At 62.8% G+C, this 55,997-nt stretch carries 55 protein-coding genes (2 of these 55 cut by a window edge); 26 read left to right on the forward strand and 29 right to left on the reverse strand.

Annotation, left to right across the window (positions count from 1 at the left end; genetic code table 11):
- The 12 genes from V8P77_RS22320 to V8P77_RS22375 all read right to left on the reverse strand — a co-directional run.
- On the reverse strand, nt 1-156 hold the beginning of the coding sequence (locus V8P77_RS22320) for a phosphotriesterase family protein (protein ID WP_335914295.1). Its footprint begins 924 nt before the window's first position; 156 of the gene's 1,080 nt are visible here — the first part of the coding sequence; its start codon is at nt 154-156; the stop codon falls past the left edge of the window.
- A gap of 4 nt (nt 157-160) precedes the next feature.
- Entirely contained in the window at nt 161-1,165 is a 1,005-nt protein-coding gene (locus tag V8P77_RS22325) for an ABC transporter permease (protein WP_335914296.1), read from the reverse strand.
- A complete protein-coding gene (locus V8P77_RS22330) occupies nt 1,162-1,983 on the reverse strand; it encodes an ATP-binding cassette domain-containing protein (RefSeq protein WP_335914297.1) in 822 nt (273 codons plus the stop codon). The genes V8P77_RS22325 and V8P77_RS22330 overlap by 4 nt, the downstream gene beginning before the upstream one ends.
- Entirely contained in the window at nt 1,980-2,933 is a 954-nt protein-coding gene (locus V8P77_RS22335; protein ID WP_335914298.1) for an ABC transporter substrate-binding protein, read from the reverse strand. Before V8P77_RS22335 ends, V8P77_RS22330 begins: the two co-directional genes overlap by 4 nt.
- Nucleotides 2,934-2,971: 38 nt before the next feature.
- Nucleotides 2,972-3,994: a LacI family DNA-binding transcriptional regulator gene (locus V8P77_RS22340; RefSeq protein ID WP_335914299.1), complete on the reverse strand. Its 1,023-nt coding sequence runs from the start codon at nt 3,992-3,994 to the stop codon at nt 2,972-2,974.
- Nucleotides 3,995-4,130: 136 nt separating this feature from the next.
- Nucleotides 4,131-5,000 (reverse strand): ABC transporter permease, encoded by an 870-nt coding sequence (locus V8P77_RS22345; protein ID WP_335914300.1) that lies wholly within the window; start codon nt 4,998-5,000, stop codon nt 4,131-4,133.
- A gap of 11 nt (nt 5,001-5,011) precedes the next feature.
- Nucleotides 5,012-5,941 (reverse strand): ABC transporter permease, encoded by a 930-nt coding sequence (locus V8P77_RS22350; RefSeq protein WP_017957478.1) that lies wholly within the window; start codon nt 5,939-5,941, stop codon nt 5,012-5,014.
- 3 nt (nt 5,942-5,944) lie between these two features.
- A complete protein-coding gene (locus V8P77_RS22355; RefSeq protein WP_335914301.1) occupies nt 5,945-6,946 on the reverse strand; it encodes an ABC transporter ATP-binding protein in 1,002 nt (333 codons plus the stop codon).
- Complete coding sequence (locus V8P77_RS22360; protein ID WP_335914302.1) at nt 6,937-7,944, reverse strand: ABC transporter ATP-binding protein; 1,008 nt, start codon at nt 7,942-7,944, stop codon at nt 6,937-6,939. The genes V8P77_RS22355 and V8P77_RS22360 overlap by 10 nt, the downstream gene beginning before the upstream one ends.
- 190 nt (nt 7,945-8,134) lie before the next feature.
- Entirely contained in the window at nt 8,135-9,769 is a 1,635-nt protein-coding gene (locus V8P77_RS22365; RefSeq protein ID WP_335914303.1) for an ABC transporter substrate-binding protein, read from the reverse strand.
- Between the two features lie 34 nt (nt 9,770-9,803).
- The gene (pehA, locus tag V8P77_RS22370) at nt 9,804-11,348 is read right to left on the reverse strand and encodes a phosphoric/sulfuric ester hydrolase PehA (protein WP_335914304.1); all 1,545 of its coding nucleotides are present in this window, start codon (nt 11,346-11,348) and stop codon (nt 9,804-9,806) included.
- Nucleotides 11,349-11,384: 36 nt separating this feature from the next.
- Nucleotides 11,385-11,564: a hypothetical protein gene (locus V8P77_RS22375; RefSeq protein ID WP_335914305.1), complete on the reverse strand. Its 180-nt coding sequence runs from the start codon at nt 11,562-11,564 to the stop codon at nt 11,385-11,387.
- A gap of 75 nt (nt 11,565-11,639) precedes the next feature.
- Here V8P77_RS22375 and V8P77_RS22380 point away from each other — a divergent pair, with 75 nt between their 5' ends.
- The 4 genes from V8P77_RS22380 to V8P77_RS22395 all read left to right on the forward strand — a co-directional run bounded on the left by V8P77_RS22380 (nt 11,640) and on the right by V8P77_RS22395 (nt 14,607).
- Nucleotides 11,640-12,425: a helix-turn-helix domain-containing protein gene (locus V8P77_RS22380; protein ID WP_335914306.1), complete on the forward strand. Its 786-nt coding sequence runs from the start codon at nt 11,640-11,642 to the stop codon at nt 12,423-12,425.
- Nucleotides 12,426-12,552: 127 nt separating this feature from the next.
- Nucleotides 12,553-13,515 (forward strand): alpha/beta hydrolase, encoded by a 963-nt coding sequence (locus V8P77_RS22385; protein ID WP_335914307.1) that lies wholly within the window; start codon nt 12,553-12,555, stop codon nt 13,513-13,515.
- Nucleotides 13,516-13,535: 20 nt separating this feature from the next.
- Nucleotides 13,536-14,060: a nuclear transport factor 2 family protein gene (locus V8P77_RS22390; protein ID WP_335914309.1), complete on the forward strand. Its 525-nt coding sequence runs from the start codon at nt 13,536-13,538 to the stop codon at nt 14,058-14,060.
- Between the two features lie 46 nt (nt 14,061-14,106).
- Nucleotides 14,107-14,607, forward strand: a complete 501-nt coding sequence (locus V8P77_RS22395; RefSeq protein ID WP_335914310.1) for a nuclear transport factor 2 family protein — start codon at nt 14,107-14,109, stop codon at nt 14,605-14,607.
- A gap of 2 nt (nt 14,608-14,609) precedes the next feature.
- Here V8P77_RS22395 and V8P77_RS22400 read toward each other — a convergent pair whose 3' ends face one another.
- From V8P77_RS22400 to V8P77_RS22425, 6 genes are all read right to left on the reverse strand, one after another.
- Nucleotides 14,610-15,680 (reverse strand): ABC transporter ATP-binding protein, encoded by a 1,071-nt coding sequence (locus tag V8P77_RS22400; protein WP_335914311.1) that lies wholly within the window; start codon nt 15,678-15,680, stop codon nt 14,610-14,612.
- On the reverse strand, nt 15,677-16,504 hold the full coding sequence (locus V8P77_RS22405; RefSeq protein WP_020047677.1) for a carbohydrate ABC transporter permease: 828 nt from the start codon (nt 16,502-16,504) through the stop codon (nt 15,677-15,679). Before V8P77_RS22405 ends, V8P77_RS22400 begins: the two co-directional genes overlap by 4 nt.
- Nucleotides 16,501-17,403, reverse strand: coding sequence for a carbohydrate ABC transporter permease (locus V8P77_RS22410; protein WP_028743425.1), 903 nt, complete (start codon nt 17,401-17,403; stop codon nt 16,501-16,503). The genes V8P77_RS22405 and V8P77_RS22410 overlap by 4 nt, the downstream gene beginning before the upstream one ends.
- A gap of 321 nt (nt 17,404-17,724) precedes the next feature.
- Nucleotides 17,725-18,957, reverse strand: a complete 1,233-nt coding sequence (locus tag V8P77_RS22415) for an ABC transporter substrate-binding protein (RefSeq protein WP_335914314.1) — start codon at nt 18,955-18,957, stop codon at nt 17,725-17,727.
- A gap of 62 nt (nt 18,958-19,019) precedes the next feature.
- The gene (locus tag V8P77_RS22420; protein ID WP_335914315.1) at nt 19,020-19,922 is read right to left on the reverse strand and encodes a sugar phosphate isomerase/epimerase family protein; all 903 of its coding nucleotides are present in this window, start codon (nt 19,920-19,922) and stop codon (nt 19,020-19,022) included.
- A gap of 11 nt (nt 19,923-19,933) precedes the next feature.
- Entirely contained in the window at nt 19,934-20,968 is a 1,035-nt protein-coding gene (locus V8P77_RS22425; RefSeq protein WP_335914316.1) for a Gfo/Idh/MocA family protein, read from the reverse strand.
- A gap of 109 nt (nt 20,969-21,077) precedes the next feature.
- Here V8P77_RS22425 and V8P77_RS22430 point away from each other — a divergent pair, with 109 nt between their 5' ends.
- Both V8P77_RS22430 and V8P77_RS22435 read left to right on the forward strand, forming a co-directional pair.
- Nucleotides 21,078-22,148 carry a substrate-binding domain-containing protein gene (locus tag V8P77_RS22430; protein ID WP_335914317.1) on the forward strand — a complete coding sequence of 357 codons (1,071 nt, stop codon included), beginning with the start codon at nt 21,078-21,080 and terminating at the stop codon, nt 22,146-22,148.
- Nucleotides 22,149-22,197: 49 nt separating this feature from the next.
- Entirely contained in the window at nt 22,198-22,446 is a 249-nt protein-coding gene (locus V8P77_RS22435; RefSeq protein WP_335914318.1) for a type II toxin-antitoxin system Phd/YefM family antitoxin, read from the forward strand.
- A 45-nt stretch (nt 22,447-22,491) separates the two neighbouring features.
- On the opposite strand, the gene V8P77_RS22440 is transcribed toward V8P77_RS22435, so the two are convergent.
- Nucleotides 22,492-23,826 (reverse strand): LLM class flavin-dependent oxidoreductase, encoded by a 1,335-nt coding sequence (locus V8P77_RS22440; RefSeq protein ID WP_335914319.1) that lies wholly within the window; start codon nt 23,824-23,826, stop codon nt 22,492-22,494.
- A 285-nt stretch (nt 23,827-24,111) separates the two neighbouring features.
- Between V8P77_RS22440 and V8P77_RS22445 the strand changes: the two genes are divergently transcribed.
- From V8P77_RS22445 to V8P77_RS22470, 6 genes are read left to right on the forward strand one after another with little or no spacing between them, the layout of a single operon-like run.
- Nucleotides 24,112-25,731, forward strand: coding sequence for an ABC transporter substrate-binding protein (locus tag V8P77_RS22445; protein ID WP_335914320.1), 1,620 nt, complete (start codon nt 24,112-24,114; stop codon nt 25,729-25,731).
- Nucleotides 25,732-25,771: 40 nt separating this feature from the next.
- Complete coding sequence (locus V8P77_RS22450) at nt 25,772-26,761, forward strand: ABC transporter permease (protein ID WP_027667117.1); 990 nt, start codon at nt 25,772-25,774, stop codon at nt 26,759-26,761.
- Nucleotides 26,758-27,591: an ABC transporter permease gene (locus V8P77_RS22455; RefSeq protein WP_335914321.1), complete on the forward strand. Its 834-nt coding sequence runs from the start codon at nt 26,758-26,760 to the stop codon at nt 27,589-27,591. Before V8P77_RS22450 ends, V8P77_RS22455 begins: the two co-directional genes overlap by 4 nt.
- A complete protein-coding gene (locus V8P77_RS22460) occupies nt 27,588-28,382 on the forward strand; it encodes an ABC transporter ATP-binding protein (RefSeq protein ID WP_335914322.1) in 795 nt (264 codons plus the stop codon). The genes V8P77_RS22455 and V8P77_RS22460 overlap by 4 nt, the downstream gene beginning before the upstream one ends.
- Entirely contained in the window at nt 28,379-29,161 is a 783-nt protein-coding gene (locus V8P77_RS22465) for an ABC transporter ATP-binding protein (protein ID WP_335914323.1), read from the forward strand. The genes V8P77_RS22460 and V8P77_RS22465 overlap by 4 nt, the downstream gene beginning before the upstream one ends.
- An 11-nt stretch (nt 29,162-29,172) precedes the next feature.
- Nucleotides 29,173-30,267: an aminotransferase class V-fold PLP-dependent enzyme gene (locus V8P77_RS22470; RefSeq protein WP_335914324.1), complete on the forward strand. Its 1,095-nt coding sequence runs from the start codon at nt 29,173-29,175 to the stop codon at nt 30,265-30,267.
- A 59-nt stretch (nt 30,268-30,326) separates the two neighbouring features.
- Here the strand turns inward: V8P77_RS22470 and ligM are convergent, their stop codons facing one another.
- Together ligM and V8P77_RS22480 are read right to left on the reverse strand one after the other, a co-directional pair.
- Nucleotides 30,327-31,730: a vanillate/3-O-methylgallate O-demethylase gene (gene ligM, locus V8P77_RS22475; protein ID WP_335914325.1), complete on the reverse strand. Its 1,404-nt coding sequence runs from the start codon at nt 31,728-31,730 to the stop codon at nt 30,327-30,329.
- 52 nt (nt 31,731-31,782) lie between these two features.
- Nucleotides 31,783-32,658 carry a methylenetetrahydrofolate reductase gene (locus V8P77_RS22480; protein WP_335914326.1) on the reverse strand — a complete coding sequence of 292 codons (876 nt, stop codon included), beginning with the start codon at nt 32,656-32,658 and terminating at the stop codon, nt 31,783-31,785.
- A gap of 300 nt (nt 32,659-32,958) precedes the next feature.
- On the opposite strand from V8P77_RS22480, the gene V8P77_RS22485 reads away from it, so the two are divergent.
- From V8P77_RS22485 to V8P77_RS22515, 7 genes are all read left to right on the forward strand, one after another.
- On the forward strand, nt 32,959-33,711 hold the full coding sequence (locus V8P77_RS22485) for a GntR family transcriptional regulator (protein WP_335914327.1): 753 nt from the start codon (nt 32,959-32,961) through the stop codon (nt 33,709-33,711).
- Between the two features lie 115 nt (nt 33,712-33,826).
- Nucleotides 33,827-35,005, forward strand: a complete 1,179-nt coding sequence (locus tag V8P77_RS22490; RefSeq protein WP_335914328.1) for an ABC transporter substrate-binding protein — start codon at nt 33,827-33,829, stop codon at nt 35,003-35,005.
- A 63-nt stretch (nt 35,006-35,068) separates the two neighbouring features.
- Nucleotides 35,069-35,929, forward strand: coding sequence for a branched-chain amino acid ABC transporter permease (locus V8P77_RS22495; RefSeq protein WP_335914329.1), 861 nt, complete (start codon nt 35,069-35,071; stop codon nt 35,927-35,929).
- Nucleotides 35,926-36,972, forward strand: coding sequence for a branched-chain amino acid ABC transporter permease (locus tag V8P77_RS22500; RefSeq protein WP_335914330.1), 1,047 nt, complete (start codon nt 35,926-35,928; stop codon nt 36,970-36,972). The genes V8P77_RS22495 and V8P77_RS22500 overlap by 4 nt, the downstream gene beginning before the upstream one ends.
- Complete coding sequence (locus V8P77_RS22505) at nt 36,969-37,718, forward strand: ABC transporter ATP-binding protein (protein ID WP_335914331.1); 750 nt, start codon at nt 36,969-36,971, stop codon at nt 37,716-37,718. Before V8P77_RS22500 ends, V8P77_RS22505 begins: the two co-directional genes overlap by 4 nt.
- On the forward strand, nt 37,715-38,437 hold the full coding sequence (locus V8P77_RS22510; RefSeq protein WP_335914332.1) for an ABC transporter ATP-binding protein: 723 nt from the start codon (nt 37,715-37,717) through the stop codon (nt 38,435-38,437). The genes V8P77_RS22505 and V8P77_RS22510 overlap by 4 nt, the downstream gene beginning before the upstream one ends.
- A 199-nt stretch (nt 38,438-38,636) precedes the next feature.
- Nucleotides 38,637-39,500, forward strand: coding sequence for a glycerophosphodiester phosphodiesterase (locus V8P77_RS22515; protein ID WP_335914333.1), 864 nt, complete (start codon nt 38,637-38,639; stop codon nt 39,498-39,500).
- Here V8P77_RS22515 and V8P77_RS22520 read toward each other — a convergent pair.
- The 7 genes from V8P77_RS22520 to V8P77_RS22550 are packed head-to-tail and all read right to left on the reverse strand — an operon-like array spanning nt 39,442 to nt 46,688.
- Entirely contained in the window at nt 39,442-40,320 is an 879-nt protein-coding gene (locus V8P77_RS22520; protein WP_335914334.1) for an inositol monophosphatase family protein, read from the reverse strand. The two genes, V8P77_RS22515 and V8P77_RS22520, sit on opposite strands and share 59 nt — an antisense overlap.
- Entirely contained in the window at nt 40,320-41,324 is a 1,005-nt protein-coding gene (locus tag V8P77_RS22525; RefSeq protein WP_335914335.1) for a LacI family DNA-binding transcriptional regulator, read from the reverse strand. The genes V8P77_RS22520 and V8P77_RS22525 overlap by 1 nt, the downstream gene beginning before the upstream one ends.
- Nucleotides 41,308-42,087 carry a glycerophosphodiester phosphodiesterase gene (locus V8P77_RS22530; RefSeq protein ID WP_335914336.1) on the reverse strand — a complete coding sequence of 260 codons (780 nt, stop codon included), beginning with the start codon at nt 42,085-42,087 and terminating at the stop codon, nt 41,308-41,310. The genes V8P77_RS22525 and V8P77_RS22530 overlap by 17 nt, the downstream gene beginning before the upstream one ends.
- Nucleotides 42,084-43,142 (reverse strand): ABC transporter ATP-binding protein, encoded by a 1,059-nt coding sequence (locus V8P77_RS22535; protein WP_335914337.1) that lies wholly within the window; start codon nt 43,140-43,142, stop codon nt 42,084-42,086. Before V8P77_RS22535 ends, V8P77_RS22530 begins: the two co-directional genes overlap by 4 nt.
- A complete protein-coding gene (locus tag V8P77_RS22540; protein ID WP_335914338.1) occupies nt 43,142-43,984 on the reverse strand; it encodes a carbohydrate ABC transporter permease in 843 nt (280 codons plus the stop codon). The genes V8P77_RS22535 and V8P77_RS22540 overlap by 1 nt, the downstream gene beginning before the upstream one ends.
- A gap of 2 nt (nt 43,985-43,986) precedes the next feature.
- Nucleotides 43,987-45,288 (reverse strand): carbohydrate ABC transporter permease, encoded by a 1,302-nt coding sequence (locus V8P77_RS22545; protein WP_335914339.1) that lies wholly within the window; start codon nt 45,286-45,288, stop codon nt 43,987-43,989.
- 53 nt (nt 45,289-45,341) lie between these two features.
- Nucleotides 45,342-46,688, reverse strand: coding sequence for an extracellular solute-binding protein (locus tag V8P77_RS22550; RefSeq protein ID WP_335914340.1), 1,347 nt, complete (start codon nt 46,686-46,688; stop codon nt 45,342-45,344).
- Nucleotides 46,689-46,938: 250 nt separating this feature from the next.
- Here V8P77_RS22550 and V8P77_RS22555 point away from each other — a divergent pair, with 250 nt between their 5' ends.
- The gene (locus V8P77_RS22555; RefSeq protein ID WP_335914341.1) at nt 46,939-47,397 is read left to right on the forward strand and encodes a YbaK/EbsC family protein; all 459 of its coding nucleotides are present in this window, start codon (nt 46,939-46,941) and stop codon (nt 47,395-47,397) included.
- Nucleotides 47,398-47,481: 84 nt separating this feature from the next.
- Nucleotides 47,482-48,480: a Tim44 domain-containing protein gene (locus V8P77_RS22560; RefSeq protein ID WP_335914342.1), complete on the forward strand. Its 999-nt coding sequence runs from the start codon at nt 47,482-47,484 to the stop codon at nt 48,478-48,480.
- A gap of 28 nt (nt 48,481-48,508) precedes the next feature.
- Here the strand turns inward: V8P77_RS22560 and V8P77_RS22565 are convergent, their stop codons facing one another.
- The gene (locus V8P77_RS22565) at nt 48,509-49,540 is read right to left on the reverse strand and encodes a hydroxyacid dehydrogenase (RefSeq protein WP_335914343.1); all 1,032 of its coding nucleotides are present in this window, start codon (nt 49,538-49,540) and stop codon (nt 48,509-48,511) included.
- Between the two features lie 278 nt (nt 49,541-49,818).
- Between V8P77_RS22565 and V8P77_RS22570 the strand changes: the two genes are divergently transcribed.
- The 5 genes from V8P77_RS22570 to V8P77_RS22590 all read left to right on the forward strand — a co-directional run.
- The gene (locus tag V8P77_RS22570) at nt 49,819-50,418 is read left to right on the forward strand and encodes a HupE/UreJ family protein (protein WP_335914344.1); all 600 of its coding nucleotides are present in this window, start codon (nt 49,819-49,821) and stop codon (nt 50,416-50,418) included.
- 277 nt (nt 50,419-50,695) lie between these two features.
- Nucleotides 50,696-51,274: a GbsR/MarR family transcriptional regulator gene (locus tag V8P77_RS22575; RefSeq protein WP_026157699.1), complete on the forward strand. Its 579-nt coding sequence runs from the start codon at nt 50,696-50,698 to the stop codon at nt 51,272-51,274.
- Nucleotides 51,275-51,278: 4 nt separating this feature from the next.
- The gene (gene cydD, locus V8P77_RS22580; protein ID WP_335914345.1) at nt 51,279-53,021 is read left to right on the forward strand and encodes a thiol reductant ABC exporter subunit CydD; all 1,743 of its coding nucleotides are present in this window, start codon (nt 51,279-51,281) and stop codon (nt 53,019-53,021) included.
- Nucleotides 53,018-54,709, forward strand: a complete 1,692-nt coding sequence (locus V8P77_RS22585; protein WP_335914346.1) for an amino acid ABC transporter ATP-binding/permease protein — start codon at nt 53,018-53,020, stop codon at nt 54,707-54,709. The genes cydD and V8P77_RS22585 overlap by 4 nt, the downstream gene beginning before the upstream one ends.
- A gap of 75 nt (nt 54,710-54,784) precedes the next feature.
- Nucleotides 54,785-55,997, forward strand: the 5' portion of a protein-coding gene (locus V8P77_RS22590; protein WP_335914347.1) for a cytochrome ubiquinol oxidase subunit I. 368 nt of this gene lie beyond the right edge of the window; the window shows 1,213 of its 1,581 coding nt (coding positions 1-1,213); its start codon is at nt 54,785-54,787; its stop codon lies beyond the right edge, outside the window.

The following is a 55,997-nucleotide window of genomic DNA, read 5'->3' on the forward strand; positions in this document are numbered from 1 at the left end:
CTTCGGCGCATGCCACCAGCAGCGGCAGTCGTTGAGGATATGCTCATGCATCAGCGTCACGCCGAGCGCATCGGCCGAAACGGGACCGGTGACGGTCATCACCTTGCCGGAGCGGACATGCGCTTCGGAAAGAGTCTCTATCGTCTGCTCGCTCATCGCTTCATCCTTTCCTGCCCAGCCGGAAATGGAAATTGGCCGTGAAGATGCGCGTGTTCAGCCAGATGGCGACGAGGATGATGGCGCCGGTGACGATCTGGGTGAAGAACGGCGATATGTGCATCAGGATCAGGCCGTTGCCGATGACGGCGATGGTCAGCGTGCCGAGTACGGTGCCGAGGATGGTGCCCCGTCCGCCCATCAGCGACGTTCCGCCGAGCACAACGGCCGCAATCACCTGCAGCTCGAAGCCGACGGCGGCATTGGACGAGCCGGAACCGAGGCGAGCGGCGATCAGCAGCCCGGCGACCGCGCAGGCGACGCCGGAGATGATATAGACCGAGGCGATGATCCATTTGGCGGGCATGCCGACGCGCCGCGCCGCCTCCGCATTGGAGCCGACCGCCACGACCTGCCGGCCATATTTGGTCGCGGTGATGACGACATAACCGAGAATGGCGATGATGACGGCGATGATCGCCGGGATCGGGAAGCTGAGGATTTCGCCCCGGCCGAGCGCGAAGAAGCCCGGCGCATCCTTGATCGGAATGGAATAGCCCTGGGTCAGATAAAGCGCCAGCCCGCGCAGGATCGAGAGGCTGGCAAGTGTCACGATGAAGGCCGGGATGCCCTGATAGGCGGTGAACCAGCCCTGGACCAATCCCATGAAGCCGCCGAGCACGAGCATACCGATGACGACCGATGGCCAGGGAACGCCCATCGCCATAACGATCGCCGCCACCGCATTGACGAGGGCGACCTGCGAGCCGACCGAAAGATCGATGCCGCCGGTGATGATGACGAAGGTCATGGCGATGGCGACAATCAGGATGGGGGCCGCTTGCCTGATGATGTTCAGGATGTTGCCGAGCGTGAAGAAGGTTTCGCTGCCGATCGAGAAGAAGATCATGCAGGCCAGGAAGAAAATGGCGATCGACAGGACCTGTGCGTGTTCGCCGAAGAAATCGGCGATGCGCGAGCCGTGACCGCGTTCCGTATAAGCCGTCATTGTCTGGCTCCTTCACCGACGATCAGCCTGACGAGATCTTCGAGGTTGGTGCTGCCGATCTGCCGCTCGGCGACCTTCGTGCCCTCGTACATCACCGCGATGCGGTCGCAGACCCGGAAGAGATCCTGCAGCCGATGGGTGATGAGGATCACCGAAACGCCGTTCGCCTTGACGCGGTTGATCAGGGCCAGAACCGCCTCGACCTCGGCGACGGCAAGGGCTGACGTCGGTTCGTCCATGATCAGCACCTTCGGCTTGAAGGAGGCGGCGCGCGCAATGGCGATCGCCTGGCGTTGCCCGCCGGAGAGCTGCGCGACCTTGCTGGTCAGCCTGGGTATGCGGATCTCAAGCGAGTCCAGCATCTTGCGGGCTTCGGACAACATCGTCCTGGTGTCGAGAAACGGCCCGCGGCTGAGTTCGCGGCCGAGGAAGAGATTGCCGACGACATCGATATGATCGCAGAGGCTGAGATCCTGGAAAACCATTTCGATGTTCCGCCCACGCGCATCCGCGGGGCCGGAGAAGCGGACCTCCTCACCTTCCATGGTGATGGTGCCGGCATCGGGAATGTAGGTTCCCGAGATGATCTTCGTCAGCGTCGATTTGCCGGCGGCGTTGTCGCCGACGAGGCCCAGGCATTCGCCGGGGAAGATGTCGAGATCGACGCCGCGCAGGGCCTGGTGCGAGCCGAACGACTTGCGGATACCGCGCAGCGAGATGCGCGGGTCGGATCGGGTGCCGCCGGATGTTCCGCTTCCGGAGGGTGCGACCCCTCCGGAACCGGCGGCAGCGATGTCACGCTGTCCGCTTTCGATCATTTGAAGACGGCCCGGTATGGCTCGACATTTTCCTTGGTCACGATGGTGATCGGCACCGAGATCGTCTTGGTGACGGCCTCGCCGGCCGAGGCCTTGACGAGCGCGTCGACGGCGGCACCGCCCATTGCGGCCGGATCCTGCTGGACGACGGCGACGACGAAGCCGGCATCGATGCCGGCAATGGCTTCGGCGGTCAGATCCCAGCCGAACACCTTGATCTTATCCTGCTTGCCCTGGCTCTGGACGGCGGCGATCGCCCCCATCAGGGCCGGCTCGCCAGTGGCGTAGATCGCGGTCAGATCGGGATTGGCGGTGATCAGGTTTTCAGCGGCCGCAAGGGCGTTGTCCTGGATGTTCTGACCGTCGACGACGCCGGCCATTTCAATGCCGTCGACGCCTTTCAGGGTCTTCTCGAAGCCCTCCTGGCGGATGTTCTGGATGAACGAGTTCAGCGCGCCGACAACGCCGAGCTTGGCCTTGCCGCCCATATTCGCCTTGACGTAGTCGAGGAAGTATTTGCCCATGTCGGCGCCGGCCGCGGCATTGTCCACGCCGATCTGCGCCTTCTGCGGACCATCAGGCAGGATGGCGTCGATGGCGACGACCGGAATTCCGGCATCGGCTGCCTGCTTGACCGCCGGCATGATGCCGTTGACGTCGATCGCGACGACGGCAAGGCCGGAGACCTTTTCCTGGACGTAGGTTTCGATCGCGCTGTTCTGCGCGGTCGTCTCGTTGTTGGCGTTGAAGATCACCAGCTTGACGCCGGCGGCATCGGCCGCCTTCTGGGCGCCCTCATTCATCTGATTGAAGAAAAGGGCCTGCTGGTTGATCTGCACCAGCGCGATGGTCTTCTTTTCCTGTGCCTGAGCGCCGGACAGGCCGATGAAGGTCAATGCCGTGAAGCCGGCAGCGGCGATCATCGTTCGTCTTGTCAAATTCCGTGTCATGTTCTCATCCTCTTTTGGTTTTTTGACGTTGCTGATTATTATTTCGCAGGCGGCGCAACGGAGTTCCGCACCACGATTTCGACAGGCAGGAGTTCTTCCGAGGCGGATGGTTTCCACTCGTGCCAATTGGTTTCCAGAAGCAGCTCCAGCGACCGTCTTCCGATCCGGCGCACCGGCTGACGGATGGCCGTCAGCGGCGGTGCAAAAAGATGAAGCGGACCGACATCGTCGAAGCCGATGACCGAGATGTCATGAGGGATCGAGACGCCTCGGCTTCTGAAGACCTCGACCAGCCCGATGGCGATCTCGTCGGAGCTGGCGAAGATCGCCGTCGCTTTTCGGTCTCCGGAGAGATATTCGATCGCCGCCGCCCGGCCGTATTCGATCGTATATTCGCCGGCATAACGATCGGCCCGGGCCTCGCCACCATGGCGTTCCCTGAGCGCCTTCAGCAGGCCGTCATAACGCCTGCGGGCGCTGATCATGCGCTCGTCGCCGCCGATGAAGAGGACATGGCGATGGCCTTGTTCGGCCAGGTGTTGGCCGGCGAGATAACCGCCCTGCTCATTGTCGCAGAACAGCTTCGGCGCCTTCGAATCGGGAATGTCCTCGTCGACGATGATGACCTTGCCGCTGCCGTTGATCAGCGCGGCAAGCGCGCCGTCGTCGGGGTGGTTGGTGACGAAGATCAGGCCGTCGACGTGATTGCGCTCGATCAGCTGCAGATATTCGATCTCGCGCCCCGGCCGGTTGAGCGTGGCGTGCAACGAGACCGCGAGCTTCTTTTCATCGGCCGCCTGCTCGACGGCGGCGACAAGGGTCGCGAAGAAGGGATTGGCGATATCGGGCACGACGAGGCCGATCGTATCCGAGCGCCCCCGGCTCAGCCGGCGCGCATGCGGGTTCGGCCGGTAGTTCAGCGTCTTGATCGCATCCTCGATGCGCTTCTTGGTCTGAAAGGGAAGATCGAGGCTTCCGTTGACGAAGCGAGACACTGTCGTGACCGACACGCCGGCGGCTGCCGCAACATCCTTCAAGCTTGGTGTCGTTCCCTTGGCCATCGACTGGACCCATTGTAAAGCGGTTTAGTAAAGCGCTTTACAAGACAAATATCGATTGCTCGCTGTTGTCAACTGCGATGAATGTTGAGGATCTGTTTTTTCTTGCCAGCCGATCGAAGTCTCGACCGCGAGGCCCTCAGGCGATCGTCGGGTCGAGCTTGTCGCGCAGCCAGTCGCCGGTGATGCTGATCGACAGCGTCGTCAGCATGATGACGAAGGACGGCGCCAGCATGATCCAGGGCGCGCGGGTCAGATATTCGCGCCCGTAGCCGACCATGTTGCCGAGGCTGGTCATCGGCGGCTGGACGCCGAGGCCGAGGAAGGAAAGGCTGCTTTCCATCAGGATGATCTCAGGAAAAGTCAGCGTCATCGAGACGATCAGTGTCGAGGCGATGTTCGGCAGGATATGCTTGAGATAGACATGGGCCGGCTTGGCGCCGAGCTGCGTGACGGCGGCGGCATAACCCTGGCCACTGGCGGCGATGGCAAGGCCGCGGGCGATGCGCGCATAGCGTTCCCAGCCGTAGAAGCCCATCAGGCAGATGAGCAACGGCAGCGAACTGCCGAAGAAGGCGAGCACAGCAAGTGCCATGATGAGGAAGGGCATGGCCGCCTGGAAATCGGCAAGCATGACGACGAGCTGTTCGACGACGCCGCGGAAATAAGCGGCGAGAAAGCCGAGAGCCGTGCCGACGAAGGCCGAGATCAGCGTCGCGCCGAAGGCGATCAGCAGCGAGATGCGGATCGACACGATGAGGCGGGAGAGAACGTCGCGGCCGAGTTCGTCGGTTCCGAGCCAATGCGCGCCATTGCCGGGCAGTGACAGTCGGTTCTTCAGGTCAAAGGCGGTAATGTTGTAGGGCCGGATCCAGTCGGCCGTCAACGCGACCAGGATCACGACGGCGATCCAGATGAAGCCGATGATCACGAAAACGGGCACGCCGCGCTTCTTCTTCTCGCGCACTTCGTGGATGACGGTTGCCGGTTGAGCAGAGATATTTGTCATGGTTCCGCTCCCTAATGCCTTGCCTGGTTGCTGCGCAGACGCGGGTCGAGATAGCCGTAAAGGATGTCGACGACGAAATTCGAAAACACCATGGTCGCTGCCACCAGCAGCAGGATGCACTGGACGACGGCGAGATCGCGGTTGGAGACCGCGACGACGAGAAGCCGGCCGACGCCCGGCCAGGAGAACAGCGATTCCACCACGACGGCGCCGGCGATCAGCGTGCCGACCATGAAGCCGGCGATTGTCACGATCGGGATTGCCGCGTTCGGCAGCGCATGGCCCCAGACGACATTTCGCCAGGCAGTGCCTTTGGCGCTGGCCGTACGGATATAGGGCTGGCCAAGCACCTCGATCATCGCGCTTCGGGCAAAGCGGGCAAGAATGCCGGCACCGCCGATGCTCATGGTGATAATCGGCAGAATGGCATGCATCCAGCTGTCCTGGCCGCCCGACGGCAGCAGGCCGAGCGTGACGGAGAAGATCAGCACCAGCACGAGGCCGAGCACGAAGCTCGGCATGGTGAAGCCGACCACCGCACTCGCCATGACGGCGCGGTCCGTCGAGCTGTCCCGGTGGAGGGCGGCGTAAACGCCGGCCGGGATGCCGATCACCAGCTTAAGGATGAGGGCCGGGATCGTCAGCTCCAGCGTTGCCGGAATGCGGTCGAGCACGAGCTGGATGGCCGATTGGCCGTCGCGCATCGAGATGCCGAGATCACCGCGGGCGATTGCGCCGAAATAGCGCAGATACTGCACCCAGATCGGCTGATCGAGACCCCAGGCGGCACGGAAGGCACGGATCGCTTCCGGCGGCGCTTCCGGACCCATGATCGTCAGGGCCGGGTCGCCGGAAAGGCGCAGAACGACGAAGGCGAAAGTCACCACCAGCACGATGGTCATAAGCGCGCGGAACGCCCTTATCAGGAAGAAACGGATCATGGCTCAGCTCTCCATGAGCGTTGACGCGGATGCGGGCGCAACCAGGTGGCAAGCAGCTTTTCGACCCGCCTCGATGGTGACGAGTTCAGGCGTCTCGACGCGGCAGCGCTCGACGGCATGGCCGCAGCGGGGATGAAAGGCGCAGCCGGCAGGGCGGGCAGCGGGGTTCGGCGGTTCTCCCTGCAGGATGATACGGTCGCGCAGCGCCGTGCCGGGGACCGGAACGCTGGAGACCAGTGCCTGCGTATAGGGATGCAACGGGCTGCGGAAAATATCCTCCGAGGCGGCTTCCTCGACGATCCGGCCGAGATACATCACCGCGACGCGATCGGCGATGTTGCGCACGACCTTCAGGTCATGGCTGATGAAGGCCATGGCGATGCCGCGCTTTTCCTGCAGGTCGCGCAATAGGTTGATCACCTGCGCCTGGATCGAGACGTCGAGAGCGGAGACCGGCTCGTCGCAGACCAGAAGCTCCGGATTGGTGGCGATGGCGCGTGCAATGACGACGCGCTGGCGCTGGCCGCCCGAAAGCTCGTGCGGATAACGCTCCGCCTGATCGCGCCGAAGACCGACGGCGACGAGCAGTTCATCGACACGTTCGCGCCGCCCCTCCTCGCTTCCGACGGCATGGATGGCAAGCGGTTCGCCGATCTGCGCGCCGATCGAGATGCGCCGGTCAAGGGCTGCCAGCGGATCCTGGAAGACGAGCTGCATGCGCGCCCTCAGGCTACGCCAGCGTGGCGTTCTGAGTGCCGGCATCGCCTCCCCGTCGAAGCGGACGCTGCCTTCGGTCGGAGCTTCGAGCCCGAGCAGCAGCCGGCCCATCGTCGATTTTCCGGAACCGGATTCGCCGACGATGCCAAGCGTCGTCTTCGGCGCGACCGACAGCGAAACGCCGTCGACCGCCCGGACATGGCTCGGCTTTCCGAAGACGCCGCGGCGCATCGTATAGGTCTTGACGAGGTCGTTCGCTTCGATCAGCTGATGTTCGCTCATGCCCATGCCACTCCCTGCTGGACCTGCATGAGGTTCGGCTTCGATGTGGTGGCGCCGTCACTGAGCGGATGGAAGCAGGCGGTCGCACGGTCGTCGTCAAGTGCGACGAGCGGCGGTACTTTGTTATGACAGAGTTCCGAGGCATGGCCGCAACGCGGCGCAAAGGCACAGCCGCCGGGCATCCGGCCGGGCTGCGGCACGGTGCCGGGGATCGGTACCAGCCGGTCGCGGCCGGCATCGATGCGCGGAATGGCATCGAATAGCCCGCGCGTATAGGGATGGCGCGGCGACCGGAACAACGATTCCGTCGGGCATTTCTCGACGATGTTGCCGGCATACATGACGCAGACGCGTTCGCAGATCTGCGACACCGCGCCGAGATCATGACTGATGAAGACGATCGCCATACCGGTTTCCTCGCGGATCGAAATCAGCAGATCGAGGATCTGCGCCTGGATCGTCGCGTCCAGCGCCGTCGTCGGCTCGTCGGCGATCAGCAGATCAGGATTGCCGGCGAGCGCCATGGCGATCATCAGCCGCTGGTTCTGGCCACCGGAAAATTCATGCGGAAAATTGTCGAAACGGCGTACCGCGTCAGGAATGCCGACCATTTCCATCAGCCGGACGGCGTCGTTGCGGGCGGCCCTGCCGGTCGAGCCGCGGTGCAGTTCGACGGCTTCGGCGATCTGGCGCCCGGCGCGGATGACCGGGTTGAGCGAGCTCGACGGATCCTGGAAGATCATGGCGATGCGGCCGCCGCGAATGCCTTCGACCTTCGTGCGCGACGCACCTATCAGCTGATCGCTGCCGAGACGCACGCTGCCTGAGACAGAAGCCTTTCCAGGCAGGAGCCCGAGTGCAGCCAGCCAGGTGACCGACTTGCCGCAACCGGATTCGCCGACGAGACCCACCGCCTCGCCCTTCTCGATCGCCAGATCGACGCCGTGCAGGACTTCGATACCGCTGAAAGCGACCTTCAAATTGGAAATTTCGACCAATGGCATTTCAGCCTCTCCTTCTTGCATTCCCACCGGCCGCCAGATCCGAATGAGAGCATGATGTCGTTCGAAAACCGCTCACACTATTGGGCATCATGCTCGTGCCTGTCGGGCTTACCTGGTTTCCGGATAGCCGGTGCACCAAATGGCAGCGAGCCGGAGTTTCCCCCGGCTCGCTGATGTCGTCAGGTCTTGATCAGGACCAGTTGCCCTGGCGGAAGTCCATGGCGAAGGCCGATGCGGCCTTCCAATTGATCGCCTTCGACTTGGCGGTGAAGACGGCGTTCTGGTGAAGAACCGTATAGGCGGGGTCTTCGCGCTCGCAGATCTGCAGCATGCGGGCGAAAGCGTCATGACGCTTGGCGCGATCGGTGCTGGTCTCGAGGAAGGTCGACAGCGTGTTCATTTCGGCGTTGGTCCATTCGCCGACCTGCTGCTGCTGGCCGTTCGGACCGTGCTGGGCGACGATCGAGGAAACCGGATCGGGGAAACTTGCGGAGTTCGACCAGTCGCGGACGGCGCGCGTCGGCGTCTTTTCGAGGATCTGCTGCCAGTTTTCCTTCATCTCGATCTGCACGTTGAGGCCGACCTGGGCCCACATTTCGACGAGGATCTGCGCGGTCGGAGTCTGGTTGGTATAGTAGTTGTTGAGCAGGCGATACGGGATCGGATCGCCCTTGTAGTTGGCTTCCTTAAGGAGCTGGCGGGCGAGATCAGGATTATATTCCGGCACGGTCCAATCCTTGACCAGCATGTCGCCATAGAAGTCCCACTGCAGGCCGGCCGGAACGCGGGTGCGGCCTGCCCAGAGCGAGTCGACGATCGCCTGGCGGTCGATGGCATGCGTGAAGGCGCGGCGAACCAGCGGGTTGCCGAGCTGGGCATGGGTCTTGTCGAACACAGTCAGGCGGTGGTTGGTGATGATGCCGCCCTGGACTTCGAAGGCAGCGTTCTTTTCAATGCCTTCGATCTGGTCCGGGGGGATGTCGCTGGCGAGGTGATATTCGCCAGACAGCAGGCCGTTGACGCGCGAGGCGACCTCCGGAACTTCGACGAAGCGGATCTGCTTCACCGGAGGACGGCCGCCCCAATATTCGTCATGCGCTTCGTAGATCAGGTAGGTGTCCGGCTTGAATTCGGCGACGCGGTAGGGACCGGTGGTGATCGGTGCGCGAGCCCAGTCGAGATAGCTCTTGGCCTCATCCCAGCTGCGGCGGTTGGCGATGGCGCTGGCGGCAACGGAGATGCGGCCTTCCATCGTTACGTCAGGCGAACCGTTAACGAAGCGGACGGTGTATTTGTCGACGATTTCAATGCCGAGCAGAGCCGGCCAGATACGGCGGGCGACGGCCGGAATTTCGACCGGCAATTCCTTGCTTTCGCGGCCGAGCGGGTTCTTTTCGGTGACGAAGATCGTCTTGCCGGTGCTCGGCTGCGTATCGCCGAACATCCGTTCCTTGCTGAAGGAGAAGGCGACGTCTTCGGCCGTCATTTCGTCGCCATTGTGGAATTTGACGCCCTGGCGCAGTTTCAACTCGACGGTCTTGTCGTCGATACGGCGCCATTCGGTGGCGAGCGACGGAACGGCCGAGAGGTTGCCGAGCCAGTCGAGGCCGATCAGGCTTTCCCAGAGTGACGAATTGAAGATGCGCTGGCCGACATTCGACTGTTCGCGCAACGTATCCAGCGTGTTCGAGTTCGAGATCTTCTGGACGGCGATGGTGATCGAAGGACGGTTGTCGGCCTGGGCGATGGAAAAGCGCGGCAGGATCAGCGAGCTGGCGACGCCGGTGGCAAGGCCGAGAGCACCGCGACGGGTGAAGGTGACCATGGGAATATCTCCTTGGGTTCTCTGGTGGTTCGGATCAATAGCTGCGTTCGATCAGGCCCTCGGGGCCGGAGCGATAATGGGTCAGGGTTCTGTCGGCATGTTTCAGGCGCCAGGAGAGCGCCTTCTGCGCATAGTCCCGCACGAGCGCGGCATAGGCCGGATCGTCGGCGAGATTGGTGAATTCGTTCGGATCATGCCGCAGATCGAAGAACAGCGGCGGCAGCGCTGCGAAATGAACGTATTTGTATCGCTCGTCCTGGATGACGCAGAGGCTGCAATCGTTCATGCCGAGGCCGAGGAAACTCTGCGGCTCGGAATAATAGACGTCGCGGAAGTCGTATTCGTAGTGCAATTCGGTGCGCCAATCCTGCGGCCGGCCCTCGCTCAGGAAGGGCAGCAGCGACAGGCCGTCACAGGCGTGCGGGATCTTTCCGCCGAGCCAGTCGAGTATGGTCGGCATGACGTCGATGCTCTCGGTGAAGCCGCTTTCGATCGCGCCAGCGCGCGCATTTTCGCCGGCGTCCTTGATGACGAGCGGAATGCGGAAGCTCGGATCGTTGTAGCCGATCTTGCCGAGCAGGTGATGATCGCCGAGCTGCTCGCCGTGGTCGCTGGTGAAGATGATCAGCGTATCGTCCCACTGTCCGGTCTCGTCGAGATAGTGAAAGACCCGGCCAAGGCAATCGTCGACCTCCGTGATCAGGCCGCAATAGGTCGCCCGCATCTGGCGCAGTTCCGCTTCGTCGAGCGTTGCGCCCGACCCTTCGGCGCCCTGGAAGAAGGAGCCGCGGCGGATGCTGTCGACATAGAATTTCATCAGCGGATGTTGTGCAGCCTCGGTATCCGGGTTGGCCGCGCGGATCGGCGCCGGCATGTCTTCCGGCCGGTACATGGCATGATAGGGAGCGGAGGCGACGAAGGGCGGATGCGGCCGGTAATAACCGAGATGCAGGAAGAAGGGCTTGCCGTCGCGGCCCTTGAGATAGGTCAGCGCCCGCTCGGTGAAGAAGGTCGAGTCCGAAAATTCCTTCGGAATGCGTGACGGACGGTCGGTGGCGCCGGCAACGGCGTCCTCGCCTTCGGGCAGCCAGATATCGGGACGATGCTCCGGCAGTTCGAAGCCGTTCTGTGCCACCCAGCCGAAATAGCCCTCCATATTGGGCTCGAAGGCACCAACCGGATGGAAGCCGTCCATCATGTCGCCGAGCACTCTGAAGCGCGGATCGTTTGGCGAAGCGGTGCGCGGATCCGGCACCGTCGTCGTATAGCCGATCAGCGCCGGATCGTAGCCGACGCCGCGCAACGCCTTGCCGAGGTTGAGGTGGCGCTGGTCGAGCGGCACCGTGTTCTGCACGGCGCGATGGTTCATCAGATAGAGGCCGGTGAGTAGGCTCGCACGGGCCGGGCCGCAGGGAACGCAGGTCGTCACATGGTTCCTGAAGGTCACGCCCTCGCGACAGAGCCGGTCGAGATGAGGTGTCTTCAGGAAATCGATTTTCCCGTCGGCACGCAGAACGTGCGGAACGAAATCGGCTCGCCATTGGTCAACGACGATGAGTAGAACGTTTTTCTTTCGCATGGAGCCCCCACTTGTGCGGGGCTGTTTGAACCGCGATTATTGCAGCGCGATGACCACTTTTTCAAAGTTCCGTGACATTGAACGGATCGTGGGTTTCTTCGTTTTTATTCCTGAAACGCCGCAAAACTGTAATATTTGCGACACAAAGCCGCTCAACGCACATGAGGCAAATTCCTCCGGCGCCCCGCTGTCGGTTTTCTCTATCTTGCGGCCCATGAAAGTTGCTTTCCCGCGCCAAAACAGCCGACGCTGCCTGATTGAATTTCCGGCGCGAGAAATTAGATCATCTCCATGAGTGGATCGCGAGCAGGTTCGGGGAAAGACTGGTTGACGGCGGGCAGGCTGGATCTGCCGGCGGGTGGTGGCGCGTTCACGATTTCCCGGCTGGCCGTCGGCCTATTCCTGGTTGATCAGGATCGGCACCGGATCGCGGTCGGCTCCGATCGCAAGCGGGTCGTGCCGCTGCGTGCCGGTGACGGCTGGATTCTGCCAGCCGGTTCATCAGGCACCTGCGAATATGACGATGCACTTTCGTTTCTGAGAGTGGATCTCTCGGATGCCTTGCTCGACGATGTCGGTTTCGAGAAAGCCGACTTCAATCCCGTCGTCGGTAGCCTCGATCCGCTGCTGGTTCAGTTCGTCCGTCACGCCGCCTCTCTGCGGGATGTGCCGCAATCCCTCTATCGCGATACGATGAACCTTGCGGTTGCAGCCCATCTGACGCAGCTTCTTTCGCCTGCCCCACTGTCATCCGTCGCCATCGAAGACAGGCGGCTGCGCCGGGCGCTGGCCTATATCCACGACAATCTCGCCGAGAATCTTTCTCTCGACGACATCGCTTCCGAGGCGGCGATGAGCCGGTTCCATTTCGTGCGCGCCTTCACCGCCGCCCTCGGCACGTCGCCGCTGCAATATGTCATCCGAGAGCGCGTGGAGCGCGCCAAAGTGCTGCTCAGCACCACGCGTGCCCCGGTCGCGGCCGTCGCCATCCGCGTGGGTTATGATGACGTTTCCCGTTTCGGCCGGCATTTCAGGCGCAGCACCGGGCTCACGCCCGCAGCGTTTCGCCGGCGATAGGGTTTTGGTCTAGAACAGCAAGAAATACACAGTAAACGCCAAGAATCGCTCGGGCGCCGGCGCGCCGATGCTGCGAAACTGCTCCTCGTACCTCATGAAACTGGCGATGACGGCGAGGAGACCTTCGATGAGACTATCGACCCTTTCTGCAATTGGAGCAGCCCTGCTCCATTCGACGGCCTTTGCGGCTGGCATCGAGACGCGTCCCGTCTCCTTCCAGAACGAGGGAGTGACGCTTGCCGGCACGCTCTATCTCCCGGCCGACTACAAGCCGGGCGAAAAGCGCCCCGGCGTTCTGGTGACTGGCGCCTGGACCTCGATCAAGGAGCAGATGTCCGGCCTTTACGCGGAGGAGATGGCCGAGCGCGGCTTCATTGCCCTCGCCTTCGATTTCCGCGGCTGGGGCCAGTCCGGCGGCAATATCCGCTTCAAGGAGGATCCGGCGGCCAAGACCGACGATATCGTAGCGGCGGCCGACTACATGACGACGCTGCCGGAAATCGACGCCGGCAAGATCGCCGGTCTCGGCATCTGCGCCTCCGCCGGTTATATGGCGGCGGCGGCTTCGGGCAATCCCGATTTCACCGCCATATCGCTGGTTGCGCCGTGGCTGCATGACAAGGCGATCGTCGAGCGGATCTATGGCGGTGCGGACGGTGTCTCCAGGCTGATCGCCATATCCCGCGAGGCTGAGGAAGCCGAGCGCAACGGCCAGCCCCGGATGATCGTTGCCGCAAGCGCCAATGACAGCACGGCGCTGATGTACCAGATCCCCTATTATACCGAGCCCACTCGCGGCCTCATCCCGCAATATGACAACAAGTTCAATCTCGCCTCCTGGGAGCCATGGCTGACCTATGACTCGGTTGCCACCGGTGACCGCCTCGACAAACCGACGCTGATCGTCCACTCGGAAGCGGCCGCCGTTCCGCAAGGCACACATGCCTTTTTGGCGCGCCTTCATGGTGATGCATCCGAGATCTGGCTCGACGGTGTTACGCAGTTCGATTTCTACGACAATCCCCAGCATGTCACGCGGGCGGCCGATGCCGCGGGTGCGCATTTCGAACGGATCAACAAAGGCACCTGATGCCTGAGAAGGAGATGACCATGAAAACCCTCGTCCTCACTGCGGCAGCCAGCATGCTGCTGGTCTCCTCCATCGTCAGGGCCGAACCGATCGGTGCCGACGACCGGGCGGCCATCATCGATACCATCACCGACATTGCCGCCGGCGCCGACCGCCGCCAGTGGGACCGCGTGCGCGGCGCCTTCGCCGACACGGTGACGCTGGATTATACCGGCCTCTGGGGTGGCGAGCCGAGCACCCAGCCGGCCGACGCCGTCATCCGGCAATGGTCTGCCTTCCTGCCGGGCTTCGATCGCACGCTGCATCTCGTCAGCAACCACGCCATCGTCGAAAGCGCCGGCTCGATTGCGGTGGCCGAGGCCGATTTCCAGGCCGTCCATCGGATCGGCGCGGAGAGCTGGGTGCTGATGGGACATTATCGATATCACCTCACCAAGATCGACGGCACCTGGAAAGTCTTCCGGCTGGTGATGACGCCCGCCCACGAGACCGGCAACCGGGCTCTGGTCAACCGGGCCGCGGAACGCGCCGGGCAGCCGGGCTGATCCGGCCTGTCGCTCTCATTCCAATATCAGCGTCAAGGAGATCCACATGCGCAGACCATCGCCCGTTCGCGCCCTGTTCGTTTCAGCCGCACTCTTTTCCGGAGGAACCGTCATGGCCGCAAGCCCGGAAGAAAACCGCAGGGTGATCGCCGATTATTACGCCGCCTACGGCACCGGCGACATGAGCCGCGTTACCGCCTTCTTCGCGGACGATATCGAGTGGCATATTCCCGGCCACCATCCGCTGGCCGGCGTCAAACGCGGCAAGGAAGAGGTGGCGGCCTTCTTCCAGCAGCTGGGCAAGGCCGGTTTCCGCGCCGAGCTGATCGCGCTGACGGCCGACGAGAACTGGGTGATCGACATGCATCGCGGCTGGTCGGGACGAGACGGCGTGGCCAATGTCGATACGGTCTGGGTACTCGCCTTCCGCATCGAGAACGGCAAGATCAAAGAGGCACGCAACTTCTCCTACGATCAGGCAGCCGCCGACACCTTCTTCTGGCAGGCCTATCCGCTGAAACCCTTGCCCGACCGGCTGCTCGACTGAGGTTATACCAAGCGGTCCGTCGAGGCGTCGAAGAGATGGACCTGGCCCGGATCGACCGACAGTCCGATCATGTCTCCAGCCTTGACCCTGTCGCGGCGCGTCTCGACGATCGTCAGTTCCGGCTGGGTGGCCGCGGCGATGAAGGTCGAGGAGCCGGTCGATTCGACGAAGGCGATCGGCACGTCGAAACTGCCATGCCCGGGCTCGACGACGCCGATATGTTCCGGCCGGATGCCGGCGACGAGCTTACGCCCGGGTTCGATGGCGCGTGATATCGCAAGCGTCTGTTTCACCGCGCCGAAATCCAGGATCAGGCTCTTTCCGTCTTCCGCGGCAATCGCGGGGATGAAATTCATCGCCGGCGAACCGATGAAACCGGCAACGAACCGGTTCGCCGGCCGGTCGTATAGGTCCAGCGGCGCGCCCTGCTGTTCGATGACGCCGTCGCGCATCACCACGACATGGTCGGCCATCGTCATCGCTTCGACCTGGTCGTGCGTGACGTAGACGAAGGTTGCGTGCAGCCGGTCGTGCAGCGACCGGATTTCCTTGCGCATGTGGACGCGCAACGCGGCATCGAGGTTGGACAGCGGCTCGTCGAACAGGAAGGCTTTCGGATGGCGGATGATGGCGCGGCTCATGGCGACGCGCTGGCGCTGACCGCCGGAAAGCTCGCGCGGATAGCGCTTCAGGAGATGCGAAAGACCTGTCGTCGCCGCCACGTCCTCGGCGGCCTTCTTGGCCTCGGCCTTGGCGATGCCGCGGATGCGCAGGCTGTAGGTCAGGTTCTCCTCGACCGTCATATGCGGATAGAGCGCATAGGACTGGAACACCATGGCGACGTCGCGCTTGCGCGGCGGCACGCCGTTCATCAATTCGCCGGCGATCCTGAGATCGCCCGACGAAATGCTTTCGAGGCCGGCAAGCGAGCGTAGCAGCGTGGACTTGCCGCAGCCGGACGGGCCGACGAGCGCAACGAAAGTGCCCTTGGCGATCGAGAGGTCGATATTCTTCAGGGCGTGGAAGGCGCCGTAATATTTGTTGACGCCTCTGAGCTCGATCTGTGTGGTCATTTGAGGGCTCCAGAGGTGAGGCCGGATACGATGCGGCGCTGCAAGAGAACGAAGATGGCGAGGATCGGCGTCACATACATCGTGGCGTAGGCCATGATGTTGTTCCACTCGTTGGTGTTCGGCCCCATGAAGGAATTGAGGCCGACGCTTGCCGGCTGAAGCTCGGCCGCCTGGATCATCGACTTCGAATAGACGAATTCGCCGAAGGCCTGCATGAAGATCAGGATGGCGCTGACGAGGATGCCGTTGCGAGCGAGCGGCAGCACGATGTTGAAAAAGGCGCCGACACGCGAATTGCCGTCGACGAGTGCCGCCTCCTCCAACTCCTGGGGAACGCTCATGAAGGTGGCGCGCACAAGGATGACGAAAAAGGGCATGCTCTTTGCCGCGACCGCGATGATGACAGCAAGGCGCGGCGTGGAAAGCAGGCCGATCTGCGAGAAGCCGACGAAGATCGGCGTGATCATCAGCGAGGCCGGCAGGACCTGCAGCATCAGGATCAGGAACAGGCCGATATCCACCCAGACGTTGCGGTACCTGGCAAGCACATAGGCGCAGCCGACGCCGAGCAGGGTGATCAGCGCCACGGAACCAAGAGCGATGACCAGCGAGTTCCAGAGATAGCGGCCCATGTTGCGGCTTTCCCAGACCGCGGCATAGGTGCCCCATTGCGGCGAGGTCGGCCAGAAGCTCGGCGGCGTCGCGAACATCTCCGAGCCGCTTTTCAGCGCGGTGATGTACATCCAGTAGAGCGGGAACAGATAGATCGCCGCCATGACGATCGATATCGCGAGCATCAGCCGGTCGCGGTTCGTCGTATTCATCCGCGCACCTCGTGGCGTGTGGACCGGACATAGACGACGGACGCGAACATGACGAAGACGATCATGATGACGGAGATCGTCGCGCCCTTGGCGAAGTCGTATTGGCGGAAGGAGAGATCCCAGGCCCAGTATTGCGTGACGTTCGACGAGTTGTTCGGCCCGCCCGACGTGATCGCGGCGAAAAGATCGAACTGCTGCAGCGTGAAGATCAGGCCGAGCGCGATGATGGCGCCGATGGTCGAACGCATCATCGGCAGCGTGATCGTCCAGAAGCGTTGCCAGACATTGGCGCCGTCGAGTTCGGCCGCCTCAAAGAGATCGGCCGGAATGCCGGCGAGGCCGACGGAAAGCAGGATCATGTTGAACGAGGTGCCGAGCCAGACATTGGCGATGATGACGGCATAGAGCGAATAATGCGGATCCGAGCGCCAGAAGATGTTGCCGGAGATGATGCCGCTTTCCTTGAGAATGAAATTCAACACGCCGAAATCGCCGGAGAGAATCCAGTTCCAGATGGCGCCGACGACGAGACCGGGCATCACCCAGGAGACCAGGAACAGGCCGCGCATCCATGAGGCGCCGGGAAAATTGACCCAGAAGAACAGCGCCAGGCCGAAGCCGATCAGGAACTGGCCGGCGATGGAGCCAACAACGAAGATGACGGTGTTGTAGAGGATCGGCAGCGTTTCCGGCTGTGCGAAGAGGTCGGTATAATTCTTGAAGCCGACGAAGGGACGCGAGAAGGTGCCGAGGCTGAACATGTCGACCTCCTGGAAGCTCATCACGACATTGTAGATCAGCGGCAGCCCCGCCATCAGAAACAGAAAGCCGAGCGGGAAAGCGACCAGCACGATATCGAAACCGCGGCCGTCCCTGACGCTCATCAGGATCCTCTTCATGGGTCCTCCGATTCTCCGAACGGGGCCGCCTGGCGCATGATGCGGAAGACGGCCCCTGCCGGGAGGAAATGGTTGGATGGCTGTTGAGCCATCGGTGGATCCCCTTCTCCCCAGCGGGGGAGAAGGTGGCGGCAGCCGTATGAGGGGCGGCGAATTCGGCGTCTGCTGTTCTTCACTTGCGTTCAGAACATTCGCCGCTGTCGCTCCTCATCCCCCTCATCTGCACTTTGGGTATCTTTGCCTGGGTCGAGCCACCGGTCTCGCCCCGTCCTTCGGACCCCCGCTGGGGAGAAGATGGAGCGAGCGCTGGCTCGACGCCAACTAGCCAAGCACAGCCTTGATCTTATCCGCGGCCTGATCGAGCGCGTCTTTCGGGCTCATCTGGCCGGTCAGTGCTGCCTGAATAGCGTCCTGTATCGCCTTGGAGATCTTCGGCCATTGCGGATGCGGGCCGCGCGGCTTGGCGTATTTCAGCTGTTCGAGGAAGACCTTGAGGGCGGCATCCTTCAGAGGCTGGCCGGTCTCGGGGATCGAGATGTCGGAACGGGCCGGAAGCTGGCCGAAATTCTTGAACATCTTGTCGTCCTGCGAGGCGAAAAATTCGAGCGCCTTGAAGGCTTCGGCCGGATGTTTGCTGGTGGCGAAGATCGCCCAGTTGAAGTCACCCATGGCCGAAGAGCGTTCAGCGCCTTCCTTGGGAACCGGAAGCAATGTGACGCCCCAGTCGAACTTCGCTTCCTGGCTCATGCGGTCGAGTTCCCAGGGACCCGAGATCGCCATTGCCGCATTGCCGGAGTTGAAGGTGCCGGTCGAATCCCACTGGCCGCGCGTCAGCGTGTCGGGGGAAGCGAGCTTCTCGTCCATGATCGTCTTCCAGACCTCGAGCGCCTTCACCGCGCCCTCGGCATTGATATTTTCATAGCCGCCGCCACCCATCTGAGCCCAGGGAAGGAACTGGAACGTGCCCTCCTCATTGGCCTTGGCCGAGAAGGCGAGACCGTAGACGTTCTTGGCGGGGTCAGTCAGCTTGCGCGCATCCTCGACGAGCTCGTCCCAGGTCTGCGGTGGCTTGTTCGGGTCGAGGCCCTTCGCCTTGAACATGTCCTTGTTGTAGTAGAGCGCGATCGTGTTCGTCGCCTTCGGCACGCCAAAATACTTGCCGTCCCACTCCACGGATTTCAGCGGTCCGGGGAAATAGTTTGCCGGCTTGATGACCGTCGACTTGGAGATCATGTCGGTGAGGTCGAGGAAGGCGCCGCGCGACGAGAACAGCGCATGCTCCGGATTGTCGACGGCGATGATGTCGGGCGCCTGGCCGGTCGCATAGGCGCGCATGGCCTCGGTGACGACGTCGTCGAACTGGATCAGCCGGTATTCGATCTTGATGCCGTTGTTCTGGGCGTTGAACTCCTTGACGAGGTTCGGCGCCGGCTGGATGTCCCTGTCCAGCGACCAGAGCGTCAGCGTGACGTCTTCGGCCCTGGCCGAAAGGCCGGTGAGCGAGATGCCTGCGAGCGCCAGAGCGCCCAGAATTGCATATTTTCGGATAGCCATGATTCTCCTCCTTTGTGGTTATCCCCGTTTCCGGCAATTCCTCCTTGCCGGCCACGATATCATCAGACCGGATCGACGACGAATTCGCCGCCCCGGGCATGCTTGAGGTGGTTGAGCGCATAGACCTGGCCGGTCATTTCAAGCGCGTCGCGATAGACCGGGTCGTGCCAGCCTTCGATATCGATGGAGCCCGACCAGCCGGCAAGGCGCAGCTCGGAAATGATGTCGGTCCAGTTGCTGTCGCCGAAGCCCGGCGTGCGCATGAAGACGAACTTCTCCTTGCCGAAGATGCCGTGTTCCTTGATGACCTCCCAGCGGATGGTCGCGTCCTTGCCGTGGACGTGGAAGAACTTGTGCGCCCATTTGCGGATCTGCGGCAAAGGGTCGATCAGATAGACCATCTGATGGCACGGTTCCCACTCCAGCCCGATATTATCGTCAGGCGTCTCGTTGAAGATCAGTTCCCAGGCATCGGGATTGTGGGCGATGTTCCAGTCGCCGCTTGCCCAGTTGCCGTCCATGGCGCAATTCTCGAAGGCAATCTTGACGCCCTTGTCGGCAGCGCGTTTGGCAAGCCCGCTCCAGATCTGCTTGTAGCGAGGCAGGCTGTCGGTCAGCGGCTTGCCGCGGATGCGGCCGGTGAAGCCGGCAACGCAGGTGGCGCCGAAGTGATGGGCATTGTCGATGCAGTCCTTCCAGCCCTGCAGCGTCTCCAGGTCGATCGCGGTCTCTTCCAGCGGATTGCCGAACATGCCGAGCGTCGAGATGGTGATGTCGCGGTCGCCGATTGCATCGAGGCAGCGCTTGCCGAGCTCAGCAAGGTCCTGGCCCTTGGTCGTCTGCCAGAAGAAGGGTTCGAAGCTTTCGAAGCCCAAGTCGGCGATCTCGCCGATGCGGGTGGCGGCATCGCCCTTGTTGCCGCTGACCATGGTGCCGATACGAATGGATTTTGCAGGGTTGCTCACGTCACGTCATCCTATGCTGAAATTTCGACGCGCCTGCCCGTCTTGGCGCTTTCGATCGCGCCGAAGACCATGGCAAGGCTTCGGATATTGTCGGAATTGACCGTCTCGGGCCGTTTGCCGGTGCCGATCGCCGCGATGAAGTCGGCGATGACGCTGGCGTGGCCATTGGTCTCCTCGTCATGTTCCGGACCGGGAACGTTTACGGCAGCAGCGCCGCGTAGAAGGCCGGGCTCTTCGCCGGCAATGGTCGCCTTGAAATTCTCTTCGCCATCCCAGGTGAGCATTCCCTTCGAGCCGACGAGGCGCCACTGGCTTTCCCAGCTGGTGCGCTCGCCCTCGGCGCACCAGGAGCCGCGATAGGTGAAGACGATGTCGTCGGAAAATTCGAAGATGGCATTGGCCGAGGCGCCGTGCCTGTACCAGGAACCTTTCGGATTGCGCTCGACGCAATAGACGGCGAGCGGCTTCCTGCCGGCGACGTAGCGGGCCGCATCGAAGGTGTGGATCGCCATGTCGAGAAGCAGGACATTGTCCATCTCTTCGCGGAAGCCGCCGAAATGCGGCGCGATGAAGAAGTCGCAATGGATGCCGGTGAGTTCGCCGATCGCGCCGCTTTCGACGAAGCGGCGAAGGCGCCTGACGCCTGTTATGAAGCGGCGGTTCTGGATGACGGCGTGGATGCGACCGGTCTCGGCGGCAAGATCGATCAGCGCAGCACCCTCGGCAAGCGAGGCCGCCATCGGCTTTTCGCTGAGCACATGGCAGCCGGCCTTAAGTGCGGTGGAAACGACGTCGTATCTCGCGGCCGGAATGACGATGTCGAAGACCAGGTCGGCCTTTGTGGCCGCGATGACGTCGGACAGGTCCGAACCGATGACGGCACCGTCAAGGCCGAACTCCGCGGCAAGCTTTTCCGCCGTCTCCCGGTTCAGGTCGACGAGGCCGACGATGGTGATGGAGTCGGCCAGGAGGGGGTTGGAAGCGATGGCTCGCAACCAACCTTTGGACATAGCTCCGCATCCGCACAGAATGGCACTGAATTTCACGATTTCCTCCAGGGGAATGGTGTCAACTCTCCTCGTGACACGCACTCCGTAAACGTTTACGACTGTATGCGGAAACATTTTACCGTGTCAATAGAGGCGAAATGCGAAATTGCAGACTGAAACAAAATCGCAGCCGACGAAGGGGATTCGCCAGCTTGCCGAACACTTGAATATCTCGATCGGCACGGTCTCCCGCGCGCTGAACGGCAAGCCCGATGTCAATCAGGAAACCCGCCGGCGGGTGCTGGCGGCGGCCGAGGAACTCGGCTATGTCGCCAACCAGTCTGGGCGGAGCCTGAGGCAGGGGGAGACGAAGGTCATCGGATTGATGATCGAATCCAGCAAGGAGACGGTCGAGAACGCCGACAACTTCTTCCTCGGCGTCACCAGCGGCTTGCAGAGCGTCTTTGCCCGACACAAGCTCGATCTCATCATGTTGCCCTGCCCGAGCGACGAGGACCCGCACGAATATCTGAAGCGGATGGTGGCGCGGCGCATCGTCGATGCGATGATCATCTCGGACACGCAGCGCGTCGACCGGCGCATCGATTTTCTGTCGCGGGCAAAGATTCCCTTCGTCGCGCTCGGCCGCAGCCTTTCGGCCGGCAATTTTCCCTGGATCGATCTCGATTTCGAGGGCGTGGCCGACCATGCCGTCAAGCGGCTGATCGCGCTGGGCCACCGCCGGATCGCGATCACCGCGCCGTCGAGCGAAGCCAACCTCGGCTATCTCTTTATCGACAGCTATCGCCGGGCGCTCGAGCGGCACGACATTCCGTTCGACCCGTCCCTCGTCATCCGCGTCAGGTCGAGCGAACAGGGCGGCTATCAGGCGGCCCATGAGCTGCTGCTGCTCGAAGAGCGGCCGACGGCGGTGATCCTGATCTACGAGCTGATGGCGATCGGCCTTTACCGCCGCCTGATGGAATCGGGCGTCATGCCCGGCCGCGACCTTGCGGTGATCGGCTTCCGCGATGCACCGCGCGCACGGTTCCTGCAGCCGTCGCTGAGCTGCTTCCGCATCTCGCTCTACGATCTCGGCGTCGCGCTCGGCCGGATGCTTCTCGCCACCATGCCGGCTTATCGGCAGTTCTATCCGGGAGGCGACCGCAACATCATCTGGCCCCTCGAACTGATGGCGGGCGAAAGCGACGCGTTCGATGTGGGGGCCATGGTCTGAGACCGGCAGGTCGGGTATATTTCCTCTTGATGTAATTTGGATGGTTTCGATGAAAATATCCTTCATGACCGGCGCAGCCTTCAACCGGAATCCGAGCAAGGCAAAGAAGGAAGCGAGCGAGCGGCCGCTGGTGATCACAGATCGCGGCGAAGCGGCTTATGTCCTTGTCAGCTATGCTGAATTTCGGGTGAACTGGACGCCGAAGACGCTGTTTGAGGCATTGCGCGATCCCTCCGCGGATGAAAGGGAATTCGAACCCGCGCGGCTGGGCTTCGACAACAGGACCGTCGAATTCTGACGGTTAAAGGCATCGTCTTGCCCCGCGAGGATTGCCCGTAGCGTCTTACGCACTGGCGGCGAAAAACCGGTTCTCCGGCCGCGGCAATCCAAGATGTTCGCGCAGCGTTGTGCCCTGATATTCGTTGCGGAACAGGCCGCGGCGCTGCAGCTCGGGAACCAGCCGTTCGGTGACGTCGAGGAGACCCTGCGGTAGATAGGGAAAGACGACGTTGAAACCGTCCGAACCCTCCTCGTCAAGCCAGCGCTCCATCTCGTCGGCGATGCTGGCCGGCGTGCCGACGAAGGCAAGGCCGGCATAACCGCCATAACGCTGCGCCAGCTGGCGCACCGTCAGATTTTCCTCCGCCGCAAGCTTCAGTACCTGGGCGCGGCCGGTCTTGCTGGCATTGGTGTCGGGAATGTCTGATGGCAGCGGTGCGTCGGGATCGAAGTCGGACGCGTCATGGCCGAGCGCGATCGAAAGCGAAGCGATGGCGCTGTCGTAATGCACCAGACTATCGAGCGTGGCGCGTTTGGCGCGTGCCTCGTCGATGCTGTCGCCGACGATGATGAAGGCGGCGGGCAGGATCTTCAGATGGTCACGGTTGCGGCCGATGGCTTCCATGCGACCCTTGATATCGGCATAGAGCGCCTTGCCGGCGGCCAGATCGCGCGGCGAACAGAAGACCATTTCGGCGGTCTCCGCGGCAAGCTGGCGGCCGGGGTCAGACTGGCCGGCCTGGACGATGACGGGCCAACCCTGCGGCGGCCGGGCGATATTGAGCGGTCCGCGGACGCTGAGTTCTTCGCCCTTGTGGCCGAGCACATGCATCTTGCCCGGATCGAAGAACAGGCCGCTTTCCCGGTCGCGGATGAAGGCGTCGTCAGCGAAACTATCCCAGAGGCCGGTCACGACATCGTAGAACTCCCGCGCCCGGTGATAGCGTTCGCCGTGCTCCATGTGTTCGTCCAGCCCGAAGTTGAGCGCGGCGTCGGGGTTGGACGTCGTGACGATGTTCCAGCCGGCGCGGCCGCCGCTAATATGGTCGAGCGAGGCGAAACGCCGGGCAATGTGATAGGGCTCGTCGAAGGTGGTGGACGCGGTCGCGACGAGGCCGATACGCTCCGTCACCGCCGCAAGCGCCGACAGCAGCGTGAAGGGTTCGAAGGAGGTCACGGTGTGGCTGCGCCTGAGCGCCTCGACCGGCATGTTGAGCACGGCAAGATGATCGGCCATGAAGAAGGCGTCGAATTTCGCCCGTTCCAGCGCCTGCGCGAAGGACTTCAGATGGGCGAAATTGAAATTGGCGTCGCGATAGGAACCGGGATAGCGCCAGGCGCCGGTATGCAGGCTGACGGGACGCATGAAGGCGCCGAGGCGCAACTGCCGTGGGGTCATGACTTTCCTCATGGATCGGGCAAGGCGGCCGCCTGCCCCGCATCGGATATCGGTTACGTAGGTGGTCGCCGAAATCAAATCGAGGCCGGCTGCGATAATTTCCGGCGGGAATTTCATTTCCTCTCAGGTTGCGTGTCGTGTGAACGCGGCACGGTTTGCTCAGGCGAATGCGCGCAGGGCAGAAAAATATCTCGCCCGGCTTGCGCATTTGAATTTAATATCCGTCGCAATGATCTTTTCGCTTCGAATATAGTCGTGCGATCTGTTCACCGATCAGGAGGGGTCATGACCGTACCATCTATCTCCAGGCGCACGCTGATGAAGGGCACCGCCCTGCTCCTTGCCTCGACGGCGCTCGCCCGGCAGGCGCTCGCGCAGACCGCGCAGACGAACCCGGGCGGCGGCCGGCTGATCGTTGCGGCCGATTCCGAGCCGAAGAACCTCAATCCTGCCATCGTCGCCTCGAACGGCGTCTTCTTCGTCGCAAGCAAGGTGATCGAGCCGCTCGCCGAAGCGTCGTTCGACGGCAAGGACGGGCTTTCACCACGCCTCGCCACCTCCTGGGAGGGCTCGGATGACGGCCTCTCGGTCACCTTCAAACTGCGCGACGGCGTCACCTGGCACGACGGCAAGCCGTTCACCTCGGTCGATGTCGCCTTCTCCGCGCTCAACATTTGGAAGCCGCTGCAGAATCTGGGCCGCCTGGTTTTCGCCAATCTCGAAGCCGTCGATACGCCCGATGATTACACCGCCATCTTCCGCTTCTCCAAGCCGACGCCGTTCCAGCTGATCCGCAACGCGCTGCCTGTTGTCACCAGCGTCGTTGCCAAGCATATTTTCGACGGCACCGATATCGCCACCAATCCTGCCAACAATACGCTGATCGGCACAGGGCCCTTCAAGTTCGCCGAACACAAGCCCGGCGAATATTACCGGCTGACGCGCAACGAGAATTACTGGGACAAGGAGCAGCCGAAACTCGACGAGATCATCTTCCGCGTGCTGCCCGATCGCGAGGCTGCGGGCGCGGCACTCGAAGCAGACGAAATCCAGCTTGCCGCCTTCTCGGCCGTGCCGCTGGCCGATCTCGACCGCATTTCGAAAGTCGCCGGCATCAAGGTGATTTCGAAGGGCTATGAGGCCCTGACCTACCAGCTCGTCGTCGAGATCAATCACCGCCGCAAGGAACTGGCCGATCTCAGGGTCCGCCAGGCGATTGCCCAGGCGATCGACAAGAAATTCGTGGTCGACACGATCTTCCTCGGCTACGCCGCCGCTTCGACCGGCCCGGTGCCGAAGAATGCGCCGCAGTTTTATACGCCGGATGTCGCGGCCTATGATTTCAATCCGGCTGCCGCCAATGACATTCTTGACAAGGCCGGCTACAAGCAAGGCCCCGACGGCAACCGCTTCACGCTGAAGCTTCGCCCCGCGCCCTATTTCAACGAGACCCGGCAGTTCGGCGATTATCTTCGCCAGGCGCTCGCGGTGATCGGCATCAACGCGGAGATCGTCAATGCCGATGCGGCCGCGCACCAGAAGGCTGTTTATACCGACCACGACTTCGACCTCGCCGTCGGTCCGCCGGTCTTCCGTGGTGATCCGGCGATCTCCACCACCATTCTCGTCCAGTCCGGGACGCCAGCCGGCGTGCCCTTCTCCAATCAGGGCGGCTACGTCAATCCGGAGCTCGACAAGATCATCAAGCAGGCCTCGGAGACTGTCGACACGGCGGCGCGCACCGATCTGTACCGCAAGTTCCAGCAGCTCGTCGTCGCCGATCTGCCGCTGATCAACGTCGCGGAATGGGGTTTCATCACCGTCGCACGCGACAGCGTGCTCAACGTCTCGGACAATCCGCGCTGGGCCGTCTCGAACTGGGGCGATACGGCGCTGCAATCGTGATAGGATCGGCGGCAATTCTCTTCCAGAGGCCCTGTCCGGCGTGAGACGTGCAATCATCCTCCTGAGGCGCAGGGCGATCAGCAGCATTCCAGTGCTGCTGATCGTGGTGATCTTCACCTTTTTCCTGCTTGAATCCGCCTCGGGCGATGCTGTCGACGCCTATCTCGGCTCGATTGGCGGCGGCGATGCCGCACTTAGGCAGTCGCTGCGCGAGAGCTACGGCCTCGACCAATCGATGTTCGCGCGCCTCTGGCTCTACCTTTCCTCACTCGCACGCTTCGATCTCGGCTGGTCGGTCGCCTTCGGCCGGCCGGTTGGTGCGCTCATTGCCGAACGCCTGCCCAATACGCTGCTGCTGATGGGCAGCGCGACGGCGCTATCCTTCGGCCTCGGCTCAGCGCTCGGCATCCTTGCCGGAGCGCGGCCGGGCGGTCTGCGCGACCGGCTGCTGTCGATCGGCTCGCTGATCGTCTATGCCATTCCGAGCTTCTGGCTCGGACTGGTGCTGAGCATCGCCTTTTCGGTGAAGCTGCGCTGGTTTCCGATCGCCGGCGTCGAGACGATCGCTTCTGGCAAGACAGGATTTTCGCGCGCGCTCGATATCGCCGATCACCTCGTTCTGCCGGTCGGTGCGCTCGCGCTGATCTATCTCGCTCTGTTCCTGCGGGTGATGCGCAGCGGCATGGCCGAGGCATGGAAGCTCGATTTCGTGCTCTTTGCCCGGGCCAAGGGTCTGTCGCGGAGCCGGATCGTGCTGCGCCATGTCGCGCGCAACGCGCTGCTGCCGCTCGTCACCATGCTCGGGCTGCAGTCGGCGGCCATGCTCGGCGGCAGCGTGGTGATCGAGAGCATCTTTGCAATCCCGGGCTTCGGGCGGCTGGCGCAGGAGGCGGTCAACGGCCGTGACGCGCCGTTGTTGATGGGCATCATCGTCACCAGCGCCGTCCTGGTCATCTCGGTCAATTTCCTCGTCGATCTCGTCTATGCCGCACTCGACCCACGCATCGGCGCATCGGAGGGCGGCGCATGAGCTGGCTGTGGCGACTGCTGCGCAAGCCGGAAGGTGCGGCAGGATTTGCGATCCTTCTCGTCCTGCTTGTGGCCGGGCTGCTCGCTCCCGTTATTTCGCCGGGCGATCCGCTGAAAATTGCCGGCCGCGCCCTGCTGGCGCCGTTCACCGATCCGGGATTTCCGCTCGGCACCGACCGTCTCGGCCGCGACGTGCTGGCGGGCCTGCTCTATGGTGCCAGAACCTCGCTTGCCGTTGGCCTGGCGGCGGCGTTTGCGGCCATGGTGCTTGGGCTCTGCGTCGGCCTTGCGGCCGGTTTTGCCGGCGGGCTCGTCGACGAGGCGCTGATGCGCGTGGTCGACGCCTTCCAGATCATGCCGGCTTTCCTGCTCGCTCTCGCTTTCGTCAGCACCATCGGCGTCTCGACCCCGGTTGTCGTCCTTGCCATCGCACTCGGCACCTGGGCCGATCCGGCGCGGTTGACGAGAGCGCAGGTGCTTGCGATCCGCGAGCAGGATTATGTCGCCTCGGCAAGGGTGATCGGCATGCATCCGGCCGAGATCGCCTTCCGGGAAATCCTGCCGAACGCGCTGCCGCCGGTGCTGGCGCTTTCGGCCACCATCGTCGCCGGTGCGATCCTCACCGAGGCAGCGCTTTCCTTCGTGGGTCTCGGCAATCCCAATATCGCCACCTGGGGTTCGATGATCGCAGAGGGCCGCAGCGTGTTGCGTTCGGCACCCTATCTCTCGGTCATACCGGGTGCGGCACTCGCCGTGACCGTACTCGGCGTCCATCTCTTCAGCGAGGGTCTGAGCAGGGCGCTTGGCGATCATGGCATGAGGGCGGCATGAGCGGGATTTTTTTGAGCCTGCGACAGCTTTCGGTCACCTATGGGCGCGGCAGCAGCGGTGCAGCCGCGCTAGACCATATCGATCTTGATATCGTCGCCGGCGAAAGGTTGGCGATCATCGGCGAAAGCGGCTCCGGCAAGAGCACGCTTGCCCGAGCGCTTACCGGTCTGCTGCCGGAGGGAACGAAGGTCGGCGGCGAGATGCTTTGGCCCGGCCTTGGTCATCGGCCTCGCCCAGGCCGCGATTTCGGCTTCGTCTTCCAGGATCCAGGCTCCAGCCTCAATCCCGTCCTGACGATCGGCGAGCAGATCGCCGAGGGCGCCAGGCGCCATCTCGGCCTCAGCTGGAGACAGGCCTATGCCAGGGCCGAGGAATTGCTTGAGCGGGTACGGATACCGCAGCCCGACAAGGCGATGCGGTCCTTTCCGCATCAGCTCTCCGGCGGCCAGCGCCAGCGCGTGGCGATCGCCGCAGCCATTGCCGCGAGGCCTGCGCTGCTGATCGCCGACGAGGCGACCAGTGCGCTCGATGTCGTTGTCCAGGGCGAGATCGTCCGCCTGCTCGACGGGCTGGTGCGCGAGGATGGCATGACGCTGCTCTTCATCACCCACGACATCGCGCTGGCCTCCGGCTTCGTCGATCGCATCGCCGTTTTCCGCAATGCGAGGCTGGTCGAGGCAGGCCCCGTCCGTTCGGTGCTTTCGGCGCCCAAGAGTGACTACACCGCCGCCCTGATCGCCAGCCATCGCGACCTCGCGACGCCGCCGCTGATCGCGGAGGTGCCGTCATGAAGGACAGGCTGCTTTCCATCGAAAACCTGTCGAAAGGTTTTTCGTCTGTGGGACGCCGGATTGCTGCTCTCGAGAATGTGTCGCTCACCATCGCGGCCGGGGAAACGCTCGGCCTCGTCGGCGCCTCCGGCAGCGGGAAATCGACGCTGTCGCGCATCCTGCTGCGGCTTGTTGCTGCCGATATCGGCTCGATTCGGTTCGAGGGAGAGGATTGGCTCGCGCTGAACGGCGCGCCTTTGCGCCGCCGACGGGCGCGTATGCAGATGGTGTTTCAGGATCCGCTCGCCGCCTTCAATCCGCTGGCGAGCGTTGGTGCAGTGCTCGACGATCCGCTTCGCATCCATGGCGTTGTCGCGAAAGATCGACGTCCTGGCGAGATCGCCAAGCTGCTGGAGCGTGTCGGCCTCACCGCAGATCATGCCGCCCGCCCGGTGCGGGCACTCTCCGGCGGCCAGCGGCAGCGCGTGGCGATTGCGCGGGCGATTGCGACACGGCCCTCGCTGCTGGTGCTCGACGAGGCGGTCTCGGCGCTCGATGTGACCGTGCGTGGCAGGATCCTGGAGCTTCTGGTCGGTCTGCAGAAAGAACAGGGCATTGCCTGTCTGTTCATTTCGCACGATCTTGCCGTGGTGCGCGCCGTCTCCCACCGCATCGCCGTTATGGATGGCGGACGGATCGTCGAGACCGGCCCGGCAGCGGCGGTCGTTGCCGCGCCGCAATCGGAGGCCGCCCGCGCACTCGTTGCCGCCGTCCCCCGTCTCGTGACCGATCCCTGCTGAAGGAAGTATCCATGTTCGATCTTGGTTGGAATCCCTTGCATGGCGTGCCCTCCTATCCCGCGGAGCGCTACGCCGTCCTTGCCGACAGGATCGGCGGTATCTTGCACAGCCGCAACGACATAGTGCTGGTGCAGGCCGAAGCGGTGGTGGCGCTGGAGGCGGCGGCGGTCAGCCTTGCGCGCCCCGGCCTGACTGCACTCAATATCATAACCAGCCCCTATGGCGGCTGGTTCGGGCAATGGCTGCGGCGGGGTGGCGCGACGGTAGAGGATGTTGTCGCCGAGCCGGGCCTGCCGATCGAGATCGATGCGATGGCGAAAGCGCTCGACGCCGGTCCCCGGATCGATGTGCTCGCCCTCGTTCACGCGGAGTCCGCGAGCGGCATTCTGAACCCCCTGCCCGAGATACTGGCGCTTGCCCGGGCTCGCGACATCGTCACCGTCGTCGATGCGGTCGCCTCGGTCGGCGGCCATCAGCTCGACGTCGACGATCTCGGCATCGACATCGCGGTGATCGGGCCACAGAAGGCGCTCGGTGGCCCGGCCGGCGTGTCCGCAATTTCGGTCAGCGGCGGCGCCTGGGATCTGATCCTCAGAGACGGCGCCCCGCGCGATTCGATCTTGTCTTTGGCCGATCTGAAGAGCTGGATCGACGGCGGCCGGCGTAGCCTGCCGGGAACACCGGCGCCGCTGGAATTCTTCGCGCTGGAGACGGCGCTCGACCGGATCGAGGCCGAGGGCATGGAGAATATCGTCGCCCGTCATGCGCTTGCGGCATCGGCGACACGGGCGGGGCTTGCCGCACTCGGAGCCCCGGCCTGGGTGCCGGCATGCAAGGCGTCGAACCTGATGACGGCCGTGCCGGTGCCGCAGACGCTGGAGCCTGCCGCGCTGATCGCAACCGCCGGACAGATCGGGGTCGAGATGAGCGAAGGCGTCGGAACCGCGCCGGCCCGTCTCGTGCGGCTGAACCATACTGGGCCGCGCGCCGCATTCCAGACGGTGCTCTCGAATGTCGTGGCGTATGGTGCGGCCCTCAGGCAGGCCGGCCATTCCGCTGACATAGCAGCCGCTTCGGAGGCGATATCCGCAGCCTACCGCTCCTGAGAGGATGCTCTCAGGAGAGGGAAAGCGGCATCGGCGATCCGCTTTCAGGGCGCCGTTGCCTACGCCGTCTGCCGGGTGCGCCAGCTGTCGGCATAGGCTTCGCGCGCATCGCGCGCGTAAGGAACCGGCGCGACCTTGACGCGGATCTCAAGCTGCCTGTGACGTTCGACGGTGGTCTTGCGGGTTCCGCCGTCCGGCTCGCCCCAGACGAGGGTCAGCACGTCGCCGACCTCTACGTCAGGCTCGACAGTACCGAGCGAAAGCATGGTGCGTTCGTTGTGGCTGTAGCCTGAGAACATCGACAGGCCGATCGTCCGGCCGTTCTTCACTACCATGTCGTAGTTGGACGAAGCATAGTTGGATAGCGGCAGGTCGATATATTTGTAGTTATCGGCAGAGGGGTCGACCAGCGACTGGAAGACTTTGGCGACATCGTCCTGGTTCCAGGCAAATGTCACCTTCTTGCGATGCGGCTTGTCGGCAATCTTTTCGAGCGCCGCGCGGCCGATGAAGTCGTGGTCGAACTTGACGAACGGGCCATAGCCGAGTTCGTACGGGGTCAGATAATAGTCCTCGATATTGTCGGAGACGAAGCTGCCGCCGATCGAGCCGGTCGCTTCATAGCTGTCGGCGCCCAGCCATTCGCGGAAGGGTTTCATGCGCTCGTCGGTGTACACTGCCGGCAGCGGCGCCGGAATCCAGCCGGATTCCAGCGTGTTGGTCGCATAGGCACGGGCACCGACCTGGCGCAGGCCGAATTCTTCACCCGCTTCCAGGATGACGTTGCGGATCTCGTCACCTTCTTCATAGGGTCCGAAAATCTCGAGGCCGGGGGCGCCTGACATGCCGTGGCGCAGCGTGCGCACGCGGCGCCCGCCGATGTTCATCGTATCCATGTTGAAGAACTTGACATCGGCGAGCGGTCCGCCGTTGACCTTTTCGAGGATCTTCCAGGCGTTCGGTCCCTGTATCTGGTAGCGATACCGCCGGCGCACGACCGGTTTGCCGCCGGGGCGCGATGGTGACCGGTCGTCGCGGTCGAGCTTCACGTCGTAGCCGCCGGTCTGCCCGTGGAACTCTACCCAGTTGATCGTCGGTGCGCGGCCGACGATGAGATACTGGCTTTCGGCCAGATGGAAAAGAATGACATCGCCGATGACGTGGCCGCTATGGCTGACCGGCACGAACTGCTTGGCGCGATTGACCGGGAAATTGGCAAAGCTGTTGATGCCGAGATGCGAGATGAGCTTCAGCGCATCCGGCCCCTCGATCATCAGTTCGGCCATATGGTGCGACTGGTCGAAGAGCACGGCGGTTTCGCGCCAGGCGCGCTGCTCGTCGCGCCAATTGCTGAATTCCGGCGGTACGACGGGATAGATATAGGCGCCGATCTGCGAATTGCGGAGCATATCCACCGTGTTGCCGGCGGCATTCAGCTTCTGCTCGAGGCTCTGTTTCGTCATGATATTCCTCCCACTGAAAAGATGCTTGTCGAGGCCTTGCAGCCGGTTTCAGTCAGCGATCCACCTGCTGCTCTGCCCAGCGGATGGATTGGGCCGGATCGCCGAAGGTGAAGAAATGCACGCCGCTGATGCCGAGATCCGGTTCGGCGGCCTGTGCTGCGGCAATCTCCATCAGCAACTCTTCCGGTGTTTCGCCCGAAAGTACGTTGCGGGCGATCTCGCTTCTTTCGCGCAGCGCCCGCAAGGATGCGCCGACGCCGCAGCGAAGCGCGTATTTGAGAAGCTTTGTGCGGCTGGCCGGCCCGGCGATGCCGACGCTCAGCGGCGCCGTCACGCCCCGTTCGCGAAGCCGCCTTGCAAAGTTCAGGAGCGGTTTCGGATCGAACAGGAACTGGCTCACCAATAACACATCGAGCCCCGCACGTGCAGCCGCATCAACCTTTGCCGTCAGTGCCGCATCGAGGATGGCGCCGGCGATGCGGGGATGCCCTTCCGGGTAGCAGGCGATGGCGATCCGGCCGATGCCATATGCCTGGAAGAGCCCTGTTTCGATCAGGTCCAGGCTGGAGCCGAAGGCGCCGGCGGCATCGTCCCGATCACCGCCGAGGACGAGCGCATGGCGGACACCAGCCTCCTCGGAAAGCCGAGCAAGCATGGTGTCGAGTTCCAGGCAGTTCCGGATGTTGCGGGCAACGATGTGGGGAACCGGTACGAAGCCGGCATCTCTCAGCCCCGCCGAGGCCCTTACCAGAAGGCCGATATCTTCCTTCGGAAGATGGGCGACGAAAACCTCGCAACCCTGCGGCAGGGTCGCCGTCATGCTGTCCAGCGACTGGAGGTCGCGCGACGTCACCTCGATGGAATAATGCGAGAGAAGATCGGCAAGAGGCGCCTTCTCCCGGCTCTCGCTTTGCGGCGCAATCATCATGGGCCTCTCTCCTCATCATGCTGAAATTTTATGTGTCCAAGCTGTATACAATGATAAGCCGAAAATTGTGCTGCCAGCAAGTGACATAACGAATGTCGCGGAAAAATACTAAAATTCAATCTTATTGATAACCATTCAGATATGAAATGATGTGGCATTGATCATGCAATAATTACTTGACAGGCGTCGGTATACACGTCGTACTCTTTTCGAAAAGGAATGGGGAATGTCGTCCGCGACACGTGAAGGCCGGAGCGCCCGAATAGGCCGCGGACCGCAAATTTCGGGATGGAACGGGAGATGGTTGCGGAAAAGGGAACCGTGGATCGCAAGCGCGACAGCCAGGCCTTGAAAGGCCTTCTTGGCGTGCGTGATCTCGTGCTCGGCGGCGGGGTCTCGCCGGGCGAACGTCTTTCGGAAGTCTGGCTCGCCGAAAAGCTCGGCATTTCGCGCACACCGCTGCGCGCGGCCCTTGCGCGTCTCGAACAGGAAGGCCTGCTCGAGCAGATCCCCTCCGGCGGTTACGCCGTGCGCGGTTTCACCACCGCGGATGTTTTCGACGCCATCGAGCTGCGTGGTGTGCTTGAAGGCACGGCAGCGCGTCTCGCCGCCGAACGCGGTGTCACGCCAGCCAAGCTCAAGGCGATCAAGGGTCTGATCCTCGAGCTCGACAAATGCTTTCGCGATCGGCCGGAGGACATGCTGTTTGCCCAGTATGTCGAGCTCAATGCGGAATTCCATTCCATGCTCGCCGGCCTTGCGGGCAGCGACATGATGCGGCGAGAGGTGGAACGGGCGACGCAACTGCCCTTTGCCTCGCCGAGCGCGTTTCTGGAAAAGCAGGAGGATGTGCTCGCCTTCCGCCTGTCGCTTGTGCATGCGCAGCGTCAGCACCGCGACATCGTTTCGGCAATCGAGATGCGTGAAGGCTCCCGCGCCGAGGCGCTGGCGCGAGAACATGCGCGCCTTGCGCGGCACAATCTGGAATTCGTCATGGAAGAGGATCGCAGCCTGATCACCCGCGTTCCGGGATTGACGCTGATATCGACGTGAGACGCGGCCGGCGATCGAGGGCGAGGAGGCTCTCCTGCTGACCGACGAGAATGCCGATTGGAGAAAGAGGAGGCCGGCGGATCGCGCAGATCGCCGGTAAAAGGAGGAGAAAGCCGTGATTGCCAGAAGAAGTCTGCTCGCCCTCTCCGCGGGGCTTGTCATGTCGGCCGGCCTTGGTCTGCCGTCCTATGCCGAAGATACATTCAAGGTAGGTCTCATCCTGCCGATGACCGGCCCCTTCGCATCGACCGGCCGCCAGGTGGAGGCCGGCGCCAAAGCCTATATCGCTGCGCACGGCGACACCGTCGCCGGCAAGAAGATCGAACTCGTGGTGCGCGACGATGCCGGCACAGCCGACCAGACCCGCCGTATCGCCCAGGAACTGATCGTCAACGACAAGGTCAATACGCTTGCCGGCTTCGGACTGACGCCGCTGGCGCTTTCCGTCGCGCCCGTGATCACCCAGGCCAAGGTGCCAGCCGTCGTCATGGCCGCCGCCACCTCGTCGATCACGCAGGCATCGGAATATTTCATTCGCACCAGCGGCACCCTGCCGCAATATTCGGTGCCGGTCGCGCGCTGGGCGCATGAAAACAATATCAAGAAGGTCGTAACCCTGGTGACCGATTACGGCCCGGGCATCGATGCCGAAACCTGGTTCACCAAGGAGTTCAAGGCAAAGGGCGGTGAGGTCGCTGAGGCCGTGCGCATTCCTCTGCAGAACCCGGATTTCGCGCCTTTCCTGCAGCGTGTGCGCGACGCCAAACCGGATGCGGTCTTCGTGTTCCTGCCATCCGGCGTCGGCTCGCTGTTCATGAAGCAGTTCGTCGACCGCGGCCTTGCCGAAGCGGGCATCAAGCTGATCGGAACCGGTGACATTACCGACGACGATATCCTGAACGGCATGGGCAAGCCTGCGCTCGGCACCATCACCGCGCATTTTTATGCGGCAGCGCACGACAGCCCGGAGAACGCCGAATTCGTCAAGGCCTTCAAGGCCGCCAATAACAACATGCGCCCGAACTTCATGGCGATCGGCGGTTATGATGGCATGCATGCCATCTATGCCGCGCTCGAAGCCACCAAGGGCGATACGGACGGTGCCGCGCTGATCAAGGCGATGAAGGGCCTTGCCTGGACGAGCCCGCGCGGCCCGATCTCCATCGATCCGCAGACCCGCGATATCATCCAGAATATCTATATGCGTGAAGTCAAGGACGTGAACGGCGAACTGCAGAACGTCGAATTTGCGACCTACAAGGATGTGAAGGACCCGGTCAAGGCCGGCCAATAAACTCTACGATAAGATGCGGCGGCGGCAGCTCCGCCGCTTTGCTCCTGGAAAGTCGGGTTTGTCATGCTGACTATTCTGTTCGACGGCATCGCCTATGGAATGCTGCTGCTCATTCTCGCCTGCGGATTGACCATCACGCTTGGATTGATGAATTTCATCAACCTTGCCCATGGCGCTTTCGCCATGGCGGGCGGCTACATCACCGTCGTCCTGATGAACAGCTATGGCGTTTCCTTCTATTGGTGCTTGCCAATCGCCTTCCTCGCAGTCGCGCTTGCCGGCCTGGTTCTGGAGCGCCTGCTCTATCGACATCTCTATTCCAAGCCGCATCTCGACCAGGTGCTGTTTTCCGTCGGCCTGGTCTTCATGTCGATCGCCGGCGCCCATTATTTCATGGGCGGCCAGCAGCAGATGATCCAGCTGCCACAGGAACTCTCCGGCCGCTGGGATCTCTACGGCCTCGGCATCGGCCGCTACCGCCTCTTCATCATCCTTGTCTGCATCCTTCTGACGATCACGCTGCAGCTCCTGCTGACGAAAACCCGTTTTGGCAGTCAGCTGCGTGCCGCTGTCGATGACGGACGGGTTGCCCGCGGGCTCGGCATCAATGTCTCCGCGGTCTTCGCGATGACCTTCGCCGTCGGCTCGGGCCTTGCCGGCCTCGGCGGCGCGATGGGCACCGAGATTCTCGGGCTCGATCCGAATTTTCCGCTGAAATTCATGATCTACTTCCTGATCGTGGTGACCGTCGGCGGTACCTCCTCGATAACTGGGCCATTTCTCGCCGCCCTCCTGCTCGGCGTCGCCGATGTCGCCGGCAAATATTACGTGCCTGAGATCGGCGCCTTCGTCATCTACGGCGTCATGGTCGCCGTGCTTCTCCTGCGTCCGCACGGGCTGTTCTCGCGGGAGGGTGGCCGATGAGCGACGCACGCAGCGAGACGAGAAAACGCGCCATCGAACAGCTTCGCCGCGGCAACGCCTGGCGGCTCTATGAGATCGTCCTCTGGATCGCGGCGATCGCTTCAATCTTCGTGCTGCCTTCGAAGATGCTGCTGCTCACCGAAATCGCCATCACCGCGCTATTTGCCTTGTCCCTCGATCTGGTGCTCGGTTATGCCGGCATCGTTTCGCTCGGTCATGCCGCCTTCTTCGGCCTCGGCGCCTATGCTGCAGGTCTCTTTGCCAAATATGCCATCGCCGAACCCGTCACCGGCCTCTTTGCCGCAGCCGCGGTCTCCGGCCTTGCCGGCTTCGGAGCGAGCTTCCTCGTCCTTCGCGGCTCGGATCTCACGCGGCTGATGACGACGCTCGGCATTGCCTTGATGCTCGCCGAACTCGCCAACCAGATGGCATGGGTGACGGGCGGCGCCGATGGCCTCAGCGGCGTCGCCATCGGGCCGATCCTCGGCATTTTCGAGTTCGACCTCTGGGGCCGCACCGGCTATGTCTACAGCCTCCTTGCACTCTTCGTCCTGACATTTGTCGCACGGCATCTGGTGAATTCCTCCTTCGGCCTGTCGCTGAGGGCGATCAAGGCCAATCCGATGCGCGCCGCGATGGTCGCCATTCCGACGAGGAACCGGATCATCGTCATCTATACGATCGCCGCCGCTTATGCCGGCATTGCCGGCGCGCTGCTGACGCATACGACGAGTTTCGTTTCGCCCGATGTCCTCGCCTTCCATCGTTCGGCGGATGTGCTTCTGGTCCTGGTCATCGGCGGCGTCGGTTATCTCTATGGCGGCATCATCGGCGCGGTCATCTTCACCGTGCTGCGCGACTGGCTCTCGGTCTCCACGCCGCAATACTGGATGTTCTGGATCGGCCTGATCCTGATCGCCATTGTGCTCGTTGGCCGCGAGCGCATCGCTCGCTGGCACACATTTCTGCCGGCCTCGCTGCAGGCCGGCATCAGGCGGCTGGCGACATGGCGTCCTGGCGTGAAGCTGAAAGAAAGCCGATGACCGTCGCCCTTGAAACCCGCAACCTCGTCAAGCGTTTCGGCGGCTTCACCGCCACCAACGATGTCTCGCTGACGATCGAAAGCGGCGCGCGCCATGCGCTGATCGGTCCGAACGGTGCCGGCAAGACCACACTGATCAATCTGCTGACCGGGGTATTGAAGCCGACTTCCGGACAGGTGATCGTCGACGGCGAGGATATCACCGGCCTTTCCTCGCACAGGCGCGTGCGGCGCGGTATCGCGCGCACGTTCCAGATCAACCAGCTCTTTTCGGGCTTTACGCCGCTGGAATCGGTTCTGCTGGCGATCAATGAGCGGGACGGTTTTGGCCGCTCCGCCTGGCGCCCGCTGGCCGCCCATCTGAATGCGACCGGAGAGGCGGTGGACCTCCTGGAGCGTTTCGGCCTTTCCGGCGTCATGGGCGAGAAGACCGGTCGGATTGCCTATGGCAAGCAGCGGCTTCTTGAAATCGCGCTTGCCTTTGCGAGCCGGCCGCGGGTGTTGCTGCTCGACGAGCCGGCGGCCGGTGTCGCCGAAGAAGAGCGCAGCGAGGTGCTGGCCATCGTCCGCAGCTTGCCCGCCGAGGTGACGGTGGTGCTGATCGAACATGACATGGATCTCGTCTTCTCCTTTGCCGACCGCATTTCGGTTCTGGTCGCAGGCGCGGTGATGGTCGAGGGAACGGTCGGCGAGATCGCCGCCGATCCGCGCGTCAAGGCGGTCTATCTCGGGGAGGAGACGGCATGACGGCGCTTTTGCGGATCGACAGGCTCGTTTCCGGTTATGGTGAGGCCCGGGTTCTCGGCGGTGTGAGTCTCGAGCTCGACGAAGGCCGGTCCCTTTCGCTGCTCGGCCGCAATGGTGCGGGCAAGACGACGCTGGTCGACACGATCGTCGGCGTCACCACCCATCATGCCGGAACGATCAGCTTTGCCGGCGCCGATCTGACGCGCACGCGGCCGGAACGGCGGGCCGCTGCCGGTATCGGCTGGGTGCCGCAGGAGCGCAACATCTTCAGGTCGCTCACCGTCGAGGAGAACCTGACGGCGATCGCCCGCCCCGGCCCATGGTCGGTCGAGCGCGTCTATTCCATGTTCCCGCGGTTGAAGGAGCGGCGCGTCAATCGTGGCAACCAGCTTTCGGGCGGCGAGCAGCAGATGCTGGCGCTCGGACGGGCGTTGATGCTCAATCCGAAGCTGCTGCTGCTCGACGAGCCGCTCGAAGGATTGGCGCCGATCATCGTCGACGAACTGCTGGCGGCGTTCCGGAAGATCATCGACGGTGAAGGCATGTCGGCGATCATCATCGAGCAGAAGGCGCGCAAGGTCCTGCCGCTGACCGATCGCACCGTGGTACTGGAGCGTGGCCTTGTCACCTACGCCGGCGAGAGCGCGACCTTGCTGGCCGACGGCGAGATGTTCGACAGGTATCTGGCGCTCGGCGACCATAAGGCCGCTACTGCCTAATTCCTTAAATCGGAACCGATTTGAGGATAAAATTATGCAACAATTCAAAGCGTTACAGCATCCATTGTGCGTCTGAAAAGACGCGGCGCTGTAGCCCGGCCTGACGAAAAACTTTCCGGCACCCCGATGAAAGCCGTGTCGGCCCTTGATAATCTCGGCTCGTCAAGGCAGGAAGTGGCATCGCGGAGACTTGGTGCAGATGACGAGATTGCTGGATGCGCAGGGGCTGGAGATTTCGCATGGGGGGCATCGGACTCGCCTGAAATGGCATCGGTTGCGGAAGCGGTTTGCCGATCCGCTGTTCTCAGCCGAGGTGATGGCGGAGGGTTTTGCGGCTGGCGCCTCGATGGAGCTCGATCTGCGTGTGCGCGCCGACGGCGGCTTTGTCGTGCTCCATGACGAAGACCTCGAGGGCGAAACATCAGGGCACGGGCCGATCGCCGAAAAGACCATTAGTGGCCTTCGCGGCGTCCTGATGCAGGAGGGCGGCCGGCCGTTGATCCTCAGCGAGGATCTTGCCGCCATGATGCAATCGACCCATCCCGCCGCACTGCTGCAATTCGACATGAAAGACGATTACGAGGCGATCGGCGCGAGGGGCATCGAGCATCTTGCCGCGCATTTCCGCGATATCGCCGCCTCGGTGATCGTCAGCGCCGGCAGCCTCGATCTCATCGTCGCCGTCAAGGAGAAGCTTCCGCATCTCCTGCGCGGGATCGATCCGACAGACAAGCTCTACGATATCAGCAAGGCCAATGGCTGGAAGGCGGTCGAGATGGAACTGCGCGCCGACCTCAGCGGCCCGACCGAACCGGACACGATCTATCTGCACTGGCCGCTGATCCTTGAGGCCGCCAATGCAGGGCTGGATATGATCGCGCTCTGCCAGGACGAAGGCAAACGTGTCGATGCCTGGACTTTCACCCTGAAGGACCCGGAGGCTGGCTTCAGCGAGGAGGAATGGCTGAATATCTCGGCGCTGATGGCGCTCAAGCCGGATCAGATCACGACGGACGAGGCGCCGGCGACAGAACGCGCCTGGCGCCGGCGGATGATGGCTTAACCGGGACCGCCGCCAACCCTTCAATGTCGAGGATGAAGGCAAACTCGCCGGCAAGCCCCGGCGAGTAGGCAATGACAGGTCCGCCGTTCATAAGCAAACTATCCACCGGCGGCATCGCCACCATCGCACCGGCCTCGTCGGCGATCAGCGCGCCGGCAAGCATGTCCCAGGCATTGAGATGGCGTTCGTAATAGAGATCGGCAGCACCCTCGGCGACGCGCACGAGGTCGATGGCGGCCGCGCCCATGCGGCGATAGTCCATGCCGCGTTCGTGAAGCCGTTTGGAGAGCGCGAGATAGTCGTCGAAGCTCGTCTTGCGGGAATGGCCGAGAATGACAAGCGCATTGGCCGGATCGGCGGTCGCAGCCACATGGATCGGAAGTCCGTCCTTGAAGGCGCCGCCGCCGCGGACGGCGTGAAAGACTTTGTCTCCGGCGGCGTCGTAGACCACGCCGATCTCCACCTTGCCGCCGACGACGAAGGCGATCGAGATGCCCCAGTGCCGGAAGCCTCTGATATAGTTGGTCGTGCCGTCGATCGGATCGACGACCCAGGTGCCGCCCTCGCCCGACCGTCCGCCGTTTTCTTCGCCCATGAAAGTGTCATCCGGAAAGCGCGAGAGCAGGCCGTCGCGGATCGCCTGCTCGGCCCTCCTGTCGGCGATGGTAACGAAATCCTGCAATCCCTTGTTCTCGACGGCAAGCGAGCCGGGGTCAGAGTCGTGCCGAAACCGGGCCGTTTCCCGCCCGACTTCGACGGCAACGGTGATCGCGACCTCCGCTCGTGCGCGGATGGCGGCGTCGTCGAAAGCGGCATTCATCAGGCAGTCCTTCTTCTGATCAGTGTCACCGGCGTGAATTCGACACGCGCCGTTAGGTCCGGCTCAGCCATCCGGCTCATCAGCAGGTCGACCGTCTTTTCGGCCTGGACGTCGCAGGGTTGGCGGATGGTCGTGAGATCGTAGGCGGTCCAGCTCGCCTGAGGAATGTCGTCATGGCCGATGATGGAGAGCGGCGGTGCATCATCGCGGCCGCGGCCCTGCATGACGCGGTCGATGACGCCGCAGGCCAGGTAGTCGTTGGCGCAAAACAGTCCGTCGATGCCGGATGCAGCAAGTCCGGCGGCCGCATCATAGCCGCTCCGGTAGTCGTTGATTTTGAGATGCAGAAATTCCGGCTCGACGCCGAGCTGCTTGCAGCGCGCGACGAACGCCTCGCTGCGCCGCCGCGCCGTGTAGGATATGGCGGGTGCGGCCATGACGGCGGGCTTTCGCACGCCGCAGTCGATCAGGTGGCTGGCAGCGAGATGGCCGGCCATACGGTCATCGGAAATGATGCGGTCGACGAAGGGAATGTCGTTGCCCTTGTTGATCAGCACGATCGGCACGCCCTCGGCCGCGCATTGCTCGCAGATCTCGGTCGGCGGCGCGTCCGAGGTGACGATGACGCCAGACACGGCGTAATGCAGCAGCTGGCCGATGACCGTCGAGGTGTCGGCCTCTGGCGAGGTCGGCAGCAGGATGGGGCGGAAATTGCGGGCGAGCAGCACTCTTGCCAGATGCTCGATCTGCAGCGTGCGGAACGGATTGTCGAGGCCGGCAGCGACGAGGCCGACGAGATCGGAGCGTTTGTTGGTGAGGCTTCGGGCAAGATAGTTCACCCGATAGCCGAGTTCCTTGGCAGCCTGATAGACTTTCTCGCGCGTCTTCGGCGAAACGCTGGCATCCGGCGTGAAGGCGCGCGACACGGCCGCGCGCGAGACGCCGGCCACACGCGCCACGTCGAAAGAGGTTACCTTGCGCGGTCCCTTATCCCTGTCTGCCAACTGCTTTTTCCTTAACCGCCGGCGATCGCATCAGATCGGGCAGATCCGTGCAGATGCCGAGAACCGGAAGCTTCATAATGTCATTAAGAACAGCCGGCCGCTCCTCGTGCCAGAGCACGATCTCGCGGCCCGCGTCGAAGGCGCGGCGCATCAGCGCGTCGGTCACCAGATCCTGCGGACGTTCGCCTGCCCTCTCCCAGCACAGATGCAAGATATCGGCGCCGGCCTCGTCGCCGAGCGCATGCGGATCGTGGCCGACACGGATCAGCACCGACAGCGGAAAGTCGCAGTCGACGTCGCTGAGTTCGCGCACCTGCGCCGTATCGAAGGAGCCGAGACAGGCGAAACGCTGGTTCATCTCGGCAAGGTGGCGCCAGCAGCGCATGCCGGTCCCAGGCGCTTTGAGTTCGACGTAGAGACCGGTTCCGGTCTCGCGGCCAAATGCGGCGACCTCGGAAAAACTCGGCACGTCGACGCCGTCGAGGCCGGCGAGCTCTGCCGCCGTCATCTCGGAAATGCGGCGGTCGATGCCGAAGACGCGCCCAAGGTGATCGTCATGCGAGACGACGACCACGCCGTCCCTGGTTAGCTGCGTGTCGAGCTCCCACATTTCCGCGCCGAGTTCGGCGGCGCGGCGGAAGGCGGCGATCGTGTTCTCGCGTTCATGCCCACTGGCGCCGCGATGGCCGATGCAAAAGGGAAGCCGGCCCTTGCCCGACGGCCAGCCGTAACGCTCGAAAAATGCCGAGAAATCGCGGGTCATCCGAGCCTCCTGCCATTTTCGTCGAAGACGAACACGCCGCGGCTGTCGATCGCCCAGCGGACATCGTCGCCCAGCTGGATATCGCTGCGCACCGGCTGGATCGAACGCAGCAGCGGTCCGCCGGCAAGAGCCACGTCGTAGAGGTTCTCGCGGCCCTGCGTTTCGGCGAAAGTAACCTTGCCGGGCACGGGGATGTCGCCTGCCGGCGTAAAATGCTCCGGCCGGACGCCGAGCATCAGCTTGGTGCCCTCGGTGGCACCGACAGAATCCGGCAGCGGCACGCGGATCTCGCTTTGCGGGATGGTGAAGGCGCCCTTGTCCATGACTCCGCGCAGGAAGGTGATCGGCGGATTGCCGAGAAAGCCGGCGACGAAGGCGGTCTTCGGATCATTGTACATTTCGGCCGGCGTGGCGATCTGGACGATCTCGCCTTCCTTCATGATGGCGATGCGGTCGCACATGCTCATCGCCTCGACCTGGTCGTGGGTAACGAGAATGGCGGTGATGCCGGTTTCGCGTTGCAGGCGGCGAATCTCCGATCGCATTTCGAGGCGCAGCTTGGCGTCGAGATTGGCGAGGGGCTCATCGAGCAGCAGCACATCGGGCTTGCGGATCAGCGCGCGGGCGAGCGCCACGCGCTGCTGCTGGCCGCCGGAAAGCTCGGCCGGCCTGCGGCCCATCAGGTTGCCGATCTGGACAAGGGCGGCGATGCCGTCGACTTCCTTGCGGATCTCGGCGGCCGGCATGCCCTTCACCTTCAGCGGAAAGCCGATGTTTTCGGCAACCGTCATGTGCGGATAGAGCGCATAGGACTGGAAGACGACGCCGACATTGCGAGCCTGGCTCGGCAGATCCGTAACGTCGCGGTCACCGAAGAGGATGCGTCCGCCGGTCGGCCGGTGGATACCGCAGACTGCAAACAACGTCGTCGACTTGCCGCAGCCGGAAGGACCGAGCAGCGCCAGCATCTCGCCGTTGCCGACTTCGAGCGTCATGTTCTCGATGACCTTGGTAGAGCCGAAGCTCTTCGAAAAATTGTCGAGGAGAATGCGCATCAGCCTTTGCTCCCGCCGCCATAGATGTTCATGAGATATTTGTTGAAGAGCGCGTAAACGAGCAGCACCGGAACGAGGTAGAAGACGCCGACCGCTTTGAACATGTTGAAGTCATAATTGTTGTCGTCGGCGAGGAAGCCGGCGAGATAGACCGAGAGTACCTGTACCTGGTTGCCAGGCGCCAGCACCTGCGGCAGGATGAATTCGCCCCAGCCGGAAAGGAAAGAGAACAGGCCAAGCGCCATGATTCCGGGCTTGACCTGCGGCAGCACGAGGCTGCGCCAGACCCGGAAGCGCGAGGCGCCGTCGACGACGCCGGCCATTTCGATTTCCCAGGGCACTGTGTCGTAAAAACCCTTCATCAGCCAGATTCCGAGCGGCAAGTCGATCGCTGCCTTCACCAGGATGACGCCGATCAGCGAATTGTAGAGGCCGATCATCTGCAGCACGATGAAGATGGCGATGATCAGCGTCACCGACGGGAAAGCATGCAGCACCATGACGCCGGCAAGGAAGAAACCGCGTGCCGGGACGTTCAGCCGTGACAGCACGTAGCCCGCCATAGACGAGACGATGAGCACCACGCTGGTGGTGCAGGCCGCAAACAGCAGCGTATTCAGCGTCACCTGCCAGATGTTCGCCTTGCCCTCCGTCGTTTGCCACAGAAAGCGCCAGTGATTGAGCGTCAAGCCGGAGGGCAGCAGCGCGTCCGCCTGCTTCACCGTCACGGTGTCGAGGAAGAGATAGACATACATTAAGAGTAGCGGCAGGCTGACGATTGTCAGCGCCGTTATGACAGGCCAACTGCGGTAATTTGCCGTGGGCTGCGATCGTTCGGCCATGGTCAATCCTCGATCAATGGCTTGGCGACAAGCGTGCCGTAGTTGAAGACGCGCAGATAGAGGAGCGACATCGTCACGCCGATGACGACGAGCACCAATGCCATAGCGGCACCCAAGCCGTATTCGAGATTGCCGGCATAGTTCCTCAGCGCAGTGTGATAGGCCGACAGCGCCCAGACCTCGGTGGCATTGCCCGGTCCGCCATTGGTGGCAAGCAGGATTTCATTGAAGGAGGCAAGCAGCGACAGCGTCTGATAGCAGGTAACGAAGAGGATCGGCCAGCGCATCTGCGGCAGGATGATGTAGCGGATCTGCTGCCAGCGGGAGGCCCCGTCGACCTCGCTCGCATAGAACTGGCTCTTCGGAATGGCCTTCATCGCCGAGGAGAAGACCAGCATGCCCATCGAGGCGCCGATGAAGCCGTTGATCAACACGACGAAGAACCAGGCGTTATAGGCGTTGTCGAGAAGATAGTTCTTCGGCGGATAGCCGAACTTGCCCATCAGGATCGAAATGAACCCGGTGTCCCAGGCGAGCCACTTCCATAGCATCACGTAGATGACGACAGGGGTGATGCGCGGCAGGAGCCAGATTCCGCGGAAGATCGATGCCGGCGTCGGCGGCATGTAATGCGTCCAGATCGCCAGCAGCAGCGCATAACCGACATTGAACAGCATCAGCACCAGAGCGACGTAGAGCACGGTATTGAAAAGCACCCGCGCCATGTCGGGTGAGGTGGTCATGCGCGAGAAATTGTCGGTCGTCCAAACCCAGCCGGTATAGGTGACCCTGGCGACGGTTTCCTTCTGTTCCGGGGTCAGCTTGAATCCCAGACTGTCCAGTGCCGAAAAGAGCTGCTCCTTGCTGTCGAAACGGGTGTTGAGGACGGAGCGGTTGAACTGTTCGGAGATCTGCTTGACCTCGCGTGTCGAAGGTCGCTCGGCAAGATCCTTGATCATGCGCTCGACTTCGCGGCGTGTCGGGAAGACCTCACCTGTATGTTTGGCTCGCAATTCCGCGGCAATTCCCGGCGCAAGCCCGAGGCCCTCGACGGCCTCGAGGCCTGCGTCGTCGATGGTGTAGCGCGGTTCAGCCATCTCGGCTGCAATGTCTGGCATGGCCGACTTTAGCGCGATCAAAGAATTGGGCGCGATCTGGTAGACACCGCCTGATATGCCGGTCGCCGTCGTCATGCTGGTCATCGAAAAGACCGCCGTCAGAACGACCGGCATCAGGAAGAAAAGAACGATCATGATCGCCGCAGGCGCAATCATCACCAGTCCGAGCGTTCTAGACGAATTCATAGAAGCCTCCTCGCGGACCGACCGGGCAGCGTTGCCGCCGCCCGGCTTCGATCTTAGCGGATGACGATCTTGTCGCCGAGCGTGCTCTTCAGCTCGCTCTCGGCGTCACTGATCGCGGCGTCTACGGTCTTGGCGCCGGTCCAGGATGCCTCGAGATTCTTCCACATGATGTTCCAATATTTGCCGAAATCGGAATTGTTCGGCATCGCATTGGCATGCGGCAGCAGGCGCTCGGTGGCTTCGCGGGTCCAGCGGTCAGCCGAGTAGAAATCGACCGTGGATTCCGACTTGGAGATGCCGAGATGGGCTGATTTGACCGCATGCAGCGCATTGGTGCGCGGCTCGGAGGCGATCTTGACCAGCTGGGCGGCGATCTCGGTGTCTTCCTGGTCGTGACCTGCGGTCAGCAGGTAGACGAGCGGATGGGTCAGCGTGTTGGCCTTGCCGCCTTCGCCGGCGGGGATCAGCGTGAAGATCACGTTGCCGAAGAAGTCCTTCAGGCCTTCCTGGTTGACGAGACGGGCATAGTGCCATGTGCCGCCGTCCCAGATGCCGGCCTTGCCGGTGGCGACTTCCTTCCACCACTGGTCACCCGGCATGCCGATGTGGTTCTTCTTGGTGACGCCTGCCTTAACGGCATCGGCGAAGAACTGATAGGTGCGGGTCATCGCGGCCTTGTCGAAAACGAGCTTGCCGCCTTCTTCCATCGTGCCGCCGAAGCTGGTGTAGAACTGCCAGTAATCAGGGCCGTTGCTGGTGCGCGGATAGAAACCGTAGCCGGGCTGGACGAGGCCCTTGTCCTGCATCTTCTTGGCGTCTTCGAGCAGGTTCTGCATGGTATACTTGCCGTCCTGGACGCTCTGCGGCAGCGCATCCAGTTCGGCATCGCTATAGCCGATCGCCTTCATGTAAGGCTTCCAGAAGAACATCGGGCGGGATTCAGCATCCTGCGGGATACCGTAGACGGTGCCGTTATAGGACGCGATCTGCAGCAGGTTCTCATAGATATCGCTGAGCGGCCAAGAGTCGAGATCGACATAATCCTCGATCGGAACGATCAGCCCGGCCTGCGACCAGGGTGCGATGTCTTCATGGCCGCTGACGACGATATTCGGAGCGGTCTTGGCTTCGGCGGCAAGGGTCAGCGCCTGCTTGAAGTCCTCCCAGGCCGAATAGGGCTTCTTCTCGACGGTGATCTTCAGCTCTTCGCCCTTGAGGGCGGCTTCACGCTGCAGCTGCTGGGCTGCGATCTCGATGGCGTCGAGGCGATAGACGTCGTTCGGGCCGGTACCGCCGGCCCAGACGCTGATGTGAACGTCCTTGGCGAGTGCAATTGCGGAGGTCGAAGCCAGGATCGCGGCTGCGACGGCAAGGGATTTCAATGTCGGCAAAATGGTCATCTTCTTCGTCTCCCTGGAAGAGCAGTGTGAGGCCTCTTGACGGGTCATCACTGTTGCGTGACGGCCGTTCCGAAAACCCCACGAAAACGTGGCGTATCCCGCTCTAGGGGTTGAACGTAACGACCGAATGACAAAATTGAGCACGTGTGCAAAATTATTATGACGATGTCCGCACGACTTGCAAGCGGCGGCTTTCGGTCGTCATCTTTTACGCTTCAATTTGCTTGTTTCCTGGTCTAGCATCGCCGCCATGAGCCTTGAATCCGTCCGCGCCTTCCTGCACGCGCATGCACCCGATATCGAAATCATCGAAACCGCCGAGAGCTCCTCGACGGTGGCGCTTGCCGCCGAAGCCCATGGCGTTGAGCCGGCCCAGATCGCCAAGACGATCTGCCTGCGTGTCGGCGAGCAGATGATGCTGGTCGTTGCCGGCGGCACGGCGCGACTCGACAATCGCAAGTTCAAGGACACCTTCGGAGCCAAGGGACGCATGCTCGATGCCGAAGAGGTTGTGGCCGTCACCAGCCATCCGGTCGGCGGCGTCTGCCCCTTCGGCCTGCCCTCACCGTTGCCCATCTATTGCGATATCTCGCTGAAACGCTTCGATGAAGTCGTGCCGGCCGCAGGCTCGACGAACTCGGCCGTGCGCATCGAAACCGGGCGGCTGGCGGAGCTGACCGGCGCCAGCTGGATAGACGTCTGCCAGTAATGGCGCCGAAGAGCTTCACACTTGGGAAAGAGTCCCTATATTACATCTCGACATGCCGTGACTGCGCATGACAGGAGATCAGGAATGCCGAGTGCCGTTTCGCGTTTTGCCAAGATCGCGGCCATTGCCGCTCTGACGAGCGCTACCGTTTTTGCTTCCCTTGATGATGCCGAGGCGCGCCGCGCCGGCAGCGGCGGTTTCGGAAGCCGCGGCACGCGCACCTTCCAGGCACCGCCTGTCACCAGCACCGCGCCTGGGACCGCAGCACCGATCGAACGATCGATGACGCCGCGTCCGCAGACCACCGCACCTGCTACCGCGCAACAGCCCCTCGGCGCTCAGCGCCCCGGTTTCTTTGGCGGATTCGGCCGTTCGATGATCGGCGGCCTGATTGCCGGCGGCCTTCTCGGCATGCTGCTCGGTCACGGTTTCGGCGGCGGCTTCGGCTTGCTCGGCATGCTGTTGCAGATCGCGCTGATCGGCGGCGCCGTCATGCTCGCCATGCGTTATTTCGCCAACCGCCGCCAGCCTTCCTACGGCGTCGGCGGCGGCCAGAGCCGATCCTATAACATGACGCCCACGAATAATTCGTCTTTCCAGATCCCGACGATCGGTTCGGGCAGCGGTTTCGGCGGGCAGTCGCGCGGCGATCGGCCGAGCGACGAGATCGGGCTGGCGCAGGCCGATCTCGATCAGTTCGAGGAATTGCTGACCCAAGTGCAGACCGCTTACGGTGCCGAGGATTACGGCACGTTGCGCCGGCTGACGACGCCCGAGGCTATGTCCTATCTCGCCGAAGAGCTTGGCGAAAACGCCACCGACGGTGTGCGCAACAGCGTCTCCGACGTTAAGCTGCTGCAGGGCGATATTGCCGAGGCCTGGCGCGAGGACGGCCAGGAATATGCGACGCTCGCCATGCGTTATTCCTCGATCGACGCGATGGTCGAACGCGACAGCGGCCGCCTGGTTTCCGGCAACGACCACCGTCCGACCGAAAGCACCGAGGTTTGGACCTTCGTGCGCAAGTCTGGCGCCGATTGGAAGCTTGCGGCTATCCAGGGTGCCGAGCAGCGCGCCGCTTGATGCGGCGCTCAAGACCAATACTCTGTCTTTAATTCACCGCCACCGGTTTGGAACGCATGCGGGAGACCGTCTCGCGTTCCGCCCGCTTGCAGCGTATCGGCGGCAGTCCGCGATCCATCAGGTCCATGTCTTCGAGCACCATGTCGCCCATTTTCTTGAAGGCGCTGTCGAGCGCGCCGGCCCTATGCGCCGAGCGGATGAAACCTTTCAGGTTCCGTATTGGGTGGTTGGCCGGCAGCGGCTCCTCTGGGTAGACGTCGCTCGCCGCGACGATATGGCCTGACGAAACCGCCGCCATCAGCGCATTGAAATCGACGACATCGGCGCGGCTGAGCAGGATGAAGGCCGCGCCCTTGCGCATGCTGGCGAAGGCCTCAGCGCCCAGAAATCCCCTGTTTTCACTGGTGACGGCCGCGACGACGAAGATGAAATCGCTCTTCGTCAGGACATCGTCCAGGCTTGCCGGCTCGACGCCGTTTTCCTCGAGGATCGATTGCGGCAGCCAGGGGTCGAATACCCGGATGCGCGCCCTGAAGCCGGACAGTAGCCGGCGCAGCGCCCTGCCGAGATCGCCGAAGCCGACGATGCCGATCTCGGAGCCGGCGATCAGCCGCGCACTCGAATTCCCCTCCCCTCCCCAGAGTTCGTTGCCTTGGCGAAAAGCGACATCCGCGTCGATGATGCCGCGCGCTAAAGCCAGCGCGAAGCCGAGACCCATTTCGGCGACCGGCTCGGCAAAGACCTGCCCTGTCGTCACGACGTGGATACCGCGCTGGAAGAGCACCTCATAGGGCATGTTGTTGAGAAGATTGCTTTCGACGTTGAGGATCGAGCGCAAGCCCGGCATTCTGGTCAGAGTTTCGGCCGAAAGCGGCGGCTGGCCGATGATGTAGCGTGCCCTGCCGAGGATGTCGTCGCCGAGCCCGGCGATATTCTCGGGGTCGGCCTCGACGATCTCGTATTTCGCATGCAGTTCGGCGCGCGCGCTGTCGCTGAAGATCAGATCGAGCGTGCGCGGCTCGGGCGCGCTGATCGCCAGCGGCCGTTCGGTATTCGTCATGGGCGTCTCCTCCATCGCGGCGGTTTGCACCGTTTCTGCCGGACGATTGATAGCCCCTTTGCGGAGTTGCTTCCAGTTCGATCTTGAGGCGCGGCGCGTCGGGAGAAGCTATCGAAAGTGGCATCTGCCTATCAGATAAGCAGTTGAATTGGCTCGGTATTTCATGGTATTTTCGTTGACGGCGTGAATTCTTTGAACTAGCGTGATGCGCGCGACTTGGAACCGTGCGTGTGTTCGGCCGTCGCAGGATATTCGAAAACTCACGAGGGGAATGAGCAATGAAATCAGCAATCAAGAGCGGCCTGCTTGCCTTGGCTGCCGCGGCGCTTCCAGCCGTTGCCTATGCCCATCCGACCATCGGCGAAGCTGCCGGCTTCAGCCATGGCTTTGCCCATCCGATCTCTGGCCTCGATCATGTCCTCGCCATGGTGATGGTCGGTGTTTTCGCATTTCAGCTCGGTGGCCGCGCCAGCTGGCTCGTGCCGACGACCTTCGTCCTGGTGATGGCGCTCGGCGGTACCCTCGGCGTTGCCGGCATCAATGTTCCCTTCGTTGAAACCGGCATCGCGCTTTCCGTCGTCGTCCTCGGCGCCGTCGTCGCGCTTAACGTCAAGGCGCCGCTGGCCGCGGCACTCGGCATCATCGGCCTCTTCGCCATCTTCCACGGTCATGCACATGGCGCCGAAATGCCGGAAAATGCCGCCGGTGCCGCCTATGCCGCCGGTTTTATGGTCGCGACCGCACTGCTGCATGTCGCCGGCCTCACGCTCGGTTACGTCATCGGCCGCGCTGGCGAACGTCAGGGCGTCTTCGTGACACGCACGGCTGGCGGTCTTGCCGCTGTTGCCGGTGTCGGCCTTCTGGCCGGCCTAATCTAAGCCTGAAGGCATTAACTAGCCCGCCTAGACATCGCGATCCAACAGAACGCCCGGCATGCGTAACGCACCGCCGGGCGTTTCTGCGTCATCGCGGCAAAGTGCTGTGGACTTGACTCAGGTCAAATCCAGCCACGTCGCGTCCGGTTATATCTAACCCACGATCAACGAACGGACATCCAAATTGACGCAGGCCTACCTTGCCGATTGCCGGCGAGACGCGAAAGTCAGTATAGTGATTTCAGAAATTTCTGAAATCACAGACGCAACGGAAACGACCATGAACCTTCCGCCTCTCGTTCAGTCCTTCGTTCTCCACTTCGGCGAAATGGGGTCCCGCTGGGGAATCAACCGCACGGTCGGCCAGATCTATGCCCTGCTCTTCGTCTCGCCCGCGCCGGTCTGCGCCGAGGAAATCGCCGAGTCGCTCGGCATCTCGCGCTCCAATGTTTCGATGAGCCTGCGCGAGTTGCAGGCTTGGAATCTTGTCATCCTGAAACACAAGCCGGACGACCGGCGCGATTTCTTCACCACACCTGATGATGTCTGGCAGATATTGAGGACGCTTGCCGAGGAGCGAAAGAAGCGTGAAGTCGATCCGACGCTGTCGGTTCTGCGTGAGATCCTGATGCAGCGGCCAGCCAGCGATGCCGAGCGGCATGCGCAGCAGCGCATGAGCGAGATGCACACGCTGATCGAGCAACTGACGCATTGGTATGAAGACGTAAAACAACTTGAAACGGAAAGGCTCGCAACGCTCCTCTCGCTTGGCGCGAAAGTGACCAAGCTTCTGGAAGCCAAGGACCGGGTCGTTTCGCTCGGCCGCAGCCGCCGGCCAAATCCTGCGAACAAGAGTTAGCGCCATGAGCACTGATTTCTTCGACGCGAAGGACAGACAAGAGGCTGAGCCGCTGCCGGACGGCGACACGGTCTCGCCTGTCACCCGTCCCGATGCGAAAGGCAGACTGCGCAGAGCGGCAATGCTGCAGGCGCTGGCCGCAGCCGTCTGGATCCCGCAGGCCGCATTGCTGGCCATCTCGGTCGGCCGCATCGCCGACGGCGGCGGATTGCATGAAGTCCTCTGGCCCGCCCTCGGCATCCTCGCCCTCGGATTTGCAAGAAGCTGTCTCGACGCGGCCGGCGGCCGCCTGGCTTTTCAAGCCGCCCGCGCCGAGCTTAGCCGCCGGCGGCAGATCGCCGCCGCGGCACTTTCCATGTCGTCGCCGGTTGATCGCGGCCGGCCTGCCTCCGGCAAAGCCGCGAGTGTCATTGGCGAACAGGCCGAACTGATCGTGCCTTATCTCGCCCGTTTCCAGCCGGCACGCATGAAGGCGGGCCTCGTGCCGCTCGTCATCCTTGCCTTCATCCTTCCGGTCTCCTGGATCGCGGCACTGGTTCTGCTGCTCGCCGCGCCGCTGATCCCGATCTTCATGGCGCTGATCGGCTGGCGTGCCCAGGCGGCCAGCGAAAGGCAACTCGTGGCCACAGGCGGCCTCAATGGCTTCCTGCTCGATCGGCTGCGCGGATTGGCGACCATCCGCGCGCTCGACGCTGTCGATGCAACGGCACTACGCCTGCGGTCGGAGGCGGAGTCGCTGCGAGCACGCACCATGGCGGTGCTGAAGATTGCCTTTCTGTCCTCGGCGGTGCTCGAGCTTTTTGCCGCGCTCGGCGTGGCGATGATTGCCGTCTATGTCGGTTTCAGTCTGCTCGGCGAAATTCGCTTCGGCACTTGGGTGGGCCGGCTCGGCCTGACCGAGGGACTGTTCATCCTGCTGCTAGCACCGGCCTTTTTCGAGCCTCTGCGCGAACTCTCGGCCGTCTGGCACGATCGTGCGGCCGGCGAAGCGGCGCTGAAGGCCCTGGACACCCTCGCTGCTGGCGGAGTGTCGATCCGAGGAGCAGCCGACGTCGCGCCAGCGGTATCTGCCGTCGCCGAGGCGCCGGCCATTCGTCTTGAGAATGTCGATTTCCGCTACGACGCCGACGAACCGTTGATCCTCGACGATTTCAACCTCGATATCGCCGCCGGCGAACATCTGGCGTTTCTCGGCGCCAGCGGTTCCGGCAAGTCGACGCTTCTTTCGCTGATTTCAGGGCTGGCGCCCTGCACCGGCGGCTGCATCGTCATCGGCGGCATCGAGCTTGCCGATGACAGCGCCCACGCCTTGCGCGCCAGCATGGCATGGATCGGCCAGAGAACGCATATTTTCGCAGGCACCATCGCCGGCAATATCGCGCTCGGCAGGCCCGGTATCCTGCGCGGCGACGTGACGGATGCGCTCGACGCCGCCAGGCTCGGAAAAGTCGCTGCCGCCTATGGCAACCGGCCGCTCGGCGAAGGCGGGATCGGGCTTTCCGGCGGCGAGACGTTGCGGCTTGCGATCGCGCGGGCCGCCTGCAATCCGCATCTCCGGATCATCCTGGCCGACGAGCCAACCGCACATCTCGACGCCGCCACCGCCGCCGAGGTGACCGAGAGCCTGCTTACGCTCGCCAGGGGTCGCACCCTTATCGTTGCGACCCACGATCCGCTGCTTGCCGCCCGCATGTATCGCGCCCTGTACGTCGATGCCGACATCGTTGTGAGGGAGGCCGCCGAATGAGCGGATCTATTGCAGACCTCAAGCCGATCCTGCGTCTGTTCCTTTCCGAGCGCCGGCGTGCGCTGCTGCTCGGCGCAGCACTTTCGGCGGCGACGGTAACCGCCGGCATTGCTCTGCTCGGCCTGTCCGGCTGGTTCATCACCGCCACCTCGCTCGCCGGCCTTTCGGCTGCTGCCGCCATCACCTTCGACGTGTTTGCGCCGTCAGCCGGCATCCGCCTGCTCGCCATCGTCCGTACGGCTGCGCGCTACGGCGAAAGGCTTGCGACCCATGACGCAACGCTCGGCGTGCTCGCCGCCCTGCGCGAAAAGCTGTTTCGCGGTTTTGCCGAACCGCGTGCTGCCCGCGCGCTGTCACATCGTCCCGCGCGGCTGCTCTTCCGGCTGACGGCCGATATCGATGCGCTCGATTCCCTCTACCTGCGCATCCTCGTGCCGGCTGCGGTGGCGATCGGTGCAGCACTGGCGGCAAGCGTGGTGCTGGGGCTGATGCATCCGCTGTTCGGCCTGTGCTTCGGCCTTTTTCTCGCCGGTGCCGGCCTCGGGCTGCCTGTTATCGCTGGGCGGGCGGCGCGCAAACATGCCCGCAGTCGCGTCCATGGCATCGAGGCGCTGCGGTCGCGGACGATCGATCTCGTCGCTGGCCAGACCGATCTGCTGATGGCCGGCCGGCTTACCGCGCAGATAGATACCATCGCTGCGGCCGACGCTTACTCTGCCCGCGCCGACGACCAGTTGAACCGCGTCGAGACCGGCCTGACATTCGGCTTCGGCCTCGTCTCGACCTTGCTGCTGACGGCTTCGCTGCTCACCGTCGCAGCACTTGCGGAAACGAAGGCGATCACCGCCCCTGTCGCCGCGCTCGGCCTGCTTGTCGCCTTTGCGGCAGTCGAACCCTTCGCAGCGCTGCGCCGCGGTGCCCTGGAACTTGGGCGGACGCTGCTTGCGGCAAGGCGCATCGCGCCGCGGCTTGCCGTCGCGGCGGCACTCGAACCATTGCCGGCGCCATTGCCGGGATGCGCTTTTTCGCTGGGGAGAGTGTCAGCCTTCCATGAAAACTCCGCCGTGCCGGCGCTCGAGGATATCGAACTCGCGCTTCAACAGGGCGAACGCCTCGCCGTCATCGGCAGCAGCGGTGCCGGCAAGTCGAGCCTGCTTGCCCTCCTATCCGGTGAATTACCGGCAAGGACGGGAAGTATTGCAGTGGCAAAAGCGACCCTGCTGACGCAACGGACGGAGCTTTTCGAGGACAGCCTGCGCGGCAACCTGCTCCTTGCAAACCCGGATGCGAACGAGGCCCGTCTTCTCGAAGTGCTCGCCGCCGCCGGTCTGCTTGCCGAGATCGAGGCGATGCCGCGGGGGATCGATACGCCGCTCGGCGAAGGCGGGTTCGGTCTTTCCGGTGGCCAGTCGCGCCGGCTGGCGCTTGCCCGGCTCTTCCTGCGCGACACGCCCCTCTGGCTGCTCGATGAGCCGACAGAGGGCCTCGACGGCGTCACCGCCCGCGACGTGCTCTGCCGGCTGTCGGTAATGGCGGCGGGCCGCTCGCTGGTGATCGCCACGCATATCCGCCGGGAGGCGGCGATCGCAGACCGTATCGCCATCATCGAAGGCGGTCGCATCACAGAAGTTTCGCGCCGCGGAGAGGCGGCGTTCGAAAAGGCGCTCGACCGGCTTCGGCCGGACTGAGCGAGAGTGCATGCCCTCACGCGCCGGTCGGCGCTGAGGAACGCTTGTATCCCGTGGGACCGTGGGAGAAAGACAATGGAACTAGATATCGTCGCGTTATCGCGCTTCCAATTCGCGCTGACGGCGCTTTACCACTTCCTGTTCGTGCCCTTGACGCTCGGCCTGTCCGTGCTTTTGGCGATCATGGAAACCGTCTATGTCATGACCGGCCGCCAGATCTGGCGGCAGATGACAAAATTCTGGGGCACGCTGTTCGGCATCAATTTCGTGCTCGGCGTCGCCACCGGCATCGTCATGGAATTCCAGTTCGGCATGAACTGGAGCTATTACAGCTATTATGTCGGCGACATCTTCGGCGCGCCGCTGGCGATCGAAGGCCTGATGGCCTTCTTCCTCGAGGCGACCTTCGTCGGCCTGTTCTTCTTCGGCTGGGACAAGCTGTCGAAGGTCGGTCATCTGGTCGCCACCTGGGCTGTGGCGCTGGGGTCGAACTTTTCAGCACTCTGGATCCTGATTGCCAATGGCTGGATGCAGAACCCGGTGGGATCGGCGCTCAATCCGCAGACGATGCGAATGGAGATCACAAGCTTCGTCGACGTGGTCTTCAACCCCGTTGCCCAGGCGAAATTCGTCCACACGGTGTCGGCGGGCTATGTCTGCGCCTCGATCTTCGTGCTCGGTGTTTCTGCCTGGTATATCCTCAAGAGTCGGCATATCGAGCTTGCCAAGCGCTCGATGACGGTCGCCGCGTCCTTCGGCCTCGCCTCGGCTCTATCCGTCGTCGTGCTTGGCGACGAGAGCGGTTATCTCGCCACCGAAAACCAGAAGATGAAGCTCGCCGCGATCGAGGGCATGTGGAAGACCGAACCCGCTCCGGCGGCCTTCACCGCCTTCGGCTTCCCTGACCAGGAGGCTCGTGAGACGCATTTTGCCGTGCACATTCCCTGGGTCATGGGCCTGATCGGCACGCGGTCGCTGACCACAGAAATCCCCGGAATCGACAAGCTCGAACAACAGGCCGAAACCCGGATCCGCGACGGCATCAAGGCTTACGACGCGCTGATGCAGATCCGTTCGGCACCGGCACAGGGTCAGGTTGCGCAGGAAGTGCGCACTTCCTTCGAGGATCTCGGCCATGATCTGGGCTACGCTCTTCTGCTGAAGCGCTACGTCGACGATCCGCGCCAGGCGAGCGACGAGCAGATCGTTCAGGCCGCACGTGATACGATCCCGCACGTGCCGACGCTCTTCTGGTCTTTCCGCATCATGGTTGGCCTCGGCATCTTCT

This window comes from Rhizobium aouanii (assembly GCF_037002925.1).
Classification (GTDB): Bacteria; Pseudomonadota; Alphaproteobacteria; order Rhizobiales; family Rhizobiaceae; genus Rhizobium; species Rhizobium aouanii.

Excerpts from the sequence above, each read along its gene's own strand:
- V8P77_RS22360 (WP_335914302.1), bottom strand. The coding sequence starts at position 7,944 with ATGCCATTGGTCGAAATTTCCAATTTGAAGGTCGCTTTCAGCGGTATC.
- V8P77_RS22435 (WP_335914318.1), top strand. The coding sequence starts at position 22,198 with ATGAAAATATCCTTCATGACCGGCGCAGCCTTCAACCGGAATCCGAGC.
- V8P77_RS22500 (WP_335914330.1), top strand. The coding sequence starts at position 35,926 with ATGAGCGACGCACGCAGCGAGACGAGAAAACGCGCCATCGAACAGCTT.
- pehA (WP_335914304.1), bottom strand. The coding sequence starts at position 11,348 with ATGCGAAAGAAAAACGTTCTACTCATCGTCGTTGACCAATGGCGAGCC.
- V8P77_RS22455 (WP_335914321.1), top strand. The coding sequence starts at position 26,758 with ATGAGCTGGCTGTGGCGACTGCTGCGCAAGCCGGAAGGTGCGGCAGGA.
- V8P77_RS22545 (WP_335914339.1), bottom strand. The coding sequence starts at position 45,288 with ATGAATTCGTCTAGAACGCTCGGACTGGTGATGATTGCGCCTGCGGCG.
- V8P77_RS22485 (WP_335914327.1), top strand. The coding sequence starts at position 32,959 with ATGGTTGCGGAAAAGGGAACCGTGGATCGCAAGCGCGACAGCCAGGCC.
- V8P77_RS22405 (WP_020047677.1), bottom strand. The coding sequence starts at position 16,504 with ATGAATACGACGAACCGCGACCGGCTGATGCTCGCGATATCGATCGTC.
- V8P77_RS22350 (WP_017957478.1), bottom strand. The coding sequence starts at position 5,941 with ATGATCCGTTTCTTCCTGATAAGGGCGTTCCGCGCGCTTATGACCATC.
- V8P77_RS22585 (WP_335914346.1), top strand. The coding sequence starts at position 53,018 with ATGAGCGGATCTATTGCAGACCTCAAGCCGATCCTGCGTCTGTTCCTT.
- V8P77_RS22325 (WP_335914296.1), bottom strand. The coding sequence starts at position 1,165 with ATGACGGCTTATACGGAACGCGGTCACGGCTCGCGCATCGCCGATTTC.
- V8P77_RS22365 (WP_335914303.1), bottom strand. The coding sequence starts at position 9,769 with ATGGTCACCTTCACCCGTCGCGGTGCTCTCGGCCTTGCCACCGGCGTC.
- V8P77_RS22355 (WP_335914301.1), bottom strand. The coding sequence starts at position 6,946 with ATGGGCATGAGCGAACATCAGCTGATCGAAGCGAACGACCTCGTCAAG.
- V8P77_RS22390 (WP_335914309.1), top strand. The coding sequence starts at position 13,536 with ATGAAAACCCTCGTCCTCACTGCGGCAGCCAGCATGCTGCTGGTCTCC.
- V8P77_RS22375 (WP_335914305.1), bottom strand. The coding sequence starts at position 11,564 with ATGGGCCGCAAGATAGAGAAAACCGACAGCGGGGCGCCGGAGGAATTT.
- V8P77_RS22340 (WP_335914299.1), bottom strand. The coding sequence starts at position 3,994 with ATGGCCAAGGGAACGACACCAAGCTTGAAGGATGTTGCGGCAGCCGCC.
- V8P77_RS22335 (WP_335914298.1), bottom strand. The coding sequence starts at position 2,933 with ATGACACGGAATTTGACAAGACGAACGATGATCGCCGCTGCCGGCTTC.
- V8P77_RS22395 (WP_335914310.1), top strand. The coding sequence starts at position 14,107 with ATGCGCAGACCATCGCCCGTTCGCGCCCTGTTCGTTTCAGCCGCACTC.
- V8P77_RS22410 (WP_028743425.1), bottom strand. The coding sequence starts at position 17,403 with ATGAAGAGGATCCTGATGAGCGTCAGGGACGGCCGCGGTTTCGATATC.
- V8P77_RS22400 (WP_335914311.1), bottom strand. The coding sequence starts at position 15,680 with ATGACCACACAGATCGAGCTCAGAGGCGTCAACAAATATTACGGCGCC.
- V8P77_RS22480 (WP_335914326.1), bottom strand. The coding sequence starts at position 32,658 with ATGATGATTGCGCCGCAAAGCGAGAGCCGGGAGAAGGCGCCTCTTGCC.
- V8P77_RS22535 (WP_335914337.1), bottom strand. The coding sequence starts at position 43,142 with ATGCGCATTCTCCTCGACAATTTTTCGAAGAGCTTCGGCTCTACCAAG.
- V8P77_RS22530 (WP_335914336.1), bottom strand. The coding sequence starts at position 42,087 with ATGACCCGCGATTTCTCGGCATTTTTCGAGCGTTACGGCTGGCCGTCG.
- V8P77_RS22470 (WP_335914324.1), top strand. The coding sequence starts at position 29,173 with ATGTTCGATCTTGGTTGGAATCCCTTGCATGGCGTGCCCTCCTATCCC.
- V8P77_RS22505 (WP_335914331.1), top strand. The coding sequence starts at position 36,969 with ATGACCGTCGCCCTTGAAACCCGCAACCTCGTCAAGCGTTTCGGCGGC.
- V8P77_RS22460 (WP_335914322.1), top strand. The coding sequence starts at position 27,588 with ATGAGCGGGATTTTTTTGAGCCTGCGACAGCTTTCGGTCACCTATGGG.
- V8P77_RS22570 (WP_335914344.1), top strand. The coding sequence starts at position 49,819 with ATGAAATCAGCAATCAAGAGCGGCCTGCTTGCCTTGGCTGCCGCGGCG.
- V8P77_RS22330 (WP_335914297.1), bottom strand. The coding sequence starts at position 1,983 with ATGATCGAAAGCGGACAGCGTGACATCGCTGCCGCCGGTTCCGGAGGG.
- V8P77_RS22540 (WP_335914338.1), bottom strand. The coding sequence starts at position 43,984 with ATGGCCGAACGATCGCAGCCCACGGCAAATTACCGCAGTTGGCCTGTC.
- V8P77_RS22560 (WP_335914342.1), top strand. The coding sequence starts at position 47,482 with ATGCCGAGTGCCGTTTCGCGTTTTGCCAAGATCGCGGCCATTGCCGCT.
- V8P77_RS22465 (WP_335914323.1), top strand. The coding sequence starts at position 28,379 with ATGAAGGACAGGCTGCTTTCCATCGAAAACCTGTCGAAAGGTTTTTCG.
- V8P77_RS22575 (WP_026157699.1), top strand. The coding sequence starts at position 50,696 with ATGAACCTTCCGCCTCTCGTTCAGTCCTTCGTTCTCCACTTCGGCGAA.
- V8P77_RS22415 (WP_335914314.1), bottom strand. The coding sequence starts at position 18,957 with ATGGCTATCCGAAAATATGCAATTCTGGGCGCTCTGGCGCTCGCAGGC.
- V8P77_RS22510 (WP_335914332.1), top strand. The coding sequence starts at position 37,715 with ATGACGGCGCTTTTGCGGATCGACAGGCTCGTTTCCGGTTATGGTGAG.
- V8P77_RS22345 (WP_335914300.1), bottom strand. The coding sequence starts at position 5,000 with ATGACAAATATCTCTGCTCAACCGGCAACCGTCATCCACGAAGTGCGC.
- V8P77_RS22385 (WP_335914307.1), top strand. The coding sequence starts at position 12,553 with ATGAGACTATCGACCCTTTCTGCAATTGGAGCAGCCCTGCTCCATTCG.
- V8P77_RS22380 (WP_335914306.1), top strand. The coding sequence starts at position 11,640 with ATGAGTGGATCGCGAGCAGGTTCGGGGAAAGACTGGTTGACGGCGGGC.
- cydD (WP_335914345.1), top strand. The coding sequence starts at position 51,279 with ATGAGCACTGATTTCTTCGACGCGAAGGACAGACAAGAGGCTGAGCCG.
- V8P77_RS22555 (WP_335914341.1), top strand. The coding sequence starts at position 46,939 with ATGAGCCTTGAATCCGTCCGCGCCTTCCTGCACGCGCATGCACCCGAT.
- V8P77_RS22440 (WP_335914319.1), bottom strand. The coding sequence starts at position 23,826 with ATGACCCCACGGCAGTTGCGCCTCGGCGCCTTCATGCGTCCCGTCAGC.
- V8P77_RS22515 (WP_335914333.1), top strand. The coding sequence starts at position 38,637 with ATGACGAGATTGCTGGATGCGCAGGGGCTGGAGATTTCGCATGGGGGG.
- V8P77_RS22445 (WP_335914320.1), top strand. The coding sequence starts at position 24,112 with ATGACCGTACCATCTATCTCCAGGCGCACGCTGATGAAGGGCACCGCC.
- ligM (WP_335914325.1), bottom strand. The coding sequence starts at position 31,730 with ATGACGAAACAGAGCCTCGAGCAGAAGCTGAATGCCGCCGGCAACACG.
- V8P77_RS22520 (WP_335914334.1), bottom strand. The coding sequence starts at position 40,320 with ATGAATGCCGCTTTCGACGACGCCGCCATCCGCGCACGAGCGGAGGTC.
- V8P77_RS22565 (WP_335914343.1), bottom strand. The coding sequence starts at position 49,540 with ATGACGAATACCGAACGGCCGCTGGCGATCAGCGCGCCCGAGCCGCGC.
- V8P77_RS22550 (WP_335914340.1), bottom strand. The coding sequence starts at position 46,688 with ATGACCATTTTGCCGACATTGAAATCCCTTGCCGTCGCAGCCGCGATC.
- V8P77_RS22495 (WP_335914329.1), top strand. The coding sequence starts at position 35,069 with ATGCTGACTATTCTGTTCGACGGCATCGCCTATGGAATGCTGCTGCTC.